General features: G+C 73.2%; 53 protein-coding genes and 1 pseudogene (1 of these 54 running past the window's edge). 28 read left to right on the top strand and 26 right to left on the bottom strand.

All coding sequences use genetic code 11. From position 1 onward, the window contains the following. From ACFW01_RS32125 to ACFW01_RS32110, 4 genes are all read left to right on the top strand, one after another. A protein-coding gene (locus ACFW01_RS32125; RefSeq protein WP_234960823.1) for a DUF202 domain-containing protein crosses the window boundary here: on the top strand, nucleotides 1-178 show its final stretch. The gene continues 215 nt to the left of window position 1, outside the view; only the last 178 of its 393 coding nucleotides appear in the window; its start codon lies off the left edge, out of view; the stop codon is at nucleotides 176-178. 3 nt (nucleotides 179-181) lie between these two features. Continuing rightward, entirely contained in the window at nucleotides 182-493 is a 312-nt protein-coding gene (locus tag ACFW01_RS32120) for a DUF202 domain-containing protein (RefSeq protein ID WP_234960822.1), read from the top strand. Between the two features lie 92 nt (nucleotides 494-585). Further along, the gene (locus tag ACFW01_RS32115; RefSeq protein WP_234960821.1) at nucleotides 586-1611 is read left to right on the top strand and encodes a phosphotransferase family protein; all 1026 of its coding nucleotides are present in this window, start codon (nucleotides 586-588) and stop codon (nucleotides 1609-1611) included. 7 nt (nucleotides 1612-1618) lie between these two features. Beyond that, on the top strand, nucleotides 1619-2833 hold the full coding sequence (locus tag ACFW01_RS32110; RefSeq protein ID WP_234960820.1) for an acyl-CoA dehydrogenase: 1215 nt from the start codon (nucleotides 1619-1621) through the stop codon (nucleotides 2831-2833). Between the two features lie 52 nt (nucleotides 2834-2885). Here ACFW01_RS32110 and ACFW01_RS32105 read toward each other — a convergent pair whose 3' ends face one another. From ACFW01_RS32105 to ACFW01_RS32095, 3 genes are read right to left on the bottom strand one after another with little or no spacing between them, the layout of a single operon-like run. Further along, nucleotides 2886-3479 carry a TetR/AcrR family transcriptional regulator gene (locus ACFW01_RS32105; protein ID WP_234960819.1) on the bottom strand — a complete coding sequence of 198 codons (594 nt, stop codon included), beginning with the start codon at nucleotides 3477-3479 and terminating at the stop codon, nucleotides 2886-2888. Between the two features lie 34 nt (nucleotides 3480-3513). Next, on the bottom strand, nucleotides 3514-5184 hold the full coding sequence (locus tag ACFW01_RS32100; protein WP_384509542.1) for a class I adenylate-forming enzyme family protein: 1671 nt from the start codon (nucleotides 5182-5184) through the stop codon (nucleotides 3514-3516). Continuing rightward, on the bottom strand, nucleotides 5181-5951 hold the full coding sequence (locus tag ACFW01_RS32095; RefSeq protein WP_234960853.1) for an SDR family oxidoreductase: 771 nt from the start codon (nucleotides 5949-5951) through the stop codon (nucleotides 5181-5183). Before ACFW01_RS32095 ends, ACFW01_RS32100 begins: the two co-directional genes overlap by 4 nt. Nucleotides 5952-6123: 172 nt before the next feature. Here ACFW01_RS32095 and ACFW01_RS32090 point away from each other — a divergent pair, with 172 nt between their 5' ends. Continuing rightward, nucleotides 6124-7380 carry a DUF1343 domain-containing protein gene (locus ACFW01_RS32090; protein ID WP_234960817.1) on the top strand — a complete coding sequence of 419 codons (1257 nt, stop codon included), beginning with the start codon at nucleotides 6124-6126 and terminating at the stop codon, nucleotides 7378-7380. Nucleotides 7381-7396: 16 nt separating this feature from the next. Here the strand turns inward: ACFW01_RS32090 and ACFW01_RS32085 are convergent, their stop codons facing one another. Continuing rightward, entirely contained in the window at nucleotides 7397-10204 is a 2808-nt protein-coding gene (locus tag ACFW01_RS32085; protein ID WP_384509539.1) for a penicillin acylase family protein, read from the bottom strand. Between the two features lie 222 nt (nucleotides 10205-10426). On the opposite strand from ACFW01_RS32085, the gene ACFW01_RS32080 reads away from it, so the two are divergent. After that, on the top strand, nucleotides 10427-11032 hold the full coding sequence (locus ACFW01_RS32080; protein ID WP_234960815.1) for a hypothetical protein: 606 nt from the start codon (nucleotides 10427-10429) through the stop codon (nucleotides 11030-11032). Nucleotides 11033-11121: 89 nt separating this feature from the next. Further along, nucleotides 11122-11859: a 3-keto-5-aminohexanoate cleavage protein gene (locus ACFW01_RS32075; protein ID WP_384509535.1), complete on the top strand. Its 738-nt coding sequence runs from the start codon at nucleotides 11122-11124 to the stop codon at nucleotides 11857-11859. Between the two features lie 497 nt (nucleotides 11860-12356). On the opposite strand, the gene soxR is transcribed toward ACFW01_RS32075, so the two are convergent. Next, nucleotides 12357-12866, bottom strand: coding sequence for a redox-sensitive transcriptional activator SoxR (soxR, locus tag ACFW01_RS32070; RefSeq protein ID WP_234960813.1), 510 nt, complete (start codon nucleotides 12864-12866; stop codon nucleotides 12357-12359). A gap of 112 nt (nucleotides 12867-12978) precedes the next feature. Between soxR and ACFW01_RS32065 the strand changes: the two genes are divergently transcribed. After that, nucleotides 12979-13440, top strand: a complete 462-nt coding sequence (locus ACFW01_RS32065) for a MaoC family dehydratase (protein WP_125495538.1) — start codon at nucleotides 12979-12981, stop codon at nucleotides 13438-13440. On the opposite strand, the gene ACFW01_RS32060 is transcribed toward ACFW01_RS32065, so the two are convergent. The 3 genes from ACFW01_RS32060 to ACFW01_RS32050 form a co-directional block, all read right to left on the bottom strand. Further along, the gene (locus ACFW01_RS32060) at nucleotides 13431-14084 is read right to left on the bottom strand and encodes a TetR family transcriptional regulator (RefSeq protein ID WP_384509532.1); all 654 of its coding nucleotides are present in this window, start codon (nucleotides 14082-14084) and stop codon (nucleotides 13431-13433) included. The genes ACFW01_RS32065 and ACFW01_RS32060 overlap by 10 nt on opposite strands. Before the next feature lie 60 nt (nucleotides 14085-14144). Beyond that, a complete protein-coding gene (locus ACFW01_RS32055; protein WP_384509529.1) occupies nucleotides 14145-14459 on the bottom strand; it encodes a YiaA/YiaB family inner membrane protein in 315 nt (104 codons plus the stop codon). A 77-nt stretch (nucleotides 14460-14536) separates the two neighbouring features. Further along, complete coding sequence (locus ACFW01_RS32050) at nucleotides 14537-15688, bottom strand: acyl-CoA dehydrogenase family protein (RefSeq protein ID WP_384509526.1); 1152 nt, start codon at nucleotides 15686-15688, stop codon at nucleotides 14537-14539. Between the two features lie 103 nt (nucleotides 15689-15791). On the opposite strand from ACFW01_RS32050, the gene ACFW01_RS32045 reads away from it, so the two are divergent. The 3 genes from ACFW01_RS32045 (at nucleotide 15792) to ACFW01_RS32035 (ending at nucleotide 18232) form a co-directional block, all read left to right on the top strand. Next, nucleotides 15792-16433 carry a TetR/AcrR family transcriptional regulator gene (locus tag ACFW01_RS32045; RefSeq protein WP_161330978.1) on the top strand — a complete coding sequence of 214 codons (642 nt, stop codon included), beginning with the start codon at nucleotides 15792-15794 and terminating at the stop codon, nucleotides 16431-16433. Between the two features lie 46 nt (nucleotides 16434-16479). Then, nucleotides 16480-17193, top strand: a complete 714-nt coding sequence (locus ACFW01_RS32040; RefSeq protein ID WP_384509522.1) for an ArsR/SmtB family transcription factor — start codon at nucleotides 16480-16482, stop codon at nucleotides 17191-17193. 70 nt (nucleotides 17194-17263) lie between these two features. Continuing rightward, on the top strand, nucleotides 17264-18232 hold the full coding sequence (locus ACFW01_RS32035) for a DMT family transporter (RefSeq protein ID WP_234960808.1): 969 nt from the start codon (nucleotides 17264-17266) through the stop codon (nucleotides 18230-18232). Here the strand turns inward: ACFW01_RS32035 and ACFW01_RS32030 are convergent. The 9 genes from ACFW01_RS32030 to ACFW01_RS31990 form a co-directional block, all read right to left on the bottom strand. Continuing rightward, entirely contained in the window at nucleotides 18224-19549 is a 1326-nt protein-coding gene (locus tag ACFW01_RS32030) for an MFS transporter (protein WP_234960807.1), read from the bottom strand. The genes ACFW01_RS32035 and ACFW01_RS32030 overlap by 9 nt on opposite strands. A gap of 265 nt (nucleotides 19550-19814) precedes the next feature. Continuing rightward, entirely contained in the window at nucleotides 19815-20912 is a 1098-nt protein-coding gene (locus tag ACFW01_RS32025) for a Zn-dependent alcohol dehydrogenase (protein WP_384509517.1), read from the bottom strand. Between the two features lie 20 nt (nucleotides 20913-20932). Continuing rightward, nucleotides 20933-22321: an aldehyde dehydrogenase family protein gene (locus tag ACFW01_RS32020; RefSeq protein ID WP_384509514.1), complete on the bottom strand. Its 1389-nt coding sequence runs from the start codon at nucleotides 22319-22321 to the stop codon at nucleotides 20933-20935. Nucleotides 22322-22443: 122 nt separating this feature from the next. After that, nucleotides 22444-23790, bottom strand: coding sequence for an ABC transporter ATP-binding protein (locus ACFW01_RS32015; protein WP_384509511.1), 1347 nt, complete (start codon nucleotides 23788-23790; stop codon nucleotides 22444-22446). A gap of 388 nt (nucleotides 23791-24178) precedes the next feature. Next, complete coding sequence (locus ACFW01_RS32010) at nucleotides 24179-25432, bottom strand: MFS transporter (RefSeq protein WP_384509508.1); 1254 nt, start codon at nucleotides 25430-25432, stop codon at nucleotides 24179-24181. Nucleotides 25433-25489: 57 nt separating this feature from the next. Next, complete coding sequence (locus ACFW01_RS32005) at nucleotides 25490-26956, bottom strand: CitMHS family transporter (RefSeq protein WP_384509505.1); 1467 nt, start codon at nucleotides 26954-26956, stop codon at nucleotides 25490-25492. A 140-nt stretch (nucleotides 26957-27096) separates the two neighbouring features. After that, complete coding sequence (locus ACFW01_RS32000; protein WP_384509502.1) at nucleotides 27097-29370, bottom strand: molybdopterin-dependent oxidoreductase; 2274 nt, start codon at nucleotides 29368-29370, stop codon at nucleotides 27097-27099. Nucleotides 29371-29477: 107 nt separating this feature from the next. Beyond that, the gene (locus tag ACFW01_RS31995; protein WP_161331074.1) at nucleotides 29478-30095 is read right to left on the bottom strand and encodes a TetR/AcrR family transcriptional regulator; all 618 of its coding nucleotides are present in this window, start codon (nucleotides 30093-30095) and stop codon (nucleotides 29478-29480) included. A gap of 7 nt (nucleotides 30096-30102) precedes the next feature. Then, nucleotides 30103-30672 (bottom strand): hypothetical protein, encoded by a 570-nt coding sequence (locus ACFW01_RS31990; protein ID WP_234960799.1) that lies wholly within the window; start codon nucleotides 30670-30672, stop codon nucleotides 30103-30105. Between the two features lie 191 nt (nucleotides 30673-30863). Here ACFW01_RS31990 and hmgA point away from each other — a divergent pair, with 191 nt between their 5' ends. The 4 genes and pseudogenes from hmgA to ACFW01_RS31970 form a co-directional block, all read left to right on the top strand. Beyond that, the gene (gene hmgA, locus ACFW01_RS31985; protein WP_234960798.1) at nucleotides 30864-32189 is read left to right on the top strand and encodes a homogentisate 1,2-dioxygenase; all 1326 of its coding nucleotides are present in this window, start codon (nucleotides 30864-30866) and stop codon (nucleotides 32187-32189) included. A gap of 26 nt (nucleotides 32190-32215) precedes the next feature. Next, entirely contained in the window at nucleotides 32216-32965 is a 750-nt protein-coding gene (locus ACFW01_RS31980) for a GntR family transcriptional regulator (RefSeq protein WP_234960797.1), read from the top strand. A 22-nt stretch (nucleotides 32966-32987) separates the two neighbouring features. Next, nucleotides 32988-34148, top strand: a complete 1161-nt coding sequence (locus ACFW01_RS31975) for a type ISP restriction/modification enzyme (protein ID WP_384509496.1) — start codon at nucleotides 32988-32990, stop codon at nucleotides 34146-34148. Between the two features lie 17 nt (nucleotides 34149-34165). Further along, nucleotides 34166-34447 (top strand): annotated as a pseudogene (locus tag ACFW01_RS31970) (ABC transporter permease); the annotation flags it as partial. Nucleotides 34448-34648: 201 nt separating this feature from the next. Here ACFW01_RS31970 and ACFW01_RS31965 read toward each other — a convergent pair. The 3 genes from ACFW01_RS31965 to ACFW01_RS31955 all read right to left on the bottom strand — a co-directional run bounded on the left by ACFW01_RS31965 (nucleotide 34649) and on the right by ACFW01_RS31955 (nucleotide 36385). Further along, complete coding sequence (locus ACFW01_RS31965; RefSeq protein ID WP_064727101.1) at nucleotides 34649-34918, bottom strand: hypothetical protein; 270 nt, start codon at nucleotides 34916-34918, stop codon at nucleotides 34649-34651. A gap of 115 nt (nucleotides 34919-35033) precedes the next feature. Further along, a complete protein-coding gene (locus ACFW01_RS31960) occupies nucleotides 35034-35846 on the bottom strand; it encodes an anti-sigma factor (protein WP_234960795.1) in 813 nt (270 codons plus the stop codon). After that, nucleotides 35843-36385, bottom strand: a complete 543-nt coding sequence (locus tag ACFW01_RS31955) for a sigma-70 family RNA polymerase sigma factor (protein WP_234960852.1) — start codon at nucleotides 36383-36385, stop codon at nucleotides 35843-35845. The genes ACFW01_RS31960 and ACFW01_RS31955 overlap by 4 nt, the downstream gene beginning before the upstream one ends. 215 nt (nucleotides 36386-36600) lie before the next feature. Here ACFW01_RS31955 and ACFW01_RS31950 point away from each other — a divergent pair, with 215 nt between their 5' ends. From ACFW01_RS31950 to ACFW01_RS31935, 4 genes are all read left to right on the top strand, one after another. Beyond that, nucleotides 36601-38151: a DUF4331 domain-containing protein gene (locus ACFW01_RS31950; protein ID WP_384509492.1), complete on the top strand. Its 1551-nt coding sequence runs from the start codon at nucleotides 36601-36603 to the stop codon at nucleotides 38149-38151. A gap of 55 nt (nucleotides 38152-38206) precedes the next feature. Beyond that, nucleotides 38207-39733: a tetratricopeptide repeat protein gene (locus ACFW01_RS31945; protein ID WP_384509489.1), complete on the top strand. Its 1527-nt coding sequence runs from the start codon at nucleotides 38207-38209 to the stop codon at nucleotides 39731-39733. Continuing rightward, the gene (locus tag ACFW01_RS31940; protein ID WP_384509486.1) at nucleotides 39730-41232 is read left to right on the top strand and encodes a nickel transporter; all 1503 of its coding nucleotides are present in this window, start codon (nucleotides 39730-39732) and stop codon (nucleotides 41230-41232) included. Before ACFW01_RS31945 ends, ACFW01_RS31940 begins: the two co-directional genes overlap by 4 nt. A 78-nt stretch (nucleotides 41233-41310) precedes the next feature. Continuing rightward, complete coding sequence (locus ACFW01_RS31935) at nucleotides 41311-42954, top strand: serine/threonine-protein kinase (protein WP_384509482.1); 1644 nt, start codon at nucleotides 41311-41313, stop codon at nucleotides 42952-42954. Here ACFW01_RS31935 and ACFW01_RS31930 read toward each other — a convergent pair. Then, the gene (locus ACFW01_RS31930) at nucleotides 42924-43730 is read right to left on the bottom strand and encodes an SGNH/GDSL hydrolase family protein (protein WP_234960790.1); all 807 of its coding nucleotides are present in this window, start codon (nucleotides 43728-43730) and stop codon (nucleotides 42924-42926) included. The genes ACFW01_RS31935 and ACFW01_RS31930 overlap by 31 nt on opposite strands. Before the next feature lie 552 nt (nucleotides 43731-44282). Between ACFW01_RS31930 and ACFW01_RS31925 the strand changes: the two genes are divergently transcribed. From ACFW01_RS31925 to ACFW01_RS31905, 5 genes are all read left to right on the top strand, one after another. Continuing rightward, complete coding sequence (locus ACFW01_RS31925; protein WP_384509479.1) at nucleotides 44283-45167, top strand: glycosyltransferase family 2 protein; 885 nt, start codon at nucleotides 44283-44285, stop codon at nucleotides 45165-45167. Beyond that, the gene (locus ACFW01_RS31920) at nucleotides 45164-46183 is read left to right on the top strand and encodes a glycosyltransferase family 2 protein (RefSeq protein WP_234960788.1); all 1020 of its coding nucleotides are present in this window, start codon (nucleotides 45164-45166) and stop codon (nucleotides 46181-46183) included. Before ACFW01_RS31925 ends, ACFW01_RS31920 begins: the two co-directional genes overlap by 4 nt. Continuing rightward, nucleotides 46176-46985, top strand: coding sequence for a polysaccharide deacetylase family protein (locus ACFW01_RS31915; RefSeq protein WP_234960787.1), 810 nt, complete (start codon nucleotides 46176-46178; stop codon nucleotides 46983-46985). Before ACFW01_RS31920 ends, ACFW01_RS31915 begins: the two co-directional genes overlap by 8 nt. Before the next feature lie 99 nt (nucleotides 46986-47084). Beyond that, on the top strand, nucleotides 47085-48194 hold the full coding sequence (locus tag ACFW01_RS31910) for a DUF5925 domain-containing protein (protein WP_234960786.1): 1110 nt from the start codon (nucleotides 47085-47087) through the stop codon (nucleotides 48192-48194). Nucleotides 48195-48228: 34 nt separating this feature from the next. Continuing rightward, nucleotides 48229-49047, top strand: a complete 819-nt coding sequence (locus ACFW01_RS31905) for a DUF72 domain-containing protein (protein ID WP_384509474.1) — start codon at nucleotides 48229-48231, stop codon at nucleotides 49045-49047. Here ACFW01_RS31905 and ACFW01_RS31900 read toward each other — a convergent pair. Next, complete coding sequence (locus ACFW01_RS31900; RefSeq protein WP_384509471.1) at nucleotides 49035-49403, bottom strand: GntR family transcriptional regulator; 369 nt, start codon at nucleotides 49401-49403, stop codon at nucleotides 49035-49037. The two genes, ACFW01_RS31905 and ACFW01_RS31900, sit on opposite strands and share 13 nt — an antisense overlap. A gap of 71 nt (nucleotides 49404-49474) precedes the next feature. Between ACFW01_RS31900 and ACFW01_RS31895 the strand changes: the two genes are divergently transcribed. Together ACFW01_RS31895 and ACFW01_RS31890 are read left to right on the top strand one after the other, a co-directional pair. Then, the gene (locus ACFW01_RS31895) at nucleotides 49475-50401 is read left to right on the top strand and encodes a GNAT family N-acetyltransferase (RefSeq protein WP_384509468.1); all 927 of its coding nucleotides are present in this window, start codon (nucleotides 49475-49477) and stop codon (nucleotides 50399-50401) included. Next, nucleotides 50382-50882, top strand: a complete 501-nt coding sequence (locus tag ACFW01_RS31890) for a DUF402 domain-containing protein (protein WP_384509465.1) — start codon at nucleotides 50382-50384, stop codon at nucleotides 50880-50882. The genes ACFW01_RS31895 and ACFW01_RS31890 overlap by 20 nt, the downstream gene beginning before the upstream one ends. Here ACFW01_RS31890 and ACFW01_RS31885 read toward each other — a convergent pair. Then, nucleotides 50879-51499, bottom strand: a complete 621-nt coding sequence (locus ACFW01_RS31885; RefSeq protein WP_384509462.1) for a class I SAM-dependent methyltransferase — start codon at nucleotides 51497-51499, stop codon at nucleotides 50879-50881. The two genes, ACFW01_RS31890 and ACFW01_RS31885, sit on opposite strands and share 4 nt — an antisense overlap. A 151-nt stretch (nucleotides 51500-51650) precedes the next feature. Here ACFW01_RS31885 and ACFW01_RS31880 point away from each other — a divergent pair, with 151 nt between their 5' ends. Beyond that, nucleotides 51651-51785, top strand: a complete 135-nt coding sequence (locus ACFW01_RS31880) for a hypothetical protein (RefSeq protein ID WP_272924244.1) — start codon at nucleotides 51651-51653, stop codon at nucleotides 51783-51785. A 30-nt stretch (nucleotides 51786-51815) separates the two neighbouring features. On the opposite strand, the gene ACFW01_RS31875 is transcribed toward ACFW01_RS31880, so the two are convergent. Continuing rightward, entirely contained in the window at nucleotides 51816-52274 is a 459-nt protein-coding gene (locus ACFW01_RS31875; RefSeq protein WP_384509459.1) for a GNAT family N-acetyltransferase, read from the bottom strand. A 187-nt stretch (nucleotides 52275-52461) separates the two neighbouring features. On the opposite strand from ACFW01_RS31875, the gene ACFW01_RS31870 reads away from it, so the two are divergent. Next, nucleotides 52462-53523, top strand: a complete 1062-nt coding sequence (locus tag ACFW01_RS31870) for a lytic polysaccharide monooxygenase (RefSeq protein WP_384509456.1) — start codon at nucleotides 52462-52464, stop codon at nucleotides 53521-53523. An 87-nt stretch (nucleotides 53524-53610) separates the two neighbouring features. Here the strand turns inward: ACFW01_RS31870 and ACFW01_RS31865 are convergent, their stop codons facing one another. Further along, on the bottom strand, nucleotides 53611-54477 hold the full coding sequence (locus ACFW01_RS31865; protein ID WP_384509453.1) for an esterase/lipase family protein: 867 nt from the start codon (nucleotides 54475-54477) through the stop codon (nucleotides 53611-53613). A gap of 199 nt (nucleotides 54478-54676) precedes the next feature. Further along, entirely contained in the window at nucleotides 54677-55123 is a 447-nt protein-coding gene (locus ACFW01_RS31860) for a MarR family winged helix-turn-helix transcriptional regulator (protein ID WP_234960777.1), read from the bottom strand. Between the last annotated feature and the right edge of the window lie 187 nt (nucleotides 55124-55310).

The following is a 55310-nucleotide window of genomic DNA, read 5'->3' as shown; positions in this document are numbered from 1 at the left end:
GCTCGCCGCCGGTGCGCTGTGCTCGCTGCGCGCCGTGAACCACTGGGTGCGCTGCGAACGCGCCATGCGCCGCGGCGAGGACCTCCCCGCCTCCCGCTTCCCGGCCCTGCTCAGCCTGGTCGTCGCGGTCGTCGCCGTGGCGATGGTCGTCGTGGTCCTCGTCGGCTGGGAGGGCTGACCGGTGAGCACGGACCGCGACCCCGGGCTCCAGCCCGAGCGCACCCGGCTGGCCTGGCGCCGCACCACCCTCTCCGGCACCGTCGTCGCCGTACTCGCCGCGAAGACCGCGCTGCACGGCGGCGTGACACCCCCGTCCGTCCTGGCCGCCACCCTGTGCTGCGTCCTGTGGCTGGCCTTCCTCCGGATCGCCCACGGCCGCATCACCACCCTCGCCTCGACGCACCGCCCCCGGGCCCTCACCCCACCGCACGCGACGGCGGCAGCCCTGTGCACGGTCGTCATCGCCGTCTGCGGCGCGCTCCTCGTCCTCTGAGGCACCGATCACGTTCCGTCCGCCCACTGGACGGCATACCGACCGGTCGGCATCATGAGACACGTACTGTTCACCTGCCGCAGGGAGCGACGATGACCCCCGACCACCCGCCCGGACTCGATCTCGACCGGTTGCGCGAGCTGCTCGACCGCGAGCGGCCCGGCCTGGTGACCGGCCCGCTGTCCGGCCGGCTGATCGAGGGCGGACGCTCGAACCTCACCTACGCCGTCACGGACGGCACCGCCCGCTGGGTCGTCAGACGCCCCCCGCTCGGCCACGTCCTCGCCACCGCGCACGACATGAAGCGCGAGCACCGCGTCATCAGCGCCCTGCACCCCACGAACGTACCGGTCCCCCGGCCCCTGCTCCTCTGCGAGGACGAGGACGTCGTCGGGGCGCCCTTCTACGTCATGGAGTTCGTCGAGGGCACCCCGTACCGCACCGCCGACCAGCTCGCCCCCCTCGGCCCCGAGCGCACCCGCGCCGCCGTGCTGAACCTGGTGGACACCCTCGTCGAGCTGCACGCGGTGGACCCCGCCGAGGTCGGCCTCGGGGACTTCGGCCGCCCGGAGGGGTTCCTGGACCGCCAGCTCCGCCGCTGGGCCAAGCAGCTCGACGCCTCGCGCAACCGCGACCTGACCGGCATCGACGAACTGCACGCCACGCTCGGCCGGGAACTCCCCCGCTCCCCCGCCGCGACGGTCGTCCACGGCGACTACCGCCTGGACAACGTCCTGATCGGCGGCGAGAACGACGAGATCAACGCGATCCTCGACTGGGAGATGTCGACCCTCGGCGACCCGCTCACCGACCTCGGCCTGCTGGTGATGTACAGCAGCCCGCTCGGCATGCCGGACTCCCCCGTCTCCACCACGGCCCAGGCCCCCGGCCATCCCGCCCCCGCCGAGCTGGTCCAGCGGTACGCCGACCGCTCGGGCCGCGACGTGGGCGCCGTCGCCTGGTACACGGCGTTCGCCTGGTTCAAGCTCGCCGTGATCCTGGAGGGCATCCACTACCGCTACACGCTGGGCCGCACGGTCGGCCCCGGCTTCGACCGCATCGGCGACCTCGTCCCCGTCTTCATCGAGCACGGCCTGACCACCCTTCAGAAGGGCTGACCCCGCCATGGACTTCGCGTACGACGCACGCACCGAGGAACTCCGCGCCAGGCTGCTCGCCTTCATGGACGAGCACGTCCACCCCGCCGAGCAGGTGGCCCACGAGCAGCGCGCCCGCCTCGCCTCCCCCTGGGACACCCCGCAGGTCGTGGAGGACCTGAAGGCCGAGGCCCGCCGCCGGGGGCTGTGGAACCTCTTCCTCCCCGACGCCGAGTACGGCGCGGGCCTGACGAACCTCCAGTACGCCCCGCTCGCCGAGATCACCGGCCGCAGCCCGCATCTGGCGCCCACGGCGACGAACTGCGCGGCCCCGGACACCGGGAACATGGAGGTGCTGGCCCAGTTCGCCGACGAGGCGCAGAAGAAGCAGTGGCTCCAGCCCCTGCTGGCCGGCGAGATCCGTTCCGCGTTCGCGATGACCGAGCCGGACGTGGCCTCCTCGGACGCCACGAACATCACCACGCACATCGAGCGGGACGGCGACGAGTACGTCATCACGGGCCGCAAGTGGTACATCTCCGGGGCGATGAACCCGGACTGCCAGATCTTCATCGTGATGGGCAAGACCGACCCGGACGGCGCGGACATCCGCCGCCAGCAGTCCATGGTCCTGGTCCCGCGCGACACGCCCGGAGTGAGTGTCGACCGGGCCATGCAGGTCTTCGGCTACGAGGACCACTACCACGGCGGCCACGCCGAGGTGACCTTCGACCACGCGCGCGTGCCGGTGTCGAACCTGATCGGTGAGGAGGGCGGCGGCTTCGCCATCGCCCAGGCCCGCCTCGGCCCCGGCCGCATCCACCACTGCATGCGGCTCATCGGGATGGCCGAGCGCGCGATCGAGCTGATGTGCCGCCGCGCGGTGTCCCGCGAGGCGTTCGGCAAGCCGCTGGCCCAGCAGGGCGTGGTCCACAACTGGATCGCCGACGCCCGGGTCACCGTCGAGCAGTTGCGGCTGCTGGTGCTGAAGACCGCCTGGCTGATGGACACCGTCGGCAACCGGGGCGCGCACACCGAGATCCAGGCCATCAAGATCGCCACGCCGCGCGCGGTGGTCGACATCATCGACCGGGCCATCCAGTTGCACGGCGCGGGCGGCGTGAGCCAGGACTTCCCGCTGGCGGAGCTGTACGCGGGCGCCAGGACGCTGATGATCGCCGACGGGCCGGACGAGGTGCACCAGCGCTCGCTGGCCCGCCGGGAGATCAAGAAGTACCTCTGAACGAGGCCGGCCGGGCGAGGAGGCGCCCCCGGGAACCCCGGGGGCCGTCACCTCACGGGCGCAGTGCCCGCAGCAGCAGGTCGGCGAGGTGGTCGGCGACCTCCTGCGGGCCCAGCGGGCCGTCGGGGCGGTACCAGGTCGACAGGTGGTGGACGGAACCGAAGTGGTAGTCCACCACCAGGTCCGCCGGGGTCTCCTTGGTGAAGACCCCGGCCCGCTGGCCCTCCTCGATGAGCGCGCGGAAGCGCTCGTGGTAGCGGCGCCGCTCCGCCCGCACCTGCTTGTTCTTGTCGGGGCTCAGCTGGTGCATGGAGCGGAAGAAGATCGACGCGTCGTCGAGGTTGTCGATGGTGGTGACGACGACGTCGGCCGCCGCGTCCCGCACCCGCTTCTCGACCGGCTCGTCGGATTCCGCGAAGGCGTCGAGGCGCTCCTGCTGGAGGCGCAGCACGCGCGCGTAGACCTCGTGCAGGAGGTCGTCCTTGGAGCCGAAGTAGTGGTACAGCGCTCCCTTGGTGACGCCCGCCGCCTCCACGATCTCCTGTACCGAGGTGCGGTCGTAGCCCTGCTCCGCGAAGAGCCGGGTGGCGGCGGCCAGGAGCCGCTGCGGCACCGGAGTGCCGTCCCCGTCCGTGGTCCTGGGCACTGCCGTCACCTGCCTTTCGTTCAACTGTCGGTCTTCACTGTCCGTCGTCGTGCTTACGGGAACGCAGTTCCCGACGGAGGATCTTCCCACTCGCCGTCTTCGGCAGGTCGGGCAGGATCTCCACCTGACGCGGGTATTTGTAGGCGGCCAGTCTCTCCTCGCAGTACGCGGCGAGTGCGTCCGGGGCCGTGTCGGCACCCGGACGGAGGCTGATGTACGCCTTGACCGTCTCCCCCCGGTACCCGTCGGGTACGCCGACGACGGCGGCCTCGCGCACCGCCGGATGGGTGTAGAGCACGTCCTCGACCTCGCGCGGCCAGACCTTGAACCCGGAGGCGTTGATCATGTCCTTCTTGCGGTCGACGACGTAGAGCCACCCCTGGGCGTCCATGAAGCCGATGTCGCCGGTGCGCAGCTCGCCGCCGGGGAAGGTCTCGGCGGTGGCGTCCGGGCGCCGCCAGTAGCCGGGGACGACCTGCGGCCCGCCGACGACGATCTCGCCGTGTTCCCCGAGGGACACCTCGGTGCCCAGCTCGTCGACGACGCGGACGACGGTGTCGGGGCCCGGCACGCCGACCGCGAGGGTCCCGGAGGCGGGGTCCACCGGGGCCTCCAGGTGCGGCGGGACCGAGGCGCACGGCGCGGTGCACTCGGTGAGTCCGTAGCCGTTGCGGATGTACGGCCCGAAGCCCGCGCGGAACTTCTCCACGAGGGCCGGCGGCAGCGGGGCGCCGCCGGAGGAGATGTTCACGAAGGAGGCGAAGTGCTCGCGGGTGACGGACGGCTGGGCGGCCAGCGCCATGAAGGCGGTGGACGGGCCGACCGTGTAGTGCGGCCGGTGCTCGGCGAACGCGTCCAGCACGGCGCCCGGCTCGAAGCGGTACGCCAGCACCAGCGTGCCCGCGCTGTTCAGACAGGCGCCGAACTCGCAGACCATGCCGGTGATGTGGAACAGCGGTGCCAGCGCGAAGTAGACCGGCGCGTCGGGCAGTCCGAGCCCGGTGCGCTGGCGCTCCGCGTTGTACATGATGTTGCGGTGGGTGTTGGTGGCGCCCTTGGGGGTGCCGCTGGTGCCCGAGGTGTAGCTGATGAGCGCGGTGCCGTGCGGCGCCGGGTCGCGTCCCTCGGGCGCCGGGTGGCCGGCGCGGGCGGCGGCGGTGAGGTCGTCGGCGTCGTCGGTGTCCGGCAGCCGTTCGAAGGTGAGCACGCGCGCGTCCCCGCGGGTCTGGAAGTCCAGCTCGCACCCCGTGAGCACGATCCGCACCGGCGAGCCGGCCGCCGTGTCGCGCAGGTACGACTCCCAGGCCCGGTCGGAGCAGACCAGCGCGGCCGCCTCGGCGTCCCGCAGGACGTGGCCGACCTCCCCCGACTTGTACATCGGGTTGACCGGCACCACGACCGCGCCCGCCTTCCAGGCGCCCAGGACGGCGAGCACGAAGTGCGGGGAGTTCTGCAGCACGACCGCCACCCGGTCGCCGCGCGCCAGGCCGCGCGCGGCGAGGTGCCCGGCGACGGAGTCGCTCAGCCGGTCCACCTCGCGGTAGGTGAGGCGGCCGTCGAAGTAGGCGAGGAAGACGCGGTCGGGGGTCTCGGCGGCGACCCGGCGCAGGGCGTGCACCAGGGAGGCGTCGGGGTCGAGCGGGGCCTTCTGGGCGTCGGTCAGCAGGTCGAGCCAGGGCTTGGCGGCGTAGGGGGAGCCGGTCATCGGGCGTTCCCCTCCTCCCACTGCCGCTGGAGCCGGTTCATGCCGCGCACCCAGCGCTCGGGGTCGGCGGCGCGGGCCTGGTAGTACTCGGCGACCTCCGGGTGCGGCAGGATCAGGAAGCGGTCCTCCTCGATGCCCTTGAAGAGGGCGTCGGCCACGTCCTGCGGCTCGATCGCGGTGGGCTGGAGCACCAGGTCGCCCGCGCTGCCGCTCGCGGTGAGCATGTCGGTGCGCACGCCCTGCGGACAGATGGCGTGGACCTTGATCCCGCGGTGGCGGTACGTCAGGGACAGCCACTCGGCGAAGGCGTGGGCGCCGTGCTTGGTGACGCTGTAGGGGGCGGCGCCGATCATGGTGAGCAGTCCGGCGGCCGACACGGTGGAGACGAAACGGCCGCTGCCGCGCTCCAGCCAGTCCGGGATCAGCTCGTGGGCCGCGCGGACGTGGGCCATCACGTTGACGTCCCAGGCGAGCGCCCAGACGGCCTCCTCGGCCGCCTCGGTCCCTCCGGAGCCGACACCCGCGTTGGCGCAGTACACGTCGACCGTGCCACCCAGCGCCGCGCGGGCCTCGCCGACGATCGCGGACGCGTCACCGGGCACCGCGATGCCGCCGATCTCGTCGGCCACGGCCCCGGCCCGGTCGGCGTCGAGGTCGTTGACGACGACGCGGGCGCCCTCGGCGGCGAAGCGGCGGGCCAGCGCGGCGCCGATGCCGCCTCCAGCCCCGGTGACGACGACTCCGGCATCCTGCACGGCTTCCACGATCGGTCTCCTTCGACGCGGCTCGGGCACGGCTGACTCCCCGTTGCAGCGTCAGACTAACCAGTCGGTATGTACGACGGAAGAGGCGAAGCGCGGTCTACTCCATTCCGTGCGACCCACGGTGCGGGTTAGCGTGCGTGCGCATGACACCCGCCGCGATCACGGAGGTCACCGCATGACGCTGTCCAGACGGAATCTGCTCGCCACGACGGCCGCGGTGGCGGCCGGCACCACGGCGGCGGCCGCAGGCCCGGCCCAGGCGGCGCCCGGGGGCCACGGCGGCCGCCGGCTGCGCACCGGCTTCGAGCGCCTCGCCGACGGCGGCTACGCCGTGCTCGACGGCCAGAAGGCCGGCGTGGTCACCAATCCGACCGGCATCACCCGGGACGTCCGCCACGTCGTCGACGTCATGCACGCCGACGACCGGGTGAACCTCACCGCCGTGTTCGGCCCCGAGCACGGCTTCCGCGGCACCGCGCAGGCGGGCGGCTCCGAAGGCCGCTACGACGACCCGGCGACCGGCCTGCCGGTCTACGACACGTACCTCAAGAGCGGACAGCCGCTCGCGGACGTCTTCACGGCGTCCGGCGTGGACACCGTCGTCTTCGACATCCAGGACGCCGGCGCGCGCTTCTACACGTACATCTGGACGCTGTTCGACTGCATGGAGGCCGCGCGGCTCGCGGGGAAGCGGTTCGTCGTACTGGACCGGCCCAACCCGGTGACCGGGCGGGCGGCCCTCGGGCCGGTCCTGCACAAGGAGTTCGCCACCTTCGTCGGGCGGCAGCCGATCTCGCAGGCGCACGGCATGACGGTCGCCGAACTGGCGCACCTCTTCAACCACGAGTTCCTGCCGTCGCCGGTCCCGCTGGAGACCGTGACGATGACGGGCTGGCGGCGCTCGGAGTTCTACGACGCCTCGGGGCTGCCGTGGGTGCCGCCGAGCCCGAACATGCCGACACCCGAGACGGCCCTGGTCTACTCGGGCACCTGCCTGTTCGAGGGCACGAACCTGTCGGAGGGGCGCGGCACCACCCGCCCGTTCGAACTGCTCGGCGCCGAGGGGATCGACGGCGGCTGGGCCGCCGCCGTCAACGGACTGGACCTGCCCGGCGTGCGCTTCCGGGAGGCGTACTTCGCGCCGACCTTCTCCAAGTTCCAGGGGAAGACCGTCGGGGGCGTCCAGCTCCATGTCCACGACCGGGACGCCTTCGACCCGGTGCGCACCGGAATCGCCCTCCTGGTGACCGCCAGGCGGACCTGGGACGGTTTCGCCTGGCGGCCGGACAACTGGATCGACAAGCTCACCGGGTCCACGCAGGTGCGCACGATGATCGACGCGGGCGCGGACACCGACGAGGTGGTGGACGGCTGGGAGAGGGAACTGGCGGCGTTCCGAAGGACGCGCCGCCAGTACCTGATCTACCGCTGACCCGGGGACCGGCCGGTCACCGGTGGCTCGTGAACTCCACGACCTGCTGGTAGGTCGGCCGGTTCTGCCAGCTGATTCCTCCGTGCTTGATGCCGCCCAGGGTGCGGTGGACGACGGAGTCGGCGCACCACTGGTCGCCCGCCGAGCAGGTGTCGTCGCCGGGATAGACCTGGGCGGCCGTGCGGCCGGACGCCTCCTTCAGGGTGGCGACCAGGGTGTCCCGGCAGGCGGCGAGGTCGCCGCCGCCGCAGTACTCCCGCGCGAGCGGCCCCTGGACGGACTCGCCGAGCACCGCCCTGATGTCCTTGTCGACATAGCTCCACCAGCCGTACTGGAAGGCGCTGCCGGCGTGGGCGCCGGTGGGGCCGTGGGCGGCGGACGGGGACTCGTCGACGGGCAGGTTGGCGGCGAAGGCGGTGTACAGGTCGCTGCCGAGGCCGGGTTCGAACTCGGCCTTCACCAGGAGCGGCCACCAGGCGTCCAGGGTGCGGATCGCGTCGGCGTGGGCGTACTGCTTCGAGCCGGCCGAGGTCTCCGTGCGCAGCCCGCCCGCCGCGCGCCAGGCCTTGAGCCGGTCGACGGCCGCCCGGACGTCCGGGTCGGTGACCGGCGCGGAGTCGATCACCTTCAGCAGGTCGGGCAGCACGTCCTCGGCCCGCAGGTCGGCGAGGCCCGCCTCGGCCATGGCCCGTACCAGTGCGGCGCGGGTGACGCCGCCCTCGGCGACCAGTTTCCCGACGCGGTCGTCGAGGAGGTTGCCGCGGTGGACGGAGCCGTTGCCCCATGAGGACGCCGGGTAGTCCTTGGCCTGTTTGTTGTTCCAGGAGATGTAGTAGTCCTGGTCGACCGACTGCGGGTGGGCGGCCGCCTCGGTGTACCGGGCGGTGTTGTCGTCCGCGTCCCAGCCCTGCCACTCGTACGGTTGCCGCGCCCAGACCGGGAACTCCGCGTCGACGCCGTTCGCCCGGACCGGGTTGTCGCCGCTGTTGTAGTACGCGGTGTGCTCGGAGTCGGCGTAGAACCAGTTGAAGGTGTAGTTGATGTGCTGGACGGCGCTCCGGAAGCGCTCGGGGCTGTCCAGGTAGTCCGGGTCGTTGAGCATCTGGAAGCCGATGATCGAGTCGGCCTCGTGCAGGTAGGAGGAGCGCAGGGTCGTGTAGGCGACCTTCTTGCCGCCGACGGTGGCGCGGTATTCGACCGGGCCGTACTTGGTGCGCCAGACGCGCATCGTGTAGGAGCCCGCCTTGGTGCCGTCGGCGACGGTCGGCTTCCAGGCGTTCTTGCGCTCGATCTTCTCCATCGGGGTGCAGGTACCGCGGTAGAGGTAGTGGTAGTCGTCCTGGCAGAGTTCGACGGCGTAGGTGTCGATGATGTCCTGGCCCGAGGTGGTCGCGCTCCACGCGTAGTCCTGGCCGCGGCCGAGTTCGACGTACATGCTCAGGCCCGCGAAGGAGGCGCCGCGGGCGCTCAGGCCCGGGCCCTGGATCTCCTGGAGCATGAGGAGCTGGGGCGCGAAGTAGCCGGTCTGCGGTCCGAAGACGGCGACCGGGTGGCCGCTGGCGGTGTGTTCGCCGCTGACGACGAGGGCGTTGGACATGCCGCGCCGCGCCGACGTCACGGCCGCGTCGGCCGCCTTGGTGGAGGCGCCGGTCGCCGTGGCCGTGGACGCGCTGCCGGTGCGGTCGTGGATCAGGGGTTCCGCCTCGACCGAGCCGGCGTCGGGCAGGGCGCGGCCCTGCGGGTCGTCGGGCCTCGGCAGATAGGGGAAGCTGCCGTCCTGCTGGGTGAGGACGGCCTCGGGGTCGTTGCGCTGGCGGAAGGACTCCCAGACCTCGGTGCCCTCGGCCACGCCGTACTTCTCCTGGGCGGCGAGCAGGGAGCGCGCGTTGCCGACCTCGCCGCCGCCTCCGGCGCCGAAGAGGGAGCCGATGACCGAGGCCAGCGCGATCAGGTCGGTGCGCTTGAAGTGCTCGATGGTGCCGGCGTTGGTGATGGCGTTCTTGTGGCCGGTCAGGACGTACTCGCCGGGGAAGTAGCGGCCCCGGTCGGAGCGGTCGATGTAGGCGTTGATGCCGGCGACGTAGGCGTCCACGTCGGCCAGGGCCAGCTCGCCGCGTTCGCCGGCCTTGGCGGCGGCGCTCTCGATCTGCGCCTCCAGGTCGGCCTCGGTGTACGGGGCGCTGCGCCAGAACTGCTGTTCCAGGCCCTGGTTGGCGGGGGCGCCGCCGGCGAAGGGGGTCAACTGGCCGCGTCCGACGTGCCGGAAGAGGTCCATCAGCCACAGCCGGTCCTGGGCCGCGGCGTAGCCGGCGCCGAACTCGGTGCCGTAGCGGGTGGTGCCGGTGATGTGCGGCACACCGGTCTTCTTGTCGCGGACGATGGTCACGTCGTCGCGGCCCGCGGGGCGGATGGTGGAGGCGACCTGGCCGGCGGGGACGCCGAAGGAGGCGTCGTTGAAGAAGTCGTCGATCTTGTCGTTGGTGAGGGCGGAGTAGCCCGTGGCGAGGCCGGCGTACGGGCCGAGCTGGTCCTCCGCGTGGGCGGGCTGGGTGCCGAATGCCTGGTTGAGGAGGATCTGGGCGAGAGTGGCGTTGCCGTTCTGGCCGGGCGGGAGGATGTCGGAACACTGCCCTCCGCAGTGATCCTGGGCCGTCGCTTCGGCGGTCGCGGCTTCGGCGGATTCCGTGTCGGCGGCCATTGCCGGGGAAAGCGGCGACAAGAGGCCGGCGATGAGGGCGCATACGGAAGCGCCCTTCAGGAACCCGTGGAGTCCGCGGGGAGTTCTCAGTCTGTCGAGGGCGTCGCGTGGGGTGCGTCGTGGCATGGCAGCTCCTCCCGACGGGGGTGTGGCGGGACGTTACCGCCGGTATCCCCGAGTTGGAAGATGAACATGCGTCACTTTTTTCCAGGGGGTGGATCGGCTGATGGGGGGCATCGGAAATCGGATGGAGCCGAATCGGTTGTCGATACGTCTATTCGGCGACGTCCGTACGACGACGCCGAAGTGACCCGAGTACAGGTGCAGGTGTGACGGAGGTGCAGGGCGATGGCCGGTTTCCGAAGTCTGGCGAGACAGGTCCGCGATCCACGGTGCGACCTGGCGCTGCGGCGCTATTCGCTGCGCAAGTGCCTTGAACGATTTGCCCCTTATGGGCACAGGGCCACCTGGGACCATCTCTGCTCCAGGGCAGGGTTCGGTCCCGAGGACCGCTCCCCGGACCCGGTGCGGCTCGTGGCCGCACTGGAGGAGCTGGAGGAGGCGCGTTCCGTGTGGCTGGCCTATGAGGTCGAGTTCGCCGAGCGGCGCAGGAAGGAGAAGCACGACGGGCTGCGCAGGCCGGGCAGCGTGGACGACTGGCACCGGCTGACCTGGGGCGGTTTCGGTGTCGCCTGGTGCGACGACCCCCGGGTGCATCCCGACTGGCCGCTGGCGGAAGTACTGCGCCGGCTGATCTCGGCGCTGGAGCGGGAACCGGGCTCCGTCTGCCCGGTGTGCGACGGGGAACGCCTCGTCTGGACCTACGACCTCGACCACGAACCCTCGACGGGGCCCGTCTGCGCGGAGTGCGGGATCCTCGTACCGCGGCCGGTCCTCACCCCCGACGCGCTCGCGGAGGCCCGGCGGGGGCGACGGCTGCTGATGTCGGCGTAGCCGGACTCGCGGGGGTGTGCCGGGGAGGCCGCACCCCCGACGACCGGCGGCCGACGGGTGTTGTCAGTGGGGCGCGGCACCATGGGGGGATGGTGCAACTGTGTGCGAACGGGGGCCGGGAGGCCGCCGACGGGGCGGTGGTGCCGCTGTCTCCGGAGGCGCTCGCGGACTCCGTGGCGGGAGCGGTCGCCGCCGGGGCGACGGATGTCCACGTCCACCCGAAGACACCCTGTGGCCGGGACACGTTGTCGCCGCGCGCGCTCGCGGCCACCCTGGAGGCGGTGCGCGCGCGGGTGCCGGCCTCGGTTCCGCTCGGCGTCACCACGGGCGCCTGGGCGGAACCCGATCCGGCCGCCCGGGTGGCGCGGATACGGAGCTGGACGGTGCTGCCCGACCACGCGTCGGTCAACTGGCACGAGCCGGGCGCCGAGAAGACCGCGGCCGCGCTGATGGAGCGCGGGGTGGGCGTGGAGGCCGGCATCTGGTCGGGCACGGACGGGGCGGCACACTTCCTGCGCTCACCGCTGGGACCGAAGGTGTTGCGGGTCCTGGCCGAGGTCACGGACACCGGCCCGGCGACCGCGCGTGACACGGCGCGGGCCCTGCTGTCCACGCTGGGCACGGCCCACGGCCTCCCGATCCTGCTGCACGGCGAGGACGCGGGCACCTGGCCGGTACTCCGCCTCGCCGGCCACCTGGGCCTGCCGACCCGGATCGGCCTGGAGGACACCCTGTCGCTGCCGGACGGCAGCCGTGCCGCCTCCAACGCCGCACTGGTGAGGGCGGGGCTCAAGGAGTGGGCCTCGGCACGGCGGGGCGGGGTGTGACCACCACGCCGGGGCGGCGGCGATGAGGCCGATCGCGCACGTGGAGCCGGCGCCTTCGGGCGACGGACGCCTCCAGCCACCAAGGCGGGGCCGCTGGACCGGCCCCGCGACCGGCCCCAATGACGCGCGCGCCGGAACGGGGTGCGACCGCACCGCGCCCGGCCACCAACCCCGCCGGAACGGCGAGATGATCGTCCGGCACCCGCAGCGCCACGCCCGTACGCGCCACCACACGCGCCCACCAACACCCGCGCCCGCCGCCGGAACAGCGAGGAGGTCGTCCGGTCACGGCGGCGCGGCCACGGAACACCCCCCGCGCACACGGGACGCCAGAACCCGGCGGCGCCACGACCGTGCGCGCCACCACACGCGCCCACCCACACCCGCGCCCGCCCCCACCGGGACCGCGAGGTGATCGTCCGGTCCCCGGAGGGGCGGCGGAACGTCGCCGCGGAAGCGGGTGTCGGGAGCCGGGCGGGGTAGGTCGGGGGGGCGGGTCAGTCGCAGTTGGCCGAGGTCGGGGCGCAGTTCCCGCCGGCCGGGTGCGGGGACTTGCGCTCCACCAGGAGGCGGGAACCCGCTCGGGTTTCTCCGAACGCGTCGTCCGGGTTGGACAGGACGCAGGTGTCCAGGGACAGGCAGCCGCAGCCGATGCAGTCGGTGAGGTGGTCGCGCAACCGGTTGAGCTGTTTGATGCGCTCGTCCAGTTCGGAGCGCCAGGACGCCGAGAGCCGGGCCCAGTCGTCCCGGGTGGGGGTGCGGCCCTCGGGCAGCTCCGAGAGCGCCTCGCGGATCGTGGCGAGGGGGATGCCGACCCGCTGGGCCGCCCGTACGAAGGCGACGCGGCGCAGCGCGTCACGGCTGAAGCGGCGCTGGTTGCCCGAGGTGCGGCGACTGCTGATCAGGCCCTTGGACTCGTAGAAGTGCAGGGCGGAGACGGCGGCACCACTGCGCGCGGCGAGCTGGCCGACGGTGAGCTCATGGATCTTCTCGGGAATCTGAGGCACCCCTCGAACCCTACCCACCCGCTTCCTCACCCGTCCGGTCCGTTGACAGGGGCTCTCCGGGCGACCATGCTAAGCAGTCGCTTAGAGTCGCGTCACACGGGAGGCCGGGAGCATGGCAGAGCCGAGGATCTTCACATCCGTCGACGAGGTGAAGGCGGCGGTGGGCGAGCAGCTGGGACACACCGACTGGCTGGAGGTCGACCAGAAGCGGATCGACCTGTTCGCCGAGGCCACCGGCGACCACCAGTGGATCCACGTCGACCCGGAGAAGGCCGCCGCGGGCCCCTTCGGCACCACCATCGCGCACGGCTATCTGACCCTGTCGCTGCTCCCGCTGTTCGGGCCGCAGCTGATCAGGGTCGAGGGCGTGAAGATGGGCGTCAACTACGGCACCAACAAGGTCCGTTTCCCCTCTCCCGTCCCGGTCGGCTCGCGCCTGCGCGCCACGGCGACGATCACCGGCGTCGAGGACGTCACGGGCGGGATCCAGGTGTCCGTCGCCTTCACGGTGGAACGCGAGGGCGGCGACAAGCCGGTCTGCGTCGCCGAGTCCGTCTCCCGCTACTACGTCTGAGCGGACCGGTCGGGGCCGGACGACCCGGCCCCGACCATCCGCAGCACGAGGTCGGCGTAGAGCGCGCCGACCTCGTCGGGCGTCCGGGCGCCGTTCACGTTGAACCAGCGGGCCACGTCGATGCAGAGCGACAGCACGGCGAGCGTGGTGCCCTTGACGTCCGGCACGTCGAACTCGCCCGTCGCCACGCCGTCGTCGATGATGCCGCGCACCGCCGCGTCGCACTGCCGACGGAGCGTGAGGATCTCCTCCCGGGCCTCGGGACCGAGCGCGTCCAGCTCGTACTGCACGACCCGCGCGGTCGTGCGCCGGCCGGCGTGCCAGCGGACGAAGGAGCTCACGGCGTCGGCGAGCCGTTCGGTCGCACTGCCGTCGCCCTGGGCCGCGGAGCGCAGGATGGCCACCGCCCGGGTGTGACCGATGCGGCTGATGCGGTGCAGCAGCTCTTCCTTGGTCTTGTAGTGGATGTAGAGCGCGGCCGGGCTCATGCCGGCCCGCCCGGCGATGTCGCGGGTCGTGGTCGCGTGGTACCCGCGTTCGGCGAACGCCTCCACGGCGGCGACCAGGAGCCGCCGGGCCGCGTCAGGCGTGACCTCTTCCCACGGCTCGGTGTCGCCGCCCGTCGTCTCGGCCGCCGTACTCATCGCTTGTTCGCCCCTCTCGGTGACAGGAGCACCACCATACCGCCGATACTGAGCGGGCGCTTAGGCGCGCTGTCCGGGGGCGGATCCGCCCGGCTTGTGGAAGGGGTCGTGCTCCACAAGGATCTTGTCCAGCCGCGCCTGGTCCACACGGCTCACGATCTGCCCCACCTCCTGACGGTCCCGGATGATCTTGGCCAGCGTGAAGGCCGAGGTGACGAGGTACAGGACGGCGATGGCCAGGAAGGCACGCACCCAGGCGTCGGCCTGGAGCTGGTAGATGCCGATGGCGGTGGCGGCCATGGCGACCGAGAACGACGCGACGGCCTGCCCGTAGAAGGCCGCCGTGTTCTGCTGCTTGACCGGTGTGTCACTCATGGGCACAAGGATCGGCGGATGTGGTCCGGGCCACATCCGCCGCCGTACTCAGTCGGGGTACTCAGAACCCCCGGCCCTCAGAAGGCCGAAACCCCGGTCAGCGCCCGCCCGATGACCAGTTTCTGGATCTGGCTGGTGCCCTCGTACAGCGTCATCACACGGGCGTCGCGCAGCAGTTTGCCGGCCGGGTACTCGTCGATGTAGCCGTAGCCGCCGAAGACCTGGAGGGCGTTGTTGGCGGCTCGGACGGCCGCCTCCGAGGCGAACAGCTTGGCCTTGGAGGACTCGACGGTGAAGGGCTGCCCGCGGTCGATCAGGTCGGCGACCCGCCAGGTCAGCAGCCGGGCCGCGTCCACGTCGAGGGCGATGTCGCTGATCAGCTCCTGCACCAGCTGGTGGTGGGCGATGGTCTTCCCGAACTGCTCGCGCTCGCCGGCGTACCGCACGGCCGCGTCCAGCGCGGCCTGGGCTATGCCGACGCAGCCGGCCGCGACCGACATCCGCCCCTTGGCGAGCGCGGACATGGCGACCGAGAAGCCCTTGCCCTCGGGTGCGAGCATCGCGGAGGCCGGGACCCGGACGTCCTCCAGGACCAGTTCGGCGGTGGCCTGGCCGCGCAGCCCGAGCTTGCCGTGGACGGTGCGCCGGGTCAGGCCGGGGGTGTCGGTGGGCACCAGGAAGGCGGAGACGCCCTTGTGGCCCGGGGCGTCGGTGGAACGGGCGAAGAGCAGGACGACGTCGGCCCAGGTGCCGTTGGTGATGAACATCTTGGTGCCGTTGATGACGTAGTCGTCGCCGTCGCGCACCGCCCGGGTGGCGAGGTTCCCCGCGTCCGAGCCGGTGCCGGGCTCGGTGAGGCCGAAGCAGCCGACGTACGCGCCGGAGGTGAGCCCCGGCAGCCAGCGCCGCTTCTGCTCCTCGTCGCCCCAGGCGGCGATGGTCTTGGCGACCAGGCCGAGGGAGACGGACACGATGCCGCGCACGGAGCTGTCGCCGCGCCCCAGCTCCTCCGTGACCAGGCAGTACGCGAGGTGGTCGCCGCCGGAGCCGCCGTACTCCTCGTCGACGGTGAGCCCGAGGAAGCCGACCTCGCCGAGCTTCTTCACGACGGACCGGTCCACCTCCTCGGCGCGGTCCCAGGCGACGACGTGCGGGGCGATCTCGCGCTCCACGAAGTCCCGCGCGAGCCGCCGCACGGCGCTCTGCTCCTCGCTGAGCTCCAGATTCATGCCGAGTCACCCCACAGAAGACGGTCCTTGACCGGTGGACTTTGAAAGCCGGACTTTTAAATTAGCACTGCTAGTTTAAGTCCGCAGCCCTACTATGTGCGCCATGGCCCGACCGCGCAAGCCCCTGCTCAGCACCGACCGGATCGTCGAGAAAGCCCGCGCTCTGGTGGACGCGGAGGGCCTGGCGGCCGTCTCCACCCGCCGGCTCGCCGCGGAGCTGGGCGTCAGCGGGCCCTCGCTCTACAACCACTTCCGCACCAAGGACGAGATCCTGGAGGCCGTCGCCGACTCGGTGAGCGCGCAGGTGGACCTGTCGATGTTCGAGGACGGCCGGGAGTGGCGGACCGCGCTGCACGACTGGGCCGTCTCCTACCGGGCGGCCCTGCGCGACCACCCCAACATCGTCCCGGTACTGGCGCACGGCCCCGGCCGCCGTCCGGCCGGGCTGCACCTCGCGGACGCCGTCTACGGCGCGATGGTCGCGGCCGGCTGGCCCCCGGCCCAGGCCACGTCCATCGGCGCGCTGATGCGGTACTTCATCATGGGCTCCGCGCTCGGTTCCTTCGCCGGTGGCTTCGTCGACGACGCCGGCGCCTACGACCCCGCCGCCTACCCGCACCTCCAGCAGGCCCACCTCCTCGCCGAGCAGCAGGAGAAGATCGACGAGCGGGCCTTCGAGACCGGGCTGACGGCCCTGCTGGACGGACTGACCCAGCAGTACGCGCAGGTGGCGCGAGGCGTCTGAGGACAGTTCGGCACCCGCCGAACCATGCGTGGCGCATCCTGGACGCATGACCGAGAGGGACGCCGAGGCGCCCGGCCTCGCGCGGCTGGCCGGGCTGATCGCGGACGAGACGCGCGCCGCCTGTCTGCTGGCACTGCTGGACGGACGGGCCTGGACCGCCGGTGAGCTGGCCCGGCACGCGGGCGTCGCCGCGTCCACGGCGAGCGAACACCTGGGCAAGCTCGTCGCGGGCGGGCTGCTCACCGAGGAGCGCCAGGGACGGCACCGGTACGTCCGGCTGGCCGACGAGCGGGTCGCGCAGCTGGTCGAGGACCTGGCGGCACAGGTCGCACCGGAGGCCGCCGCCCGGCGTCCACGCACCCTGCGGGCGGCGGGCGCCGGGTCGGCGATGGCCCGGGGGCGCACCTGCTACGACCATCTCGCCGGGCGGCTCGCCATCGCGGTGACCGACGCCCTCACCGGGCGCGGGCTGCTGCGCCAGGACACCGGATTCGCGCTCACCGACGCGGGGCTCGGCTGGTTCGCCGCGGCCGGGATTCCGCTGACGGCCACGGGCCGCCGTCCGCTGGCGCGAGCCTGCCTCGACTGGACCGAACGCCGTCCGCATCTCGCGGGCGTGGCGGGCGCGGCCCTGTGCAGGCACGCCCTGGACACCGGCTGGTGCGTGCGCATCGGCTCGGAGCGGGCGGTGAAGGTCACGCCGACGGGCGAGGCGGCGCTCCTGGAGCTGCTGGGCATCGATCCGGTGGCGCTGCGCTGAGCCGCGCTCCACCGCCTCCCCGTCCGGAATCCGCGAGACCACGAAGCCGTCGCGTCCTAACGTCTGGAGCATGATGAGCACCGCCCGCACGTCCCCCTCCGCGCCCTCCCGCCGTCCGCAGCTGCTCGCGGCCGGCGCGGCCACCGTGACCGTCGTCCTGTGGGCCTCCGCCTTCGTCTCCATCCGCAGCGCCGGCGAGTCCTACTCGCCGGGCGCGCTGGCCCTCGGGCGGCTGCTGTCCGGCGCCGTGACCCTCGCCCTGATCTGCCTGGTGCGGCGGGAAGGGCTGCCGCCCCGGCCGGCCTGGCGGGGGATCGCGATATCGGGGCTGCTGTGGTTCGGCTTCTACATGGTGGCCCTGAACTGGGGCGAGCAGCAGGTGGACGCCGGTACGGCCGCGCTGGTGGTGAACGTCGGCCCGATCCTCATCGCGCTGCTCGGCGCCCGCCTGCTCGGGGACGCGCTGCCGCCGCGGCTGCTGGCGGGGATGGCGGTGTCGTTCGCCGGTGCGGTGACCGTGGGCCTGTCGATGTCCGGCGAGGGCGGTTCCTCGCTGTTCGGGGTGGTGCTGTGCCTGCTGGCCGCGGTGGCGTACGCGGGAGGGGTGGTCGCGCAGAAGCCCGCGCTGGGGCACGCCGGCGCGCTCCAGGTGACGACGTTCGGCTGCCTGGTCGGTGCGGTGCTCTGCCTGCCGTTCGCGGGGCAGCTGGTGCACGAGGCGGCCGACGCGCCCGCCTCCGCGACGCTGAACATGGTGTACCTGGGCGTGTTCCCGACCGCGCTGGCGTTCACGACCTGGGCCTACGCGCTGGCCCGGACGACCGCCGGGCGCATGGGCGCCACCACGTACGCCGTGCCCGCCCTGGTGGTCCTGATGTCGTGGCTGGCGCTCGGTGAGGTGCCGGGGCTGCTCACCCTGGCGGGCGGCGCGCTCTGCCTGGCGGGTGTGGCGGTGTCGCGGTCCCGGAGGCGGGCGCGGGCCGCGGCCCCGGACGAGCTGGTGGGGTCGCGGCCCGAAGGTGCCTCGCGGTCAGCGTGAACGCGCCCTGTCGGCCAACACCTTGATGGACACCAGGGCGATCACCGAGAGGGCGATGATGTAGCCGGAGACGGCCATCGAGGTGCCCGTGGCCTCCAGGAGCAGCACCATGACGAAGGGCGCGAGCCCGCCCCCGCCGACGGCGGCGATCTGGTAGCCGAGGGAGGCGCCGGTGTAGCGCATCTCCGGCGTGAACAGCTCGGCGAAGAGGGCGGCCTGGGGGCCGTACATGACGCTGAGGAAGCAGCTGGCGACGAAGGTGCCGACCGCCAGCCACACCAGTGAGCCGGTGTCGATGAGCAGGAACAGCGGGACGGCCCACACGGCGATGCCGACCGCGCCGACGGTGTAGACCCTGATGCGGCCGAACTTGTCGGACAGGGCGGCGGCGCCCGGGATCAGCACCAGCTGGGTGAGGCTGACGCAGAGCGAGACGGCGAGCACCGCGCCGTGGTCCATGTCCAGTTCGCGCGTCGTGTAGTCGAGGACGCCGGTGATGAGGATGTAGAACGTCGCGGTGTTCACGGCGAAGGAGCCGCCGGCCAGCAGGACCGTGCCGAGGTGACCGCGCACGATGGTGCGCAGCGGCGAGGTCTGCTCACCCTGCTCCTTCTCGGCCAGCGCCCGCTCGGCCTCCCGGAACTCCGGGGTCTCCTCGACGCGGGTGTGGATGTACCAGGCGAGCCCCAGGACGAGCAGGCCGACCACGAACGGCACCCGCCAGCCCCAGGACTCGAAGGCCGACTCGGAGGTGAACGCCCCGGCCAGCAGGAAGACGGAGTTGGCGGTGACCACGCCGATGGGGACGCCGAGCTGGACGACGCTGCCGTAGATGCCGCGCTTGCCCTCCGGGGCGTACTCGGTGGCCAGCAGCATCGCGCCGCCCCACTGGGCGCCGACGGCCACGCCCTGGGCGATGCGGAGCAGGACGAGCAGGATGGGGGCGGCGACGCCGATGGTCTCGTAGGTGGGCAGCAGGCCGATGCCCGTGGTGGCCACACCCATCAGGGTGAGCGCGAGGACCAGCATCGGCTTGCGGCCCTTCTTGTCGCCGAGCTGGCCGGCGACGATGCCGCCGATCGGGCGGGCGAGGAAGCCGACCGCGAAGGTGGCGAAGGCGGCCAGGACGCCGGCGGTGGAGCTGCCGGCCGGGAAGTACAGGTCGCCCAGGACGAGGGCGGCGGCGATGCCGAAGACGAAGTAGTCGTACCACTCGACGGCCGACGCGAGGGCCGCGGCGGTGGCGACGCGGCGGCGGTTGGGGACGGCGGCCCGGGCGGTGGCGTCGAGGGGCTGAGCGGAGGGGGTGGTGTCCATACGGGCACGCTCCGGTGAGTGCGGGGGGGGAGTGGGGCGTGGGGGAACGCGGGGGGAAGCGGGTGGGGAGGGGACGTTGGGGAAACGTTTCGGGGAACGTACTGACCGGACGGTATGCGGTCAACAGTCGTGCCGGATGTTTGTCGCACCGCGATCGTGGCGCTACGCAGGGACGCGCGGCGCGCGCGGGCACGCGGAACGGGGCGCCGGGGAGGACCCGGCACCCTCGTTGACCGCCTTGCGCGGTGCGGTGCGGTGCGGCGGCCTAGAACACCACCAGCGCCCGGCCGCCCTTGCCCGCCAGCATGTTCTCGAACGCCGCCGGGATGCCGTCCAGCGCGATGCGTTCCGTGACCAGGGCGCCGAGGTCGAGGCGTCCGGCCCGGACGTGTTCGGCGAGGACGGGGAGGTCGCGGGCGGGGTCGGCGTTGCCGTAGACGCAGCCGGACAGGGTGCGGCCCCAGTGGAAGATCTCCAGGGCGTTGAAGGTGACCTGCTGGTCCTTGCCGCCGATGCCGACGACCGTGGTGCGCCCGCCGCGCCGGGTGGATTCCCAGGCGGTGCGGATGGTGGTCGCGCGGCCGACGCACTCGACGGCGACGTCGACGCCCTGCTTGCCGGTGAGGGCGCGGATCTCGCGGGCGGTGGTGTCGGAGGCGATCAGGTAGTCGGTGGCGCCGGCCGCGCGGGCCAGCTCCTCCTTCTCCGGGGACACGTCGACGGCGACGATCTTCGACGCGCCCGCGATCCGGGCCGACTGGAGGGCGGCGAGTCCCACTCCCCCGGCGCCGAAGACCGCGACGGTCTCGCCCTCGCGGACCTTCGCCGAGTGGTGGACGGCGCCGTAGCCGGTGAGGACGGCGCAGCCGAGCAGCGCCGCGTCGGTGAGCGGGATGCCGTCCGGGGCGGGCAGCACGCAGCCGGCGTCCACCACCGTCTCCTCGGCGAACGCGGCGACGTTCAGACCGGGGTGCAGGTCGGTGCCGTCGTCGGCGCGGCGGGCGTGCACGTGCGCGGCGCCGGCCAGGGCGTTCGCGCACAGCCAGATCTCGCCGAGCGCGCAGGCGTGGCAGGCGCCGCAGGACGGGGCCCAGTTGAGGACCACGGCGTCGCCGGGCGCGACGTGGGTGACGTCCTCGCCGACGGACAGGACGGTGCCGGCGCCCTCGTGGCCGAGGACCGCGGGGAGCGGCAGGCGCATGGTGCCGTTGGACAGGGAGAGGTCGGAGTGGCAGACCCCGGCGGCGGCGAGCCGCACCCGTACCCGGCCGGGGCCCGGTGCGGGGAGTTCGATCCCGGTGACCTCCAGCGGGGCTCCTACGGCGGGTACGACGGCGGCACGGACAGCGGTACGGACGGCCATGGCGTGGGCAACTCCCCTGGTTAGAACTGGAGCGACTTGGTCTGGAGGTACTCGGTGAGTCCGTGCGCGCCCAGTTCGCGGCCCACGCCCGACTGCTTGTAGCCGCCGAAGGGCGCCAGCGGGTTGAACCGTCCGCCGTTGATGTCGACCTGCCCGGTCTCCATCCGCCGCGCGAAGGCGACGGCCTCGGCCTCGTCCCCGGCCCAGACGGCGCCGGCGAGTCCGTACACCGTGCCGTTGGCGATCCGCAGGGCGTCCTCCTCGTCCTCGTAGCGCAGGACGGACAGGACGGGGCCGAAGATCTCCTCCTGGGCGACCGTCATGTCCTCGGTGACGTCGGCGAGGACCGTCGGGGAGACGTAGTAGCCCTGCTCGTGCGGGGTTTCGGGGCCGCCCGCGACGATCCGCGCGCCCTCGGCGACGCCCTTCTCGATGTATCCGCGCACGCGCTCCTGCTGCTTGGCGTTGACGACCGGGCCGATCCGGTCGCCGTACTTGGCGGCGGCCTCGGCGGCCAGCTCCACCGCCTCGTCGTACTGGTCGCGGTGGACGAGCATGCGGGTCCAGGCGCTGCACGTCTGACCGGAGTTGGACATGACGTTGGCGACGCCGACGTTCACGGCCTTGGCCAGGTCGGCGCTGGGCAGGATGACGTTGGCGGACTTGCCGCCGAGTTCGAGGGCGACGTTCTTGACGGCGGCGCCGGCGAGGGCGCCGATCCGGCGGCCGACCGCCGTCGAGCCGGTGAAGGAGACCAGGTCGACGCCGGGGTGCTCGGCGAGGGCCTGTCCTGCGACCGGGCCGAGGCCGGTGACCAGGTTGAAGACGCCCGCGGGGATGCCGGCCTCGTGGACCGCCTCGGCGAAGAGCTGCGCGGTGAGCGGGGTGTCCTCGGCGGGCTTCAGTACAACGGTGCAGCCGGCCGCGAGCGCCGGGGCGACCTTGGCGACGATCTGGTGCAGCGGGTAGTTCCAGGGCGTGATGGCGCCGACCACGCCGACCGGCTCGTGGTGGACGACGGAGTTGCCGACCTTCTCCTCGAAGGCGTACGTCGCCGCCAGCTCGGCGTAGGAGCCCGCGACCGCGATCGGGGCGGCGGCGTGCACGGCCTGCGAGAACTTCAGCGGGGAGCCGAGTTCGGCGGTGACCGTCTCGGCGACCTCGTCCTTGCGGGCGACCAGGACGTCCCGCAGGGCGGCCAGGCGGGCGGCGCGCTCGGCGGGCGGGGTGGCGGCCCAGCCGGGCAGGGCGGCGCGGGCCGCGCGTACGGCGGTGTCGACGTCCAGGGCGGTGCCGGCGGGGACCGTGCCGATCACCCGCTCGTCGACCGGGTTCACGACGTCGATCGTGTCCCGGCCGTCGGCGGACCGCCAGGCCCCGTCGATGTACATGCCGTCGTGTGCCTTCATCGGGTTCCCTCCGGGCGGGCCTTGTCGTCCGGCCCCAAACTAGCGCCGATAGTTTTACGGCACCAGGGGCTCCCCCGATGGTGGCGCGGCTCACGCTCTCCGGGGACGCGGTCCCGGCGGGTTCACTCCTCCAGGTCCGGCAGCCGCGCGGGGGCCGGACAGATGCGGTCGCCGTGCTGGTCGAAGACGAACAGGTGGGCGAGGTCGACGAGCAGCGGGATCTGCATGCCGTGGCGCAGGTCGATGTCGGGGGTGGTGCGGACGATCAGGTCGCCGGGGAGACGGCCGTCGGGAGCGGTGACGGCGGTGCTCGGCCCCCGCGCTTCCTCCGCTTCGTCCACGACCACCACCGGCCCGGTGCGCAGGGCGCCCGCCCGTTCCCTCAGCCGGTCGAGGACGGTGCCGTCGCGGCGGCGGCGCCGGACGGGCCGGGTGGCGGGCCGCGGGGCCTCCAGGTCGGGCACGACGGCGGGCCGCGACCCGGTGTCGAGGTGGACGAGCATCTCGTGGCCCTGGAACTCGACGTGCTCCACCAGGCCGGTGAGCAGCACCTCGCCGGGACGGGCGGACGCGGGCTTCGCGATCCGGACCGCCTCCGAACGCAGGCCCACGATCACCTCCCGGCCCTGCTGGACGCGGAGCAACTGGTGGTCCAGGCAGAGCGGTTCGGGCAGGCGCAGGAACTGCTTGCCCAGGCTGATCGTCATCGCGCCGTCCAGCGGGGCGCGCACGATCCCGCGCAGCAGGTTGATGCGCGGGGTGCCGATGAAGGCGGCGACGAAGACGTTGCGGGGCAGGGCGTACACGGCGCGCGGGGTGTCCACCTGCTGGAGCACGCCGCCGCGCAGGACCGCGACCCGGTCGCCGAGGGACATGGCCTCGGACTGGTCGTGGGTGACGTAGATCGTGGTGACGCCCAGTTCCCGGGTCAGCCGGGTGATCTCGGCACGCAGGTGGTTGCGGAGCTTGGCGTCCAGGTTGGACAGCGGTTCGTCCATCAGGAAGGCGGTGGGGTGGCGGGCGATGGCCCGGCCCATGGCGACGCGCTGGCGTTCGCCGCCGGAGAGCTGGGCGGGCAGGCGGTCGAGGAGGTCCTCGATGCCCAGCATGCGGGCGGTGGCGTCCACGCGGGGCCCGGGGTCGGCCTGGGGGTCCTCGACGCGCAGCGGGAAGCCGATGTTCCCACGGGTCGTCATGTTGGGGTACAGCGCGAAGTTCTGGAAGACCATCGCCATCCGCCGCTCGGCGGGGAGCAGGTCGTTGGCGTACGCGCCGTCCAGCAGCACCTCGCCCTCGGTGACCTCCTCCAGCCCGGCGATCATGCGCAGCACGGTCGACTTGCCGCAGCCGGAGGGGCCGAGCAGGACGAGGAACTCGCCCGGCGCGATGTCCAGCGACAGCCGGTCCACCACGCGGACGCCTCGCGCGAAGGTCTTGCTCACGTCGTGCAGGGAGATGGCGCGTGTCATGGAGGTGCCCCCGGGGGCTCACTGGGCGCTGGTGGTCCGCGGTCGGACGCCCTCGTGCGGGTCGTACGGGGCGTGTGAGTCACGGAAGTTAACGGACAGTGCGCGGCCGGGGGAAGACGCCGGACCGGATCCTCCTCGGGTGTCCACCTGGTGAGAAGGCGGACGATTGGGTTCCGTCAGCCGTCCCCGCCGCTGTCGCCGCTGCTCCCGCTCCCGCTCCCGCTTCGGCGCGAACGACGGTTCGACGCACGCAGCAGTTCCCCCGCCAGCAGGGTCGCCCTGGAGACCCCCCGCGTCCAGCGCGGGCCGCCCCTGGAAGCCCACACGACGCAGACGCAGCCGCCTACGGCCAGGAGGAGGACTGCGGACAGAAAGATGAGGATCACGCTCACCCCTTCGCTTCCCGACACGGCCGGTCGCTGCCGGCCCGGTCCGTGTCATCCTGCCCGATCCCCGCACGACGGCGGTCGCCCGTCCCCGCCGACGGGGAGCGCAGGGCGACCCCCGACGAGAGCAGGAGCAGCGCGCCGAGCATCACGAAGGGCGCGGCGACGCCCGCGACGCCCGCGATCAGTCCCGCCGCGGCGGGCGCGGCGACCTGGCCGAGGCGGTTGCCGGTCAGCCGCAGGGCGAGGGCCGTGGAGCGGGCCTCGTCGGGGGCGGCCTGGACGACCGTCGTCATGGACAGCGGCTGGCCTACGCCGAGGCAGAAGCCGAGCACGGCCAGCATCAGCGCGAGCGCCCACACCGGCACCGGCAGCGCGACCCCGGCGCACAGCAGGGCGGCCAGCAGGCAGGTCACCGTGAGCAGCACCGTGCGCCCGAGCAGCCGCAGCAGGGGCGTCAGCACGAGCCTGCAGGCGATGGTGGCCGCCGCGCGCAGGCTGAGCAGGACGCCGATCACGGCCGGGGAGATGCCGCGGTGCTCGCCGACCACCGGCAGATAGGCGGTGAGGATGTCGGTCGCGGACAGCACCGACAGACTGATCAGGATGCCCGCCGGTACCCCCCGGGCCCGCAGGATGCTGCCCACGGGGACACGCGCGCCCGGCTCCTTGCCTGCCCCGGCGGTCCTCGGGTGCTCGATGCGCCACAGGGACGTGCAGGCGACCGCCGCGCCCGCGCCCGCCACCAGCAGGGCCAGCGCGCTGCTGCCGGCCATGTCGGGGCCCCCGATCAGCGCGCCCGCGGCGATGGGGCCGATCAGCTGGCCGAGCGAGGCGCCGATGGTGAAGTGCCCGAAGTTGCGGTCCTGTTCGTGCGGCGCGGACTGGCGGGCGACCAGCGACTGGGCGCCGATGACGAAGCAGAGGTGGCCGAGGCCCATGACGCCGCTCCACAGGGCCATCGCCCACAGGGACCCGGCGACGCCGCTGAGCGCGCAGCCGCCGGCGATGAGCACCACGCCGACGGGCAGCAGGGGCGCGCAGCGGCCGTGGTCGGTACGGCGGCCGAGCGGGACGGCGGCGAACAGCGGCAGCAGCGCGTACACACCGGCGATGACGCCGACCGCCCGTTCGTCCGCGCCCAGCGCGAGGGCCCGGTAGGAGACGGCGGGCCGTGCCATCGACACCGCCCCCTGCGCGAAGCCGAAGGCGATGACGAGGCGGAGCAGCCAGCCGCGGTTCCCACCGGGCCCCATGATCGTGTCCTTCCCGTACGACTCCCCGCGCACCAGCCGCGGAGGCCGCTGCGATGATCAGATGATGCCGAACAGGATGCCCGCGGCGAGAATCACCAGGCTGGTCAGGACCGCCCACTTCACGACGAACCGCGTGTGGTCGCCGAACTCGACCTTCGCCATGCCGACCAGGACGTACACGGCCGGGACGAGCGGGCTGGACATGTGCAGCGGCTGGCCGACGATCGAGGCGCGGGCGATCTCCAGCGTGGACACGCCGTGCGCCTGACCGGCCTCGGCGAGCACGGGCAGGACGCCGAAGTAGAAGCCGTCGTTGGACATGAAGTAGGTGAGCGGCAGGCTCAGCAGGCCGGTGACCAGGCCCATGTGCGGGCCCATGCCCTCGGGGATGGTGTCCACGAGCCAGTTGGCCATGTGGTCGACCATGCCGGTGCCGGTGAGGACGCCGGTGAAGACGGCGGCGGCGAAGACCATGCCGGAGACGTTGAGCACGTTGTCGGCGTGGGCGGCGATCCGGGCCTTCTGGTCCGGGATGTGCGGGAAGTTCACGGTGAGCGCGAGCGCGGCGCCGAGCAGGAAGAGCACCGGGATCGGCAGCACCTCCATGATCATGGCGGTGAGCAGCGCGACCGTGAGGAGCGCGTTGAACCAGTACAGCTTGGGGCGCAGGGTGGGCCGGTTCGGGTCGAGGCCCCTGAAGTCGTCGTCCGACGCCTCGTCCGATCCGGCGGACCCGCCGGAGCCGGCGGAACCCTGGGAGCGGTCCGCTCCGCCCGCGCCGCCGCGACCGGCAGCGGCCTTGACGCCCGCACCCGCACCCGCACCGGCACCGGCACCGGCACCGGCACCGACCAGCACCGTCTCGGTCTCCGGCGCCGGTTCGCGCACCAGCGCCTCGTCCAGCGTCAGCGTGCCCACCCGGCGGCGCTCGCGCAGACCGAGCACGTACGACAGGGCGACGACCGCGAACAGACCGACGGCCAGGGCCGGGATCATCGGGACGAAGATGTCGGTGGCGTCGACCTTGAGCGCGGTGGCGGCACGGGCGGTGGGGCCGCCCCAGGGCAGCGTGTTCATCACGCCGTTGGCCATCGCGGCGACGCCCGTCATCACGACCAGGCTCATCTTCAGCCGCTTGTACAGCGGATACATGGCCGAGACCGTGATCATGAAGGTGGTGGAGCCGTCGCCGTCGAGCGAGACGATCGCGGCGAGCAGCGCCGTACCGACGACGACGCGCATCGGGTCGGCCTTGCAGAACTTCAGGATGGCCCGGACGATCGGGTCGAAGAGCCCGACGTCGATCATCACCCCGAAGTAGACGATCGCGAACATGAGCATCGCCGCGGTGGGGGCGAGGCTGGACACGCCGTCGATGACGTAGTCGCCGAGGTGGGCGCCCTTGCCGACGAACACGCAGAACAGCGCGGGAATCAGCACGAGCGCCGCGATCGGCGACATCTTCTTCATCATGATCAGGACCAGGAAGGTCGCGATCATGGCGAAGCCGAGGATGGTCAGCATGTGTGAGTACCTAACGTTCGCCCTTGAACATCCCACCGGGGCAGGCGGTGCGAGCGACGTTAGGTGCCGTGAAGTCGCGTTAACAAGACGTTGACCTGCGAGCAATAAGCGCAAAACTCCAGGTCAACGCTTTGCTCAGGTCAGCGGGCGGCCACCGGGGTGAGCTTGACCGGTACGCCGTTGAGGACCGCGTTGCCGGAGAGCGGGTCGAGCAGGCTGCCGTCGAGGAGCTGGTTGACGTTGACGCCGGGCTCGGTGGCGGCGTGGGTCTGGCGGGTGCCGGGGCGGTCGTGGCCCCAGCCGTGCGGGAGGCTGACCACGCCGGGCCGGACGGTGTCGGTGACCTCGGCGGGGACGGTCACCTCTCCCCCGGGCCCCTGGACGCGCACGGGCTGCGCGCCGCGTACGCCGAGCCGTCCGGCGTCGTCGGGATGGACGTGCAGGGTGCAGCGGTTGGAACCGCCGGTGAGGGCCGGGATGTTGTGCATCCAGCTGTTGTTGGACCTGAGGTGGCGGCGGCCGACGAGGACGAGCCCGGCGGGGCGCTCGGTCAGGGCGCGCCGCAGGCGGGGCAGGTCGCCGGCGATCGGCTCCGGCAGCAGCTCCACCCTGCCGCTGCGGGTCTTCAGCGGCTGCGGCAGGCGGGGGCGCAGCGGGCCGAGGTCGATGCCGTGCGGGTGGGCGAGCAGGCGCTCCAGGGTCAACCCGTCGGGCCGGGCGCCGAAGCCGTCGCCGTAGGGGCCGAGGCGCAGCATCAGGTCGAGCCGTCGCTCGGGGCCGTTATCGCCGGTGAGCCGTGCGGTCAGGTCGCCGGGGTCGCGGCCGTGCACGGGTGAGTGCGGGTCGCGGACGGACTTGCCGAGGGTCTGCTCGATCACCATGGCGTCGACGGCACCCGGGTCGGCGCCGTGCCTGCCGCTGACGGCCAGGGTCAGCCGGGCCAGGATCTCGGTCTCCGCCATGCGGCCGGGCTCCAGCGGGACGGCGGGGCGGGTGTAGCGGACCTGGTTGCGCACGGCGAGGGTGTTGAAGGCGAAGTCGTGGTGCGGGCTCTGCGCGGGCGGGGGCGGCGGCAGGACGACGTCGGCGTGGCGGGAGGTCTCGTTGAGGTAGGGGTCGACGCTGACCATGAAGTCGAGAGAGTCGAGCGCCTTGTCGAGCCGGTCGCCGTCGGGGGCGGACAGTACGGGGTTGGCGGCGATGGTGATCAGTGCGCGGACCGGCTCGCCGGCGGGGGTGCCGCTGCCGGCGTCCACGTCGGTCGCGGTGGCGGTGGCGGTGTCGATCTCCTCCGCGAGGGCGGACAGCGGCAGTTCGCCCTTGGCCTCGGGGTGTCCGCTCACCCGGGAGCGCCAGCGGCCGAGCGCGAATCCGCGGCCGGGTCCGGCGGGGCGCGGGGTCCGGTCGGTGGCGGCCTGCGGGAAGAGGGCGCCGCCGGGCCGGTCCAGGTTGCCGGTGAGGATGTTGAGGACGTCCACGAGCCAGCTGGCGAGGGTGCCGTGCGGGACGGTGCAGCTGCCGATGCGGCCGTAGACGGCGCCGGTGCGGGCGGCGGCGAGTTCGCGGGCGAGGGCGCGGGTCACACCGGCGTCCACGTCGCAGGCGGCGGCGACGGCCTCGGGGGTGAAGTCGCGTACGGCGTCGCGGACTTCGTCGGCCCCGATCACGTGCGGGGCGAGGTCGCCGAGGTCGGCCAGGTCCTCTTCGTACAGGACGTGGACCATCGCGGCGAGCAGCAGGGCGTCGGTGCCGGGCCGGATCGCCACGTGGCGGTCGGCGAGTTTCGCGGTGCGGGTGCGGCGCGGGTCGACGACGGTGAGGGTGCCGCCGCGGGCGCGCAGGGCCTTGAGCCGGCCGGGGAAGTCGGGGGCGGTGCACAGACTGCCGTTGGACTCCAGCGGGTTGGCGCCGATCAGCAGGAGGTGGTCGGTGTGGTCGAGGTCGGGTACCGGGATGGCGTTGGCGTCGCCGAAGAGCAGCCCGCTGGAGACGTGCTTGGGCATCTGGTCGACCGTGGAGGCGGTGAAGAGGCTGCGGGTGCCGAGGGCGGCGAGCAGGACGGGCGGGTAGAGGGCGCCGGCCACGGTGTGCACGTTGGGGTTGCCGAGGACCACACCCACGGAGTGCGGTCCGTGCCGCTCGGCGACGGTGCGGACCCCGGCGGCGACGGCGTCGAAGGCCTCCGCCCAGGTGGCCTCGCGCAGTTCGCCCTCCCTGCGCACCAGGGGCGTGCGCAGCCGGTCGGGGTCGGAGTCGACGGCCCCGAAGGAGGCGCCCTTGGGGCAGATGAAGCCGTGGCTGAAGACGTCGTCGCGGTCGCCGCGGGCGGCGGTGACCTCGGTGCCGTCGATGGTGAGGGCCAGGCCGCAGGTGGCCTCGCACAGGGGGCAGATACGCAGGGCGGTGCGGGACACGGGTCCTCCCGGAGGGCGGCGTCGCTCTTGCCGCGAGCATACCGACCGGTAGGCATGTTGGGGAGCCCTCTCGCGCACGGCCGCACGGCGCCGGTGCGGCCGGTGCGTCAGTCCAGGACGCGCCCCAGATACGCCCGGAGCAGCTCCCGCGCCTCCTCGATGATCTTCGCGTCCCCGTCCGGCGCGACCCGGAAGGCGAGCTGGACGAGGGTGTCGGCGGTCTCCACGGCGACGAGGAAGACGCGGCGCAGATCGTCGTCGGGGCGGCGGCCGAGGTAGCCGGAGAGCAGCTCGGTGAGCCGCTCGGCGACGCGGTGGTTGGGGACGGTGGCCCGGTCGCCGACCGGGATCTGGTTGCCGAAGTCGATCAGGGAGAAGCCGGGCGCGGTCCGCTTCATCGCCAGGTACTCGTCGAGCACCGCGTCCAGGGCGCAGCGCCAGCCGCCGTCGCCGGTCTCCGTGAGCCGTTCGGTCACGCGTTCCGCGTAGCGCTCCAGGTTGCGCTGGGCCAGTGCGTCGGCCATCTGCCGCTTGTTGCCGAAGAAGCGGTACACCGACCCGATGGGGACGTCCGCGCGCAGCGCCACGGCCCGGGTGCTCAGGGCGTCGTAGCCCACCTCGTCGAGGAGGTCGGCGCAGGCGTCGAGGATCCTGGTCAGCCGTTCGGCGCTGCGCCGCTGCACGGGGGCGCGGCGGAGCGGGGTCGCGTGGGACACGGTCCTCATGATGCCCTCACCGTGCCGTCACGCGGGTGGGAACGGTCCGGCCCTCGATCTCCTCGGGCTCCGTCGCCTCCGTCGGCTCGGTGTCCGACGCCGTGATGTCCGCCGTGGACTCGACGGGCTCGCCGTCGACGGCCCAGACGGTGTCGTCGTCGGCGTACAGCCGGACCGTGACCTGGTGGGTGCCGCGCGGGACCAGGTCGGCGGTGAGCCGGTACTCCGGGCCGCGCAGGCGGGTGAGGAGGTCGCCGTCGAGGAAGAGGTGGGCGACGCCGCGGCCGGGCACCGCCTCGGCCCCGGTGCCGTCCGGCGAGAACCTGAAGCCGCGGACGGTCAGGCGTACGTCCCAGCTGTCGTCGCTCTCGGGCTGCACCTCGATGCCGACCTCGGGGGCCTGTTCGGCGTCCACCTCGCGGTAGCGCCGGCCCTGCTCGTCGGTGGCGTCGAGCAGCCTGCCCGCCGAAGCGGCCGACTCCCCGGCCTCCGGTTCTCCGCCGTCTCCCGAGCCGCAGCCCGCGGACCCGGTCAACAACAGGACGCAGACCGCGAGCACGGCGAGCACTCCCCGCGTCCACGACATGACGCGAGACTAGAACACGGGTCCGACAGTCCGGATCCCCCGGGGGCCTGGTTCCGGTCATCCTTCAGGAGGACGCGCGCGCCGGACGGGGAAGAACCGGGACGCACCGGGAAGACCCGAACGCCCTCTTGCGCGCGGGAAACCGCAATCCTACGGTGTGCCATAGGAATCGGGTTGCGAGGGAGCGATCAATGAGCGGGGACGCGCGGAAGACCGCGGAGGGGCTGGCCCATCTGTCCGGTTTCGGCAACGAGCACAGCTCGGAGGCCGTCGCGGGCGCACTGCCCGAGGGCCGGAACTCGCCGCAGCGGGCGCCGCTCGGGCTGTACGCGGAGCAGTTGAGCGGCACGGCGTTCACCGAGCCCCGGGCCCACAACCGGCGTTCGTGGCTGTACCGGATCCGCCCCTCGGCCGCCCACCCGGCGTTCACCCGCGCGGGCAACGGCGCGATCCGCACGGCGCCCTTCGCCCAGGCCGTGCCGGACCCGAACCGGCTGCGCTGGAGCCCGCTGCCGGAGCCGCCGGCCGGGACGGACTTCGTCGCGGGCCTGTGGACGCTCGGCGGCAACGGCGACGCGACCCAGCGCACCGGTATGGCCGTGCACCTGTACCACGCGACCGCCTCCATGGAGCGCGTGTTCAGCGACTCCGACGGCGAGCTGCTGATCGTCCCGGAGCGCGGCGGCCTGCTGCTGCGTACCGAGTTCGGGCTGCTGCACGCCGAGCCGGGCCATGTGGCGCTGATCCCGCGCGGGGTGCGTTTCCGGGTGGAGCTGCTGGACGCCGACGCCCGCGGCTACGTCTGCGAGAACTACGGCGCCCCCTTCCAGCTGCCGGACCTCGGCCCGATCGGCGCCAACGGCCTGGCGAACCCGCGGGACTTCATGGCGCCGGTCGCCGCCTACGAGGACGACGCGGACACGCCGGGCCCGGTGGAGGTGGTGAACAAGTTCTGCGGCAACCTCTGGACGGCGGAGTACGACCACTCCCCGCTGGACGTCGTCGCCTGGCACGGCAACCACGTGCCGTACGTCTACGACCTGCGCCGCTTCAACGTCATCGGCACCATCTCGTACGACCACCCGGACCCGTCCATCTTCACCGTGCTCACCTCGCCGTCGGACACCCCCGGCCTCGCGGGCGTCGACTTCGTGGTCTTCGCGCCGCGCTGGCTGGTGGGCGAGGACACCTTCCGGCCGCCCTACTTCCACCGGAACGTGATGAGCGAGTACATGGGCCTGATCGAGGGCGCCTACGACGCGAAGGCGGAAGGCTTCGTGCCGGGCGGCGGTTCGCTGCACAACATGATGTCGGCGCACGGACCGGACCGGGAGACCTTCGACCGGGCGAGCGCCGCCGAGCTGAAGCCGCAGCGGATCGACGACGGCCTGGCGTTCATGTTCGAGACGCGGTGGCCGGTGACCCTCACCCCCCAGGCGGCCCGCGCCGAACACCTGCAGGCCCGCTACGACGACGTCTGGCAGGGCCTGGAGCGTCACTTCCGCCCCTTGCACTGAGGTTTCCCTACCGGTACGGATGGCCCGTGACCTCCTTCGCCCCGGACTCCATCGTCCTGAACCGCAAGCTGCCGCTGTGGTACCAGGTGTCGCAGTCGCTGCGCGCCTCGATACTCGGCCGCTCGCCCCGGGACCCGCTGCGGCTGCCCACCGAGGAGCAGCTGGCCGGTCACTACGGGGTGAGCGTGCTGACCATGCGGCAGGCGCTCAAGGAACTGGAGGACGAGGGGCTGATCACCCGGCACCGCCGGCGCGGCACGTTCATCGAGCCGGACGCCCGGCGGGGCGCCCCGGTGCGGCTGCTGGGCTCGGTGGACGCGATCGTGGCGCAGCAGTCCGGCATGAAGGCCGAACTGCTGGGCCACGGCACGGTGCCGGTGCCGCCCGAGGTCGCGGAGTACTTCCCCGAGTCCGTGGAGGTGGGGACGTACCACCGGCTGCGCAGCGACGAGACGACGGGCGAGCCCACCAACCACGCCCGCAACTACGTCCGCCCCGAGCTGGCCGCCCGCATCGACGTGGACGACCTCGTCCGGTGGCCGATGACCAAGGTGCTGCGGGACGTGGTGGGGATGGACATCAGCCGGATCACGGACACCGTCGAGGCCCGGCTCGCCGACCCGGAGACGGCGCGGCTGCTCGAAGTCCCGCTGCTCAGCCCGATCCTGCACTACACGGGCGTCACCTACGACACCGCGGGCCGGGTGCTGGACGTGGCGGTCATCCACTACCGGGGCGACCGGTTCTCCTTCACGGTCACCCTGGACGCCACATAAGGCCGCGCCCTCCCGTCGTACGATGCCGGGCGTGACGCACGACGACGCTCCGCCGCTGGCGGACCTCATGCCGTGGTCCGTCGCACCGCCACGGCTCGGCCGGGGGTGGCCGACGGCGCCCGACGCGGCGTCCCTGAAGGCCCGCTGGGACGCGCTGGTGAAGGCCGAGGGAGCCGACCGCGAGGCCCTGTTCGAGCCGACCCGCTCCCGCACCCCGCACACCGCGGTCGGGCGGCTGCCCGGCGGCGCCGGGGGCACCGAGCGGCTGGCGCGCGCCTCGGGGCCGTGCCCGGAGCCGCTGCGGGTGCTGCGCGCTCCCTTCGACGAACAGTGGCTGATCCCCGACCACCGGCTGATCGACGCGGCCCGCCCGGAGCTGTGGCGGGTGTCTGACGAGCGGCAGGTGTTCGTCGTGGAGGTCCCCGGGGCCGCCGCCCCGCCGCTGCTGCTCGCCTCCTCCCGGCTGCCGCTGTTCGGCCCCGCCCGGATCCGTCCGCTGTACCGCAGGCCCGGCGGCGCCGAGTCCAACCTGGCCCCCGGCCTCCTGGACCACCTCGCCGCCCGGCTCGGGCTGCCGGTCGCGCCGCCGGACGTGCTGGCCTGGTCGGTCGCGGCCGTGCGGCCCGGCGGGGCCGTCCCGTTCACCGCGGACCCCGAGCTGTGGGAGCGGGGCGTCGGCCTGGGGCGGCGCGCGCTGTGGCTGATGCTGCGCGACGGCGAGCGCCCCAAGCTCCCCGGCGGCCGCCGCCCGTACGTCCGCGCCCCGCTGCCCGCGCGCCCGCTGACCCTGCGCTACGACCCGGACGACGAGGTCCTGCACCTGGACGAGGGCCGCGTCTCCCCCGTGCCGCCCGGCGCCTGGGAGTTCGAGGTGGGCGGGGTCCGGGTGCTGGAGCAGTGGTTCGCGGCCCGCACCGCCGAGGGCGAGCCGGGCACGCTGGCGGCGATCCGCCCGGCCACCTGGCCGCAGACCTGGACCTCCGAGCTGCTGGAGCTGATCACGGTCCTCGCACTGCTCGCCGAAGCGCGCGCCGAGTGCGCGGAGTTGACGGTGACCAAGGAAATCACGGCGACGGACCTGCGCACGGCGGGCGTACTGCCGGCGCCGCCGACGGCCCACCGGCCGGCCTCCGTGCTGGACGGCCCTGAGGAGGGGCCGGAGGGACAGCTGGCGCTGTTGTAGCGGGCCCCGCCCACGGTGGGCTGTCGCCGCCGTTTCGGTTCGCGACGACGTGGATCGGGATCTTCCTGGGGCTGCTCACCCCGAACGAGGAGGCCGCCGGTCAACTGGGCGGCGCGACCTTCATCCTGCCGTTGCTCTCCAACGCGTACATCCCTACCGACGGGCTGCCCGGCCGGCTGCGCACGGTGGCCGAGTGGAATCCGATCAGCGCGGTGACGACGGCGCTGCGTGACCTGTTCGGCAACGCGCCCGTGCCGGAGGGGGCGGCGTGGCCGGTGGCGCATCGCGTGGCCGGTTCGCCGGCCGGGAAGCAGCGGACCGAGGGCCAGGGACCTGACGGGTTTACGGGTCTACGGGTCTACGGGTCTACGGGTCTACGGGTCAGGCGTACGGGAAACACCCGCGCTCGGGAACACACCGGGGCGCCGCTGCGTGCCGTGGGGATGACGGACGAGTGCGCGGCGCCGCGCCGGGGCGGTGTGGCCTCCGGAGCGCGGGCCTCAGTTGCCGCCGAACAGCGAGCGGCGCAGTCGGCGCAGTGGCGCGAACAGCGAGACCCGGCGCACCCTGGCGCCCCTGCTGCTGCGCTTGTGTGCGGGCTCGCGCGCGGTCAGCTCACGCATCAGCGACGTCGCCTCCACGGTCTCCCGCTGTGGGAGGGCAGGCCCTCCGAGCACCGCGAGATGCCGGTCGAGACGCGAGCTGCTCGCGCTGCTCTTGCAGGTGATCGCAGGCACCCTTGCCCTGCTGCGCACCGTTATCTGTTCCATGTCACTCCCCACCCGTACGAGTCCACCCGGCCCGGGCAGGGTAACCCTATCGCCCCGGTACGGGATGCGTGTATCGCGGTCACAGGATTCACCTTCCCCGTAAGGGGGTTGACGATTACTCTCCGAATCCGACAGATTCCAGGGTGAGTTGGACAACGGGGCTGCTCGTCGGCCGGACCGAACCCCCTCCGGGCTCGACGGTCACCGCGAGTGACGTCGCGGACCGGTTCAGACCGTACGCGAGCAGGGGCGTGTCGCCGTCCAGAAGCCCGAGGGAGCGCGGCCCGGCGCCGGGGCGCATGAGCCACAGTTGGTGCACGCGGTCGCCCGACGGCTCGCCGTATCCGCTCAGGGTGACCACCGCGCGCCCCTCGGCGGCGGACGCGACCACTCCTATGCCGCGGCCGCGGTCGTCCCTGTCGCTCGTCGCGCGGGCGTCCGGAGCCGCGAGAACGTGGGCGATCTCACGTGCCCGGTCCCGCGCCGTGTCCAACTCGTCCCGGGTCCGCTCGGCCTGCACGGCGAAGAGCGAGGCGACCACGAGCGCCGCGGCGGCCGTCACCGTGGCGAACGGCACCAGCAGGGGACGCGGCCGGACCGCACGGGACCGTTCCGGCGTCCGGCCGCCCTCCCACACATGGGCGGGCAGCCGGAGCGCGGGGCCGCGTCCGGCCGCGGGCTCCTGCGGGGTGGTGCGCACGGCGGCCAGGACCCGTTCGCGCAGGGCGGCCGGTGCCGGTGCCGCCGTGGACCAGGCCAGCCGGACGGCGTCCTCGGACAGGGCCCGCACCTCGGCGGCGCAGTGTTCGCAACCCTCCAAGTGCCGTTCGAAGCGGACCCGTTCGGCGCCCTCCAGGGCGTCCAGGGCGTAGGGGGCGGCGAGGGAGTGCAGGTCTGCGCGGCGGAACAGCCGGCCCAGGACGCTCATGCGGTACCTCCGAGGCAGTCGCGCAGGCGGCCCAGTCCGTCCCGCATCCGCGTCTTCACCGTGCCCAGCGGCAGGGAGAGGCGTTCGGCCACCTCCCGGTAGGTGTAACCGTCGTAGTAGGCGAGGGTGACCGACTGGCGCTGCAGGGCGGTCAGCCGGTCCAGGCAGCGGCGCACCCACTCGCGTTCGAGACCCGCCTCGACCTCCTCGGAGACCTGGTCGAAGGCGGGGTGGTGGGCGCGCCGGGCCTCGCGCCGCTCGCGTTCGCCGGCCGCGCGGGCGCTGCGCACCCGGTCGACGGCGCGACGGTGGGCGACGGTGAGGATCCACGACAGGGCGCTGCCGCGGCCCGGGTCGAACCGCGCCGCGGACCGCCAGAGTTCGAGCAGCACCTCCTGCGCCACCTCCTCCGACTGCGCGGGGTCGCGCACCACCCGCCGTACGAGTCCGAAGACCGGGCCCGAGACCAGCCCGTACAGCTCCTCGAAGGCCTTCTGGTCGCCGTCCGCCACGAGCGTCAGCAGCTCGTCCGCCTCCACCCCGTCCCCCTCTCCGCGGGCCGCTCCCGGCCCGTACGCGTCAGCGAGGGCGTACACGGCGGCACGCCCTTCGCAGGGGTTACGGATCCGCGGCCCGAAATCGCCAGTCGGCCGGGGACCGAATCGGATGTGGGACCGCACCAATCCGGCCGCGGGGGTGCTCCGAATGCCGGTGCGTCAGACAACTCGGCACTCGGGCACAGAGGACGGACCGCATGACACCCTTCTCCGGTATCTCCGGTATCCCCGGTATCCCTACAAGCGACTCGGGTCGACGGCGCTTGGCCACGCTGGTCTGTGGCGCGCTGGCCGCCGGGGGGCTCACCGCGGCCGGCGTGACCGCGCTGGAACCGCGGGCGGCGTCCGCCTCCAGCCACCGGGAGGCCCCGTTGGTATCGGGGACCCCGCAGTACGACAACACGGACCTGTACGCCTTCGTGAGCCCGGACCGGCCGGACACCACGACGCTCGTCGCGAACTGGATCCCGTTCGAGGAACCGGCCGGCGGGCCGAACTTCTTCACCTTCGCCGAGGACGCCCAGTACGACCTGCACGTCGACAACGACGGCGACGCGCTCGGCGACCTGCTGTTCCGTTACACGTTCACCACGCACACGAAGAACGACAAGTCGTTCCTCTACAACACGGGCACCGTCACCAGCCTCGACGACCCGGACCTCAACATCACGCAGACCTACGACATCGAGCTGATCAAGCTGCACGGCGGGAAGGAGTCGTCCCGGACGACGATCGCGCACGACGTGCCGGTGGCGCCGTCGAACGTCGGCAAGGCGTCGATGCCGGACTACGGCGCCCTGCGCGACCAGGCCGTCCACGAACTGGACGACGGGACGAAGACGTTCGCCGGTCAGGCCGACGACCCCTTCTTCCTGGACCTGCGGGTCTTCGACCTGCTGTACGGCGGGAACCTGTCGGAGGTCGGCAACGACACCCTCAAGGGCTACAACGTCAACTCGATCGCCCTCCAGGTCCCGACCGACATGATCGTGGAATCGGCGGAGCAGCCGGTGGTCGGCATCTGGTCGACGACCCGGCGCGAGAACACCCAGGGCGAGTTCACGCAGGTGTCCCGGCTCGGGAACCCCCTGGTGAACGAGGTGGTCAATCCGCTGAAGGACAAGGACACCTTCAACGCGTCCACGCCCGCCGACGACGCGCAGTTCCTCCAGAACGTCACCAACCCCGAACTGCCGAAGCTCATCGAGGCGATCTACGACATCAAGGCCCCGGCCGAGCCCCGCGACGACCTCGTGGACGTGTTCCTCAAGGGCGTGCCGGACCTCAACCAGCCGCCCCACGTCACGCCCTCGGAGCAACTGCGCCTCAACACCTCCGTCGAACCGGCCGCCGACCCCAAGCGCCTCGGCGTCCTCGACGGCGACAACGCGGGCTTCCCCAACGGACGCCGGCTGACCGACGACGTGATCGACGCCGCGCTCCAGGTCGTCGAGGGCGAACTGGTGGGTGCCGCCAACGACCTGGGCGACGCGGTCGACGCCAACGACAAGGAGTTCGGGGCCGCCTTCCCGTACGTGGCGAACCCGACCGAGGGTTCGCGCGGACCGCTCGCCGACGGCACGGGCGGCGGCAACGACGTGCGCAACCAGCTCGGTGACGCGCTGCGCCCGGCGGGCTCCGGCGACACGACCCTCATCGCCGCCTCGGCGGGGGCCGGAGCCGTCGGGATTCTGCTGATCGGCGGCGCGGTGGCGTGGTGGCGCCGCATGCGCGGCCGGGCGTACTGACCGGCCGCACCGCTGCCCGCACCCTTCACGCAGAACGCCCGACCTGAGGAGAGGCATGTCCTCGCACGGCAACGACAACGGCAACGAGGCACGGAGCGGGCCACCCGGCCCCGGCCCGGCCGCCACCACCCCACCCCCGCCCGACGCCGACACGGCTCCCGGCGCCGGTGACACACCGCCCGGCGACCGTGACGCACCACCGGGTGCCGGAAGGGACGCGGCGCGGATCGTCGCCGTGCGGCGGTTCGCGGCGGCGGCGCGCAGGTGGCGGGGGCTGCGGGTCACCGGCTGCGCCGTCCTGCTGGCCGTGGCGCTCAGCGCGGGGGCCGTCGCGGTCGGCGGCGCCCGGGAGGGAGCCGGCGCCGTGCCGGGCGGCGCGCCCGCGGGCCGGCCGGGAGCGGTGCGCGACGCCGGGCCCGACGTGGGGATTCCCGCGCTGGAGGCGCGGCTCCGGGCCCAGCCCCGCGACTTCGAGGGCTGGGCGGCCCTCGGGCTGGCCCACGTCGAGCTGGCCCGCACCGACGGCGACCCCTCCCGCTACCCGCGGGCCGAGCGGGCGCTGAAGCGGTCCCTGGAGCTGAAGCCGGGCAACGACCGGGCGCTGTCGGGCCGCGCCGCTCTCGCCGCCGCCCGGCACGACTTCGCCAAGGCGCTGGCGTACGCCGACCGCGCGCTGGCGGCGAACCCCTACAACGAGCGTGCCCTGTGCTCCCGTGTCGACGCCCTCGTCGAACTGGGCCGCTACGACGACGCGGCCCGGGCCGCCGACACCGCCGACACCCGGCGCCCCGGCGTCCCCGTCTTCACCCGGTACGCGTACGTCCGCGAACTGCGCGGCGAGACGGACACCGCGCGGAAGGTGCTGGAGCGGGCGCTCGCCGCCGCCTCCGCCCCCGCCGACGTGGCCTACGTCGCCACGCAGTTGGGCCACCTCGCCCGCAGGCAGGGCGACCGGCCGGCCGCCCTGCGCCACTACGCCCGCGCCCTCGCCGCCGACGACACCTACCTGCCCGCCCTGGAGGGCCGGGCCAGGACCAGGGCCGCGAGCGGCGACCGGGACGGCGCGGTCGGGGACCTGGAGCGCGTGGTCGCCCGCGCCCCGCTGCCGGGTCCGCTCGTCGCGCTCGGCGAGCTGTACGAGGTGCGCGGCGAGCCGGCGAAGGCGCGCGAGCAGTACGCCCTCGTCGACGCGTGGACGGCGCTCGCCCGGGCCGGCGGTGTCGAGGCCGGCCTGGACACCGCCCTCGCCGCCGCCGACCACGGCGACCGGAAGGCCGCCCTGCGCGCCGCCCGCGCCGAGTGGGACCGCCGCCGCACCGTGCACACGGCCGACGCCGTCGCCTGGGCGCTGCACGTCAACGGCCTCGACCGGGAGGCACTGCCCTACGCCCGCCGGGCCGTCGCCACGGGGTACCGCGACGCCGCGTTCCTCTACCACCTGGGCGTGATCGAGCGCGCGGTGGGACGGCACGGGGACGCGCGCCGCCATCTCTCGGCGGCTCTCCGCCTCGACCCGGGCTTCTCGCCGCTCGGCGCCCGCGAGGCGCGCAGGGCGCTGAAGGAACTGGAGGCGGCCCGTTGACGCCCCGTGGTCTCCTGGCGCGCGGCGCCGCCGCCCTGACCGCCGCGTGCGCCCTGGTCCTCCTCGCCCCGGCGGGCGCGAGCGCGCATCCGCTCGGCAACTTCACCGTCAACCGCTACGACGGTCTGATCGCCGCCCCCGGTCAACTCCGCGTCGACCACGTCGAGGACCTCGCCGAGATCCCGGCGACCCAGGCGGGCCCCGACATCGAGCGGCTCGGTCCGGCCGAGTGGGCCCGGATTCGCTGCGAGCGGGCGGCGCTCGACAGCCGCCTCACCGTGGACGGCCGCGGCGTCGCCCTCACCGCCCGGCACAGCGGCGTGCGCGTGCGCCCGGGGCAGGCCGGGCTCGACACCCTGCGGCTGGATTGCCGGTTCACGGCACCGCTGCCCGACTCCGGTCCGGTGAGCGTCGGCTTCCGTGCGGCCGGCGCCTCGGCGGGCCCCGGCTGGCGGGAGATCACCGCGCGCGGCGACCGCACGACGCTCACCGCGTCGGACGTGCCGCAGGAGTCGGCCTCACGCGAACTGACCCGCTATCCGCGGGAGTCACTGTCGTCCCCGGCCGACACGGCGAGCGCGTCGCTGCGGGTCCGGCCCGGCGGCCCCGCCCTGGACCGGGACCGGCAGGACGCCCCCGCCGCCTCCGTCCTGCCCCGCGCCGCGGACCGCTGGACCCGCGCGCTGGACTCCCTGGTAGCCCGCCGTCACCTCACCCTCGGCTTTGCCGCCCTCGCCCTGGTCGTCGCGGTGGTCCTCGGTGCGGGGCACGCGCTCGCACCGGGCCACGGCAAGACCCTGATGGCGGCGACGGCGGCCGCCCGGGGCGGCGGGGCCCGGCTGAAGGACGTCCTCCCCATGGCGGCCTCGGTGACGGTCACCCACACCCTGGGCGTGGTCGCCCTCGGCGTCCTGGTCACCGCGGGTTCGGCGGCCACACCGTCGGTCGTCGCGTGGCTCGGCGTCGCCGGCGGCGCCCTGGTCACGCTGGCGGGCGCGAGCCTCGTACGTCGCGCACTGCGCACCCGTGCGCACGGCCGTACGCACGGGCACCATCACCGTCACGACCACGAGCACGACCACAGCCACGGGCACGGGCACGGGCACGCGCACCCCCACGAACACGGCCCGCACACCCACACCCACCCCGTCTCCCCCACCCTGCGCGGCACGATCCTCCTCGGTTTCGCGGGCGGGCTCGTGCCCAGTCCGTCCGCCGTGGTGGTACTCGTGGGCGCCGCGGCCGTCGGCCACGCCTGGTTCGGCCTGCTGCTCGTGGTCGCGTACGGCCTCGGGCTCGCCCTCACCCTCACCGCCGCCGGGGTCGCGGTCGTCCGGCTCGGTGGCGGGGTGAGCCGGCTGCTGACGCGGCGCCCGCGGTGGACGTCCGGCCCGCTCGCGGGCATGGTGCGCCGGGCCACCCCACTCGGCTCGGCGTGCGTGGTGGTGGTCCTCGGGGCCGGACTGGTGTTCAGGGGGGCGGCATCCGCACTCGGCTGAGCTACTTTGGGAGGAACGCGGCGGACAGCCGGGCCCGTTCCCGGGCCGTGTCCGCGCGAGACGTCTTAGGGGGCGCCGGTGTTCGAGGAACCCGGCGGTGAGCGTGTGATCGCCGGCCGCTACCGCCTCCTGTCCCCTCTCGGCGAGGGCGGCATGGGGACGGTGTGGCGCGCCCGCGACGAGGTACTGAACCGCGAGGTCGCCGTCAAGGAGGTGCGTGCCCCCTCCGGGCTGCCGGAGAGCGACGTGCGGCGGATGTACGCCCGGCTGGAGCGCGAGGCGTGGGCCGCGGCCCGGGTCGCCCACCCCAATGTCGTCACGGTGTACGACGTGGCCACCGACGGCGACCGGCCCTGGATCGTGATGGAACTGGTCCGCGGGCTGTCCCTGGCCGACCTGCTCGACGCCGAGGGCCCGTTGGAGCCGGGACGGGCCGCGCTGATCGGTGCCGAGGTGCTGGCCGCGCTGCGGGCCGCGCACGCGGCCGGGGTGCTGCACCGGGACGTGAAGCCGGCCAACGTGCTGCTGTCCAACGACGGCCGGGTGGTCCTGACCGACTTCGGGATCGCCAGGGTCGAGGGCAGCTCCGCGCTGACCATGACCGGCGAGGTCATCGGCTCGCCCGAGTTCCTCGCCCCGGAACGGGCGCTGGGCCGCACCCCCGGTCCCGAGTCCGACCTGTGGTCGCTGGGCGTGCTGCTGTACGCGGCGGTCGAGGGCGCCTCGCCGTTCCGCCAGGAGACTCCGCTGAGCACGCTGCGCGCGATCGTGGACGAGGAGTTGCCGCCGCCGTACCGGGCGGGTGCGCTCGCGCCCGTCATCGAGGGGCTGCTGCGCAAGGACCCGGCCGCGCGGCTCCCGGCGGAACGCGCCGAGCGGGAACTGCGGCTCGTGGGCGCCGGGGGCACCCCCTCGCCGGAGCGAGGCGCGTACGGCACCGCGCCGACGGACGGGTACGCCACGACCGTCGCGGGGCGCCAGGACGCGGGCGCCGCTCCGACTCCCCCGCCGCCGGGACAGGCGACGACGACGGGCACGACCGGAACGGACTCGCCCGCGCACCGGGACCGGCGCGCGCGTGCCGTACTGATCGCCGGAGTGGCCGTGCTCGCGCTGGCGGCGGCCGGGCTGACGTACGGGCTGCTCGACCGCTCGGACGGCGGTGACGGGGCGGAGGGTTCGGACGGCGGCCGGGGCCCTTCGGCCAGTGCGCCCGTGACGGGACCGGGCGAGAGTGCCGAGCCGAGTCCGTCGCAGTCGTCGGAGCCGGAGGACCGCGGTTCGGCGAGCGATACGCCGCAGTCGGTGAAGGTGTCCGTGGCGGGCTCGCACCCCGACTACTCGGGCACCTGTCCCCCGCCGCGCGACCGGGCGCCCGCCTTCACGGCGACGTTCACGGTGGGGCGGCTGCCCGCGGAGGTCGGCTACCGCTGGGTCACGGACGACGGTTCGGTCTCCGACCCGGGGTGGCGGACGCTGTCCTTCCCCGCGGACGGCGACCGCTCGGACGAGGACACCGTCGTGGTGACGACGCGCGAGGACGACGGCGCGTTCGAGGGCGCCGTGCGGGTGGAGGTGCGGTCCCCGGTGCGGGCCACGTCGAACGCGGTGGCGTTCTCCGTGACCTGCGAGACCGGGACGGAGACGGAGACCCCGCCGGACGGGGCCTCCCCCTCCTCTTCCGCTTCGGGTCAGGCGGCGCCGTTGAGGACCGGCAGGTAACCGCCGGACTGACCGGCGGCGGTCGGGTGGTACGACTCGCCGATGTTCAGCCAGTTGACGCTGTGCAGCCACGAGGCGCCGGAGCACAGCTCGTGACCGGTGAAGGTGGGGCGGACGTCGCCGAAGGTGAAGCCGTGGTCGGCGGCACGCTTGGCGATGGCGGTGTTGAGGTGGTCGGAGGCGTCGTTGATCGCCTTCCGCTTGGTCTCGGAGAGGCCGATGCAGGAGGTGCCGAGCTTGTAGAAGCGCGGGTAGCCGATGACGACGACGTCGGCGTTCGGGGCCTTGGCGCTGATCGCCGAGTAGACGCTGTCGAGGCTGCCGGGCAGCGTCGAGTCGACGTACGCCTTCGCGGTGGCGATCCGCGAGAGACAGGCGCTGTCGGACTGGAGCACGCAGGTCGTCATGACATCGGCGAAGCCCGCGTCGTTTCCGCCGACGCTGATCGAGACGAGGCCGGTGGCCGTGGAGAGCGGGCCGAGTTGTCCGGAGAGAACTTCACTCGTTCGGGCGCCGGAGCAGGCCGTGAAGTCGAAGGTCGTGGGGGAGTTGGCGGCCGCCCAGAGGTACGGGTGGGCCTTGGTGCTGCGCTTGCAGTCGCCGCTGGAGCTGATGTAGCTGCCCGCTCCGACCCCGGAGGAGTAGGAGTCGCCGAGGGCCACATAGCCCCCGGCCGCGGTGGGTTGGGCCGCCTGGGCGGTCGCGGCCCCGGTGAGGGCGGCGCCGGCGGCGAGGAGGACGGAACTCAGGAAGCCGACAAGTCGGAGACGTCTCATGGAACCTCCTTTAGCAGGATCTCTGCCGTAACCGTCGTAACAGTGACGCGCGTTGACCGGGAGTGTCCATGCCAAGAAATGGCTGACAGTCATTCAAAATCGGACGAAAGTCAGTGGGAACGTCAGTGCGCCCTTGACGCTCCGAGCCGGGCTGGGCCAGATTGAGGCGCGAAGAACAGATGACGGCAAAACCACAAAAACGTGAGACCTGCTTCCAGGTCTTGCCATACGGTTTCAACCGTCAATACCGTCATACATCTCCCGCATCGGTACGTCGGCAAGCGGCTCAGGGGAGGGCTCGAGGCCGCGGCGCACCGGGGCGGGATGCGCGGTGGGGGGGTGCCGTGCTCGGTGACCGCATCGGTGGCCGGGCCGTGCCGCGCGGTCGGCTGCCGTTTTCTCGCGGCGCTGACAAGCTTTGCCAGCTCGTCCGGCACGCACGTAGTAGCACTTCGTCGCGCGCCGGCTGGGCGAGAACCCCCCTTTCGAACCGGATACAGAGCCGGACCGCCCCTGGGGCGGGCGGTCCGCCGGACGAGAGGGACCAGACTCATGAGCTCAGTTCTGCAGCCGGCTTCGACGGGCAACGATCCGTCGGCCGGCCCGACACCCGCCGGAAAGTACCGGCCCGTCTCCTCGCACCTGGCGATAGCACCGCCGGTGAGCGTGGTCATACCCGCCATGAACGAGGCGGAGAACCTTCCCTACGTCTTCAAGACACTGCCCGACTGGGTCCACGAGGTCGTCCTCGTGGACGGCAACTCCACCGACAACACCATCGAGGTCGCCCGGGAACTGTGGCCGGACGTCAAGGTCGTCGAGCAGCGCGGCAAGGGCAAGGGGGACGCGCTGATCACCGGCTTCAAGGCGTGCACCGGGGACATCATCGTGATGGTCGACGCCGACGGCTCGGCCGACGGCCAGGAGATCGTCTCCTACGTCTCCGCGCTCGTCTCCGGCGCCGACTTCGCCAAGGGCTCCCGCTTCGCCAACGGCGGTGGCACCGACGACATGACCTTCATCCGCAAGCTCGGCAACCGCGCCCTGTGCGCGGTGGTCAACCGGAAGTTCGGCGCCCGCTACACCGACCTCTGCTACGGCTACAACGCGTTCTGGCGGCACTGCCTGGACAAGATCGACCTCGACTGCACCGGCTTCGAGGTGGAGACCCTGATGAACATCAGGGTGGCCAAGGCCGGCCTGAAGGTCCAGGAGATTCCCAGCCACGAGTACCTGCGCATCCACGGCGTCAGCAACCTGCGCGCGGTGCGGGACGGGTTGCGGGTGCTCAGAGTCATCCTCGACGAGCGCTCCAACCGGCGTGCGCTGCGCGGCCGTACGCGCTCGGCGACGCTCGGCCCGGTCGGTTCCGTCGCCGCCGTCGCTCCGGCGACCGCCGTGAGCCCGGTGGCACCCGCCCGCGGGAAGGCGTCTTGAGCGGTAGCCGCGCCTCGCTCACGGTCTCCGTGGTGATCTGCGTCTACACCGAGGACCGCTGGGAGGACATCCTCGCGGCGGTCGACTCGGTGCGGGCGCAGTCCCACCCGGCCCGGGAGACGCTGCTGGTCGTCGACCACAACGAGGCGCTCCGGGACCGGCTGGTCAAGGAGTACAAGGAGTACACGGAACGACGGGAGGTGCGGGTGCTCGCCAACGCGGGCCCCCGCGGCCTGTCCGCCGGCCGCAACACCGGCATCGCCGCCTCGTGCGGCGAGGTGATCGCCTTCCTCGACGACGACGCCGTGGCCGAACGCGACTGGCTGCGGCACTTCGCCGAGGGGTACGCGGACCCGGCGGTCGTCGCCGTCGGCGGGCGCACCGTGCCGATCTGGGCGTCGGGACGCCGGCCCGTCTGGTTCCCCGAGGAGTTCGACTGGGTGGTGGGCTGCACGTACCGCGGCCTGCCGCCCGGCCGGGTCCGGGTGCGCAACGTGCTGGGCGGCAACGCCTCCTTCCGGCGCGAGGCGTTCGAGGCGGCGGGCGGCTTCGCCACCGGCATCGGACGGGACGGCGACAAGCGCCCGCTGGGCTGCGAGGAGACCGAGCTGTGCATCCGGCTCTCCCGCGCCCGGCCCGACGCCGTCCTGCTGATCGACGACCGGGCGGTGATCCACCACCGGGTGCCCGCGGCCCGCGAGCACTTCGGCTACTTCCGCACCCGTGCCTACGCCGAGGGACTGTCCAAGGCCCTGGTGGCGCGCAGCGTCGGCGCGGACAAAGGTCTGGAGTCCGAACGCCGGTACGCCACCCGGGTGCTGCCGGCCGGGGTGGCGCGCGGGCTGCGCGACGCCGTGCTGGCCCGGCCGGGCGGCGCGGGCCGGGCGGGCGCGATCGTCGCCGGGGTGCTCACCGCGGCGGGCGGTTACGTGGTGGGGACCCTGCGGGCCCGCCGGGGCGGGGCCACGTTCTCGGTGGCGCCGCTCGCTCCCGCCGAGGGGGGCGCGCATGGCTGAGGAGGCGGACGCGCGCGTACCGGTGCTCATGTACCACGCGGTCGCCGCCGAACCGAACGACACCACCCGCGCCCTGTCGGTGGCCCCGGCGGCCTTCGCGGAGCAGATGGCGGCCATCGCCGACCGGGGCCTGACCCCGATCGGCACGGCGGAGCTGGCCGCCGCCTGGCGCTCGGGGCGTCCGCTGCCGAGGCGGCCCGTCCTGATCACCTTCGACGACGGCTACGAGGGCGTGCACCGGCACGCACTGCCCGCCCTGGCCAAGCACGGCTTCCCGGCCACCCTGTTCGTCTCGACCGGCTGGCTGCGCGGCCCGTACGACACCGGGGGCGCCCTGGACACCATGCTCGGCTGGGACCAGGTCCGCGAACTGGCCGCGGCCGGCGTGGAGATCGGGGGGCACAGCCACACGCATCCGCAGCTCGACCAGCTCGGCGAGGAGCGGCTGCGGTTCGAGCTGATCCACTGCAAGGAGATCGTCGCCGACCAACTGGGCGCCGTACCAGCCTCGTTCGCCTACCCGTACGGGTACTCGGACCGCCGGGTGCGGCGGGCGGTGCGGGAGACGGGGTACGCGCAGGCGCTCGCCGTCGGCAACGGCCTGGCCCGCCGCGCCCAGGGGCCGTACGCCCTGCGGCGGGTCACCGTGCGCCGCCGCACGGGGCTCGACGAGTTCGCCCGGCTGGTCGAGGGCCGCGCGATCGCCCGGACCTTCGCCGGGGACCGCGTCCTCACCAAGGGGTACGCCGTGCTCCGCAGGACCCGGCAGGCGGGGAGGCGGGTGCTGGGGGCCGGTGCCTGAACCACCGGCCGCCCGCACGCCGACCGCCGCCTGCCGTCCGTACCGCGTGTGCCCGGGAAACCGGGTGCACGCGGCGGCCGGGTGCCGGATCATGGCGGCATGTCCGTGAACCCGCACGACGCCCTGCCGATCCGGCTCAACGTCGACGACAGCGACTCCCCGTCCGACGTCGTCGATGCGCTGTTCCTCGGCCGCTTCGCGACGGGCGAGCAGCCGTACTCGCACGCCACGAACATCGACCGCGTGCGGTCCGCCGCCACGCTGCTGCCACAGGGCGCGCGGGTGCTGCGGACCGCCCGCGACGACGACCGCAGCGCGACGCTGGCGGAGGGCGACGGCTGGACGCTGCTCGTCTCGCGGTGGAACCGGGGCGCCGACGTCACGGTCACGGCGACCAGCGCCGAACTGGCGGAGAAGGTGCTCGGCGAGGCGACGGACGGCGCGGCGGACGAGCCCGAACCGCAGCCGGAGAACGTCACGATGGGCTTCTGGTACGTCTCCCCGCGCCGTGGCCCGCACCGCACCACCCGGCAGATCTCCGCGGGCACCTGGGAGGAGGTCCGTGCCAACTACACGGCGCCGGTCGCGGACGCGATGGACGGCCTCATGAAGACGACCCCCGAGGACATCGCGGGCCGCCTGCTGCTCCTGCACGGGCCGCCCGGCACCGGCAAGACCTCGGCGCTGCGCACGCTCGCCCGGTCCTGGCGGGACTGGTGCCAGGTGGACTGCGTCCTCGACCCCGAGCGGCTCTTCTCCGACGTCGGCTATCTGATGGACATCGCCATCGGCGAGGAGGACGCGGCGGGCAAGGGCCGCTGGCGGCTGCTGCTCCTGGAGGACTGCGACGAACTGATCCGCGGCGAGGCCAAGCACACCGCGGGGCAGGCGCTGTCGCGGCTGCTGAACCTCACGGACGGTCTCCTCGGCCAGGGCCGCAACGTCCTCGTCGGCGTCACGACCAACGAGGACCTCGAACGCCTCCACCCCGCCGTCGTCCGCCCCGGCCGCTGCCTGGCCCGCATCGAGGTCGGCCCGCTGACCCGCCGGGAAGCGGTCGGCTGGCTCGGCCCCGAGGCAGCCGACCGGGAGGAAGCCGTGGGCCGCGAGGGCGCCACCCTGGCGGAGCTGTACGCGCTGCGCCGGGGCACCTCGCCCACCGCGCTGCCAGAGCCGCGGGCCGGTTCGGAGGCCGGGCTCTACCTGTAGCCGCTCCGGCTGCTCCGGCTGCTTTGATGGGGTTATGACCCTTTTCGTCGGCACGTCGGGCTGGCAGTACCGCGAGTGGCGGGAGGCCTTCTACCCGCCCGGTCTGCCCGTGCGGCTCTGGCTGGAGCGGTATGCGGACGTCTTCCCGACGGTCGAGATCAACAACGCCTTCTACCGGCTGCCGGCGCGCGAGACGTTCGAGGCGTGGCGGGAGCGGGTGCCGCCGGACTTCGTGGTCGCGGTCAAGGCGAGCCGCTACCTGACGCACATCAGACGGCTGCGTGACCCGGCGGAGGCGGTCGACCGCCTCATGACCCACGCGGCGGGCCTGGGCGACCGTCTCGGCCCGGTCCTGCTCCAGCTCCCGCCGACCCTGCGTGCCGACCCGGCCCTCCTGGACGCCTGCCTCGCCTGCTTCCCGCCCGGCACGCGGGTCGCGGTGGAACCCCGGCACGACTCCTGGTGGACGCCCGAGGTCCGGGAGGTCCTGGCGTCCCGGGGCGCGGCCCTGTGCTGGGCGGACGTCCGGGCCCGCCCGGTCACCCCGTTGTGGCGCACCGCGGACTGGGGCTACGTCCGCTTCCACGAGGGCCGGGCGACGCCGTGGCCCCGATACGGCCGCCGCTCACTGACGACATGGCTCGACCGCATCACCGCGACCTGGCGCCCCGACCAGGACGTCTACGCGTACTTCAACAACGACCAGAACGCGGCGGCGGTGGCGGACGCCCGGACCTTCGCGAGACTGGCCCGCAGAACGCGCCCCTCAGGGGCGCGGGGAACTGCGCGACCAGCCACGACGCACCGGCGGACAAATGCCGGCCCCAGGGACAGCGGCGCTCATTCCCCGTAAGCCGCCCGCAGGGCATCCCCCACGGCGGCCGATGCCTGCGCCTCCGTCAGACCGAGGCGTCGAGCCCGCTCGGCATAGAGCCGCGCGGCAGACGCGACCTCCCGCTCCGCCGCAGAGCCCGCGGCAGCGACGAACGTGCCGTTGCGCCCCCGCGTCTCGATCACCCCGTCTCCCTCCAGCGCCCGGTACGCCTTGGCGACGGTGTTCGCGGCGAGCCCCAGGGACTCGGCCAGTCCGCGTACCGTCGGCAGCCGGTAGCCGACCGGCAGGGCGCCCGAGCGGGCCTGGTCGGAGATCTGCGCGCGCACCTGCTCGTAGGGCGGCGCGCCGTCGTCGATGTGGATCTTCAAGGTCACGGGGTGATTGTCCCGTATCCCCGCGAAAATGAGAGGCACCCGACGGCCCACCCGCCGTAGCGTGCGCCCACATGACCGTTCTTGTGCGCGACCTGCGCAGCGACGATCCGGCCGATGTCGCGGCCTTCGCCCATGTCCGCCACCTCGCGGTGCCGTTCATCCTGTGGACGCCGGAGGCCATCGTCCACCGGCTCGAACACACCCACCCCGACGCCCGGAGCCGCTCCCTGGTCGCGGAGGAGGACGGTGAGGTGATCGGCACGGCACAGATCGGACTGGTCCACGACAGCCCGGAACCCGGCCAGGCCTTCCTCAACATCTACGTCCACCCGGAGAGGTTCCGGCGCGGCGCCGGCGGGCTGCTGGTGCGCACGGCCGAGGAGTACCTGGCCGGCGAGGGCGCGACGAAGCTGTACTCCTGGGTGCTGGACGGGCCGGCCAACCTGGCCTTCGCCGAGCGGCACGGCTACGAGCGGCGGCGCGCCGCGCACTTCCTCCGGCTGGACCTGGCGGGCGCCGCGCTCCCAGCCCTGTGGACCCCTCCCCCGGGCGTCGAACTGCGCACCGCCGCCGACTTCGCGGACGATCCGCGCCCGATGTTCGAGCTGGACGCGGAGACGGTGGCGGACGAACCGAGCGACGTCGACGTCGAGTTCACGGACTACGAGGCGTGGCTCGCGGACACCTGGCGGAACCCGCTGCTGAACCGCGAACTGACGACGGTCGCGGTCGTCGACGGACGTCCCGCCGCCTTCAGCGTCGCCTACACCGACGGCACCCGGTACTCGACCGCGATGACGGGCACGGTCCGCGCGCAGCGCGGCCGGGGCCTGGCCAAGCTCACCAAGACCGCCTCCCTGCACCGGGCCCGCGCCGCCGGCTGCACGGTGGCCTTCACCGGCAACGACACCGACAACGGCCCGATGCTCGCCATCAACAAGTGGCTCGGGTACGAGGTCTGCGCGACGGAGGTGCGCCATGTCCGCGAACTCGGCTGAGCGGCCACCCCGGGTGCACGTGGTCCTGGTCAAGGCGGGCCGTACGAAGATCCGGTACCCGAGTGAGCTGCTGCACGACGACGGCACGCGCCTCGCCGTCCGCGCGCCCTGGGCCGGTGACGGTGTCCGCGACTTCGGCTTCGTGCGCTTCGAGGCCGGTGACGTCTTCACGGAGTACTACTGGCGCGACCGCTGGTACTCGGTGAAGGAGGTCCGCACGGCCGCCGGAGCGCTGAAGGGCTGGTACTGCGACATCACCCGCCCCGCCGTCCTGACCGGAGCGGAGCTGGTGGTCGAGGATCTCGACCTGGACCTGTGGCGCTCCGCCGACGGCACGGACGTACGACGCCTGGACGAGGACGAGTTCGCCGAGAGCGGCCTGCCGGAGCGCGACCCCGAGGCCGCGGCGGCGGCCGTGGCCGCGCTGGACGAACTCGAACGCCTGGCCCGCGAGGGCGGGTTCACGGATCTGCTCGCCTAGACCCCGGGCAGCGCGACCACCGCGTACCGCTCGTCCGCCACCTCCCGCCCCCACAGCGCGGGGTCGTCCGACAGCCGCTCCACGCGCACCCGGGCGGCGAGCGGGGCGAGGAGAGCGGTGAGCGTGCCGGCGGATATGCCGACCGGGGTGACGGTCCCCCACACGCCCTCGACCAGCACCAGGCGGCCCCCGGGACGCAGGAGCTGCCGCCAGTGGCGCAGGGCCCGTCCGGGATCGGGCAGCGTCCACAGGACGTGACGGACCAGCACGGTGTCGAAGCGCTGCTCGCCCACGGGTGGTGCCGCGGCGTCACCCTCAAGGAACACCGCGTCACGACCGGCGAGTTTGGTCCGGGCGAGCTTCACCATGGCCGGTGACTGATCGACGCCGGTGACGCGGTGTCCCTGCTCCGCCGCGAGGAGCGACAGGCTGCCTGTGCCGCAGCCCAAGTCGAGGAGGTCGCCGGGCCGTGCGGGCAGCCAGGACGCCAACCGGGCGGCCCAGGCCCGGCGTACGTCCGGGTCGCGCAGTCCGTGGTCCGGCTCGTCGTCGAAGCACGCGGCTTCCGCGTCCCAGTCGACACTCGATGTGGCCGTCTCGTCACGGTTCTCGTCCATGCACCCAGCGTGACACCCGCCACTGACAACGGAGTCGGGGCGGGGCAACGTGACAACCGCCACTGACAGGGATGCATCGATGAGTGAGTCTCGGGGAAAGGGTCTACCTCCGTGACAACGCGGAACCCGGTGGATCCGTAAGGAGGCAGCCATGCGCCGTCTGACCGTGCAGAAGCCCCTGAAGAAGAGCGACGCCCGCCGAGTCCGCGAGGAGGCCGACGAGCGGCCCGCGGGGCGGCCGGAGGTGCGCAAGGACATCGCGCGGACCTGGTGGCCGGAGAGCTGACCGGGCGGCGCGTCATGAGACCCAGACGTGTCAGGGCAGCCGCTTGCGGTAGTGGACGCGGTCGTAGGGCCCGTCCACTCGGCGTTCCACGAGCTCATACCCGTACTTCGGGTAGATCTCCTGGTTCTCCCACATCATCGCGTTGGTGTAGAGCCTGACCTCGGGCAGGCCCAGCGCACGCGCGTGCGCGTCCACGAACCGCAGCAGCCGCCGCCCCACACCCCTGCCGTGGGCGTCGGGGTGGACGGCGATGCTGTCGAGGAAGAGATGGCCGGGACGCGCCTCCAGGACGACGAGGCCCACCGGGTCCCCTCCGGGTTCGCACGCGACGAAGACCCTGCCCGCGGCCACGTTCGCCGCGTGGTCCGCCTCCATCGGCTGCGGCACCACCCCGATGCGCTCGACGTAGGGCCGGTAAGCGGCGTCGGTGACCGCCTTCACCGCGGGTACATCATCGGTGACCGCCTGCCGGACCTGTTCGTCTTCCATGCCTCGGACGGTAGCGGACCGTGGCTACCTCAGCTCAGCCTGAGTACTCCCTTAACGCGACCATAAGGATCTCCATCACCCGTCTCCAGCAGGCGATTTCACGGTTTCTTGGGGCTAGTTTGCTGATCACCCCACGGGCTCCGGCCCACGTCCCCACGTCCACCGTGACCGCCTCCAGGAGATCCCTATGCCCGCACCCTCCGCGTCCCGCAGGGCCGCCGCCGTCGCCGTCGCCGGTCTCGCCCCGCTCGCCCTGACCACGCTGGCCGCCGCGCCCGCGTCGGCGCACGGCTCGATGGGCGACCCGGTCAGCCGGGTGTCGCAGTGCCACGCCGAGGGCCCCGAGAACCCGCGGTCCGCCGCGTGCAAGGCCGCGGTCGCGGCCGGCGGCACGCAGGCCCTCTACGACTGGAACGGCATCCGCATCGGCAACGCCGCCGGGAAGCACCAGGAGCTGATCCCGGACGGCAAGCTGTGCAGCGCAAACGACCCCGCCTTCAAGGGCATGGACCTGGCGCGCACGGACTGGCCCACGACCAGCGTGAGCAGCGGCTCGTACACCTTCAAGTACCGCGTGACGGCCCCGCACAAGGGCACGTTCAAGGTGTACATCACCAAGCCCGGCTACGACCCGGCGAAGCCGCTGGGCTGGGGCGACCTCGATCTGTCCGCCCCGGTCGCCACGGCCACCGACCCGGCCGCCTCGGGCGGTTTCTACACCTTCTCCGGCGAGCTGCCCGAGCGTTCCGGCACGCACCTGCTGTACGCGGTGTGGCAGCGTTCCGACAGCCCGGAGGCGTTCTATTCCTGCTCCGACGTCTCGTTCGGCGGCGGCGGTGCCGCGGGCGAGGAGGCGGCGGCCGGCGAGAGCGCGGGCGGCGGGAACGCGGGCGGCGAGAGCGCCGCCGGCACCGCCCCGGCGCCCGAGGCCTCCGCGCCCACCGACGAACAGCTCGCCGCCGCGGCCGACAAGTCGACGATCGAGCACCGGGGCCACGGCGACCAGGACGCCGAGACCACCACCGACCCCACGGACCCGGCCGCCGCCCCGGACGCCGAGGCCGCCGCGGAGCCCAACCAGGTCAAGGCCGCCGGCGGGGGCACCGAGAACCTCGCCGAGACCGGCGGGGACAGCAGCACGCCCTACATCGCCGTCGGCGGCGCCGCCGCCCTGGCCCTCGGCGCGGCCGCGCTGTTCGCCTCGGTCCGCCGCCGGGCGCTGACGACCGGGGGCCGGCACGGCCGCTGACCAGGAGCACCGGGAACACGGGGGAAGGCGGGGCCTGTCCGGCGGCTCAGGCCGGACAGGCCCCGCCCTGCGTTCCGGGCGCCCCGGTCAGCCGAGGACCGAGGCGCAGGTGGTGGGCTTGGCGTGGGCCGGGTCCAGGGCGTTGGCCACCTCGTGGAAGGCGATGCGGTCGAACAGCCCGATCGCCAGGTGCTCGGAGAGGTCGAGGGGGCACAGGTCCTGCAGCAGGACGTTGCGCACCCCGGGGCCGCTCAGGTACTGGCTGCGGTACGGAGTGACCACCTCGTCGTACTTCGTGGCGAGGACGGTGTAGCGCACGCCGGGCACCGTGTCGCCGCCCGCGTTGAGCTTGGTCAGAACGTCGGAGCCGACGACCTGGTCGGCGAGTGCGGGGGTGTGCTCGTTGAGCAGGTCCCCGACGCCGGGGAAGTACGGCAGCAGACGGGTGAGGCCCAGCAGCGTGGTGCCGTGGTTGCTGGGCGCGATCCCGACCAGGGCGTTCACCTCGGCCGCTCCGCCGAGGAACTTCAGGTAGTAGCGGGGCATCATGCCGCCCTGCGAGTGGCCGACGATGTCGGTCTCCGCGGCGCCGGTCGCGGCGAGCACCCGGTCGACGTAGGCGTCCAGTTGCTCCGCCGACTTCTCGACGGGCCCGAGGCCGTGGAAGAACGGGACGCCGGGCAGTTGGCCGTAGTCGAGGGAGAAGACGCAGTAGCCGCGGTTCTTCAGGTAGGGCGCGAGGCCGAGCCAGTTGTCGACGGAGTTCCCGAAGGTGCCGTGGACCAGGACGACGGGTCGGGGATGGGCGGCGGAGGGCTTGCAGCCGTAGTCGTTCCAGCCGGCGCTGGGGCGGGCGTCGGCGGCGTGGGCGGCGGCGGTGGCGGGGAAGAGGGCGACCGCGGCGGTCAGCAGCAGCGCGGTCAGCGGTCTGAGCAGTCGTCTCCAGGGCAGCATCAGGTGATCTCCTCGCGGCTCGGGGGAGGTGCGACAGGGAGGTGCGACGGCAGGACGCCCTGTGATCCGGATCACGGGATGCTGTTCACCCGTCAAGTTACGGGCGAGTAGTGCAAGTGTGAAGTTACGCGTCAGTAAAAACTTCCGGTGATAACCAGGGCGCGGCGCGCGGCAGGTGATAAAGGGTCACCAGGAGCGGTCACCAGGCGGGCCGGACGGGCCCTCCCGGCGCGACGCGCAGCAGACCGTCCCGCAGGGCGCGGATCTCGTCCTCGCCGAGGACCTCGGCCCAGGCGCGCACGGCCTCCGCCGCCGCCTCCTCCGCGGCCCGCGTGCAGGCCCACCCCGTCTCGGTCAGCACCACCAGCCGGGCGCGCGCGTCGGCGGGGTGCGGCCGGCGTTCGGCGTACCCCTTGCGGACCAGCTCGTCGACGAGCTGACTGGCGGCCTGCTTGGTCACCCCGAGGTGCGCGGCGAGGTCGGTGGCCGTCGCGCCGTCCGGGGCGAGCCGGGTGAACGCGAAGCCGTGCGCGGGCCGCAGCCCCTCGAAGCCGCGAGCGACGACCCCGTCGTGGATGCGCTGCGTGAGCCCGCCGGCCGCGGCGAGCAGGGCGGCGGAGAGGGCCATGGCGTCGGAGTTCTGCACGGGGGCATTGAAACACCCTTGACGCGTTGGTCAAGTGGCTTGACCATAGAGGCGAGCAAAGTAGTCAAGCAAATTGACCGCTTCGGCTTCCGACGACCGTCGGCTGCGGGCGCGTCGTGGTTGCTCGCGCAGTTCCCCGCGCCCCTTGAGGGACGTCACCTGGACGCCGTCAAGTGGCGCGGGGAAC

The sequence above is a fragment of the Streptomyces sp. NPDC058985 genome (assembly GCF_042740985.1).
Classification (GTDB): Bacteria; Actinomycetota; Actinomycetes; order Streptomycetales; family Streptomycetaceae; genus Streptomyces.
Note: the sequence above shows the minus strand (reverse complement) of the source record. Positions and strands in the feature narration are given on the sequence as shown.

Bases quoted from the DNA above. Each gene is read 5' to 3' on its own strand.
- ACFW01_RS32115 (WP_234960821.1), top strand. From the start codon at position 586: ATGACCCCCGACCACCCGCCCGGACTCGATCTCGACCGGTTGCGCGAG.
- ACFW01_RS32110 (WP_234960820.1), top strand. From the start codon at position 1,619: ATGGACTTCGCGTACGACGCACGCACCGAGGAACTCCGCGCCAGGCTG.
- ACFW01_RS32100 (WP_384509542.1), bottom strand. From the start codon at position 5,184: ATGACCGGCTCCCCCTACGCCGCCAAGCCCTGGCTCGACCTGCTGACC.
- ACFW01_RS32090 (WP_234960817.1), top strand. From the start codon at position 6,124: ATGACGCTGTCCAGACGGAATCTGCTCGCCACGACGGCCGCGGTGGCG.
- ACFW01_RS32085 (WP_384509539.1), bottom strand. From the start codon at position 10,204: ATGCCACGACGCACCCCACGCGACGCCCTCGACAGACTGAGAACTCCC.
- ACFW01_RS32080 (WP_234960815.1), top strand. From the start codon at position 10,427: ATGGCCGGTTTCCGAAGTCTGGCGAGACAGGTCCGCGATCCACGGTGC.
- ACFW01_RS32075 (WP_384509535.1), top strand. From the start codon at position 11,122: ATGGTGCAACTGTGTGCGAACGGGGGCCGGGAGGCCGCCGACGGGGCG.
- ACFW01_RS32065 (WP_125495538.1), top strand. From the start codon at position 12,979: ATGGCAGAGCCGAGGATCTTCACATCCGTCGACGAGGTGAAGGCGGCG.
- ACFW01_RS32060 (WP_384509532.1), bottom strand. From the start codon at position 14,084: ATGAGTACGGCGGCCGAGACGACGGGCGGCGACACCGAGCCGTGGGAA.
- ACFW01_RS32055 (WP_384509529.1), bottom strand. From the start codon at position 14,459: ATGAGTGACACACCGGTCAAGCAGCAGAACACGGCGGCCTTCTACGGG.
- ACFW01_RS32050 (WP_384509526.1), bottom strand. From the start codon at position 15,688: ATGAATCTGGAGCTCAGCGAGGAGCAGAGCGCCGTGCGGCGGCTCGCG.
- ACFW01_RS32045 (WP_161330978.1), top strand. From the start codon at position 15,792: ATGGCCCGACCGCGCAAGCCCCTGCTCAGCACCGACCGGATCGTCGAG.
- ACFW01_RS32040 (WP_384509522.1), top strand. From the start codon at position 16,480: ATGACCGAGAGGGACGCCGAGGCGCCCGGCCTCGCGCGGCTGGCCGGG.
- ACFW01_RS32035 (WP_234960808.1), top strand. From the start codon at position 17,264: ATGATGAGCACCGCCCGCACGTCCCCCTCCGCGCCCTCCCGCCGTCCG.
- ACFW01_RS32030 (WP_234960807.1), bottom strand. From the start codon at position 19,549: ATGGACACCACCCCCTCCGCTCAGCCCCTCGACGCCACCGCCCGGGCC.
- ACFW01_RS32025 (WP_384509517.1), bottom strand. From the start codon at position 20,912: ATGGCCGTCCGTACCGCTGTCCGTGCCGCCGTCGTACCCGCCGTAGGA.
- ACFW01_RS32020 (WP_384509514.1), bottom strand. From the start codon at position 22,321: ATGAAGGCACACGACGGCATGTACATCGACGGGGCCTGGCGGTCCGCC.
- ACFW01_RS32015 (WP_384509511.1), bottom strand. From the start codon at position 23,790: ATGACACGCGCCATCTCCCTGCACGACGTGAGCAAGACCTTCGCGCGA.
- ACFW01_RS32010 (WP_384509508.1), bottom strand. From the start codon at position 25,432: ATGGGGCCCGGTGGGAACCGCGGCTGGCTGCTCCGCCTCGTCATCGCC.
- ACFW01_RS32005 (WP_384509505.1), bottom strand. From the start codon at position 26,956: ATGCTGACCATCCTCGGCTTCGCCATGATCGCGACCTTCCTGGTCCTG.
- ACFW01_RS31995 (WP_161331074.1), bottom strand. From the start codon at position 30,095: ATGAGGACCGTGTCCCACGCGACCCCGCTCCGCCGCGCCCCCGTGCAG.
- ACFW01_RS31990 (WP_234960799.1), bottom strand. From the start codon at position 30,672: ATGTCGTGGACGCGGGGAGTGCTCGCCGTGCTCGCGGTCTGCGTCCTG.
- hmgA (WP_234960798.1), top strand. From the start codon at position 30,864: ATGAGCGGGGACGCGCGGAAGACCGCGGAGGGGCTGGCCCATCTGTCC.
- ACFW01_RS31975 (WP_384509496.1), top strand. From the start codon at position 32,988: ATGCCGGGCGTGACGCACGACGACGCTCCGCCGCTGGCGGACCTCATG.
- ACFW01_RS31965 (WP_064727101.1), bottom strand. From the start codon at position 34,918: ATGGAACAGATAACGGTGCGCAGCAGGGCAAGGGTGCCTGCGATCACC.
- ACFW01_RS31960 (WP_234960795.1), bottom strand. From the start codon at position 35,846: ATGAGCGTCCTGGGCCGGCTGTTCCGCCGCGCAGACCTGCACTCCCTC.
- ACFW01_RS31950 (WP_384509492.1), top strand. From the start codon at position 36,601: ATGACACCCTTCTCCGGTATCTCCGGTATCCCCGGTATCCCTACAAGC.
- ACFW01_RS31945 (WP_384509489.1), top strand. From the start codon at position 38,207: ATGTCCTCGCACGGCAACGACAACGGCAACGAGGCACGGAGCGGGCCA.
- ACFW01_RS31930 (WP_234960790.1), bottom strand. From the start codon at position 43,730: ATGAGACGTCTCCGACTTGTCGGCTTCCTGAGTTCCGTCCTCCTCGCC.
- ACFW01_RS31925 (WP_384509479.1), top strand. From the start codon at position 44,283: ATGAGCTCAGTTCTGCAGCCGGCTTCGACGGGCAACGATCCGTCGGCC.
- ACFW01_RS31915 (WP_234960787.1), top strand. From the start codon at position 46,176: ATGGCTGAGGAGGCGGACGCGCGCGTACCGGTGCTCATGTACCACGCG.
- ACFW01_RS31910 (WP_234960786.1), top strand. From the start codon at position 47,085: ATGTCCGTGAACCCGCACGACGCCCTGCCGATCCGGCTCAACGTCGAC.
- ACFW01_RS31905 (WP_384509474.1), top strand. From the start codon at position 48,229: ATGACCCTTTTCGTCGGCACGTCGGGCTGGCAGTACCGCGAGTGGCGG.
- ACFW01_RS31895 (WP_384509468.1), top strand. From the start codon at position 49,475: ATGACCGTTCTTGTGCGCGACCTGCGCAGCGACGATCCGGCCGATGTC.
- ACFW01_RS31890 (WP_384509465.1), top strand. From the start codon at position 50,382: ATGTCCGCGAACTCGGCTGAGCGGCCACCCCGGGTGCACGTGGTCCTG.
- ACFW01_RS31885 (WP_384509462.1), bottom strand. From the start codon at position 51,499: ATGGACGAGAACCGTGACGAGACGGCCACATCGAGTGTCGACTGGGAC.
- ACFW01_RS31880 (WP_272924244.1), top strand. From the start codon at position 51,651: ATGCGCCGTCTGACCGTGCAGAAGCCCCTGAAGAAGAGCGACGCCCGC.
- ACFW01_RS31875 (WP_384509459.1), bottom strand. From the start codon at position 52,274: ATGGAAGACGAACAGGTCCGGCAGGCGGTCACCGATGATGTACCCGCG.
- ACFW01_RS31870 (WP_384509456.1), top strand. From the start codon at position 52,462: ATGCCCGCACCCTCCGCGTCCCGCAGGGCCGCCGCCGTCGCCGTCGCC.
- ACFW01_RS31865 (WP_384509453.1), bottom strand. From the start codon at position 54,477: ATGCTGCCCTGGAGACGACTGCTCAGACCGCTGACCGCGCTGCTGCTG.